Here is a 57,671-nt window from a genome sequence, read left to right as displayed (position 1 = left end):
CGCTGCGGCGGCTGTGCCAGGCGGCCAGTGCCGGGACGACCTCCGCCAGCGGAGCCGCTTCGATCCCGAGCCGGGCGGCGAGCGCGTCGACGTCGCCGCCGGTCACGTCCTGCCAGAAGTCCTGGTCGGCTGCCGGAGCGGAGGCCGCCGTCGCGGTGCCAGTTTCTTCCTCGTGCCAGAAACGCTTGTGCTGGAACGGATACGTCGGCAGGTCGGCAATCCGGCCGCCGGGGACCAGCGAGAGCCAGTCGACCGAGCCGCCGCGGACCGAGTACTCCGCCATCGACGTCGCGAACCGGGTCAGGTCGCCCTCGTCGCGGCGCAGCGTGCCGACGACCGAGCCGGTGCGGCCCGTTTCGTCCAGCGTCTCCTGGATGCTCATGGCCAGCACCGGATGCGGGCTGATCTCGACGAACCGCGTGTAACCCGCCTCGGCGAGCTGCGCGACCACCGGCGCGAACCGGACCGTGGTGCGCAGGTTGGTGAACCAGTACCGGGCATCCACAGTGGACTCGACCACCGGCTCCCCGGTCACCGTGGAGGTCATCGCGACCGTCCCGGCTCCGGGAGCGACCGGGCCGAGGTCGGCCAGCAGCCGGTCGGCGAGGTGCTCGACGTGCGCGGAGTGCGACGCGTAGTCCACCGGCACCCGCTTGGCGCGGAACCCCTCGGCGACGAGCTGGTCGCGCAGTTCGTCGAGGGCGTCGCCGTCTCCGGAGAGCACCGCCGAGGTGGCGCCGTTGTCCGCGGCCACCGAGATCCGGCCGTCCCAGGCTTCGAGCCGGGCGCCGAGGCTGGAAGCGGGCAGTCCGACGGCGAGCATCCCGCCGCCCCGGCCGCCGAGGACATCGCCGATCGCCTTGCTGCGCAACGCGACTACTCGGGCACCGTCCTCAAGCGACAGTGCGCCCGAGACGCTCGCGGCGGCGATTTCGCCCTGCGAGTGACCGATCACCATGTCCGGCTCGACGCCGTGCGCCCGCCACAGCGCGGCCAGCGAAACCATCACCGCCCACAGCATCGGCTGCACCACGTCCACGCGGTCGGCCGGCGGGGTGCCCGGCTCGCCGCGCAGCACCGCGATGACCGACCAGTCCACGAACTTCCGCAGTTCCGCGTCGCATTCGGCCATCCGCGCGGCGAACACCGGCGACTGCTCCAGCAACGCGGTCGCCATGCCGGTCCACTGCGAGCCTTGGCCGGGGAACACGAACACGGTCTTGCCGCGTACGTCCGCGGTCCCGGTGACGACGTCCGGGCGCGATCCGCCGGCGGCCAGCGCGCGCAGCGCCTCGGCGGCCTGCGTGCTGTCTCCGGCGAGCACCACGGCGCGGTGGTCGAACCGGGCTCGCCCGGCGGCGAGGGTGTGCGCGATGTCGGCGAGTTCGGCGGCGTGACCGTCCACATGGGACGCTATCCGGCCGGCGGCCGCGGCCAGCGCGGCCGGGGTTTTCGCCGACAGCACGAGCGGATGGACCACCGGCGCGGGCGGTTCTTCCCGCTCCTCGCTCGGTGCCTGCTCCAGGATCACGTGCGCGTTGGTGCCGCTGACGCCGAACGAGGACACCGCCGCGCGGCGCGGACGCGAGACCTCGGGCCACTCGCGCGATTCCGTCAGCAGCTCGACCGCACCGGAGGTCCAGTCGACGTGCTTCGACGGCGTACCGACGTGCAGCGTCTTCGGCAGTTTGCCGTGCCGCAGTGCCTGCACCATCTTGATCACGCCCGCGACGCCGGCGGCGGCCTGCGGGTGGCCCATGTTCGACTTGATCGACCCGAGCAGCAGCGGCTCCCCCGTCGTGCGCTGCCCGTAGGTCTCCAGCAACGACTGGGCTTCGATCGGGTCGCCCAAAGCGGTTCCGGTGCCGTGCGCCTCGACCGCGTCCACATCGGACACCGACAGTCCAGCGTCGGCCAGCGCCGCCTCGATCACCCGGACCTGCGAAGGACCGTTCGGAGCGGAGAAACCGTTGCTCGCGCCGTCCTGGTTCACCGCGGTCCCGCGCAGCACCGCGAGGATCCGGTGGCCGTTGCGGCGCGCCTCCGAGACGCGCTCCAGCACGAGCACGCCGACGCCCTCGGCCCACGACGTGCCGTCCGCGTCGTCGGAGAACGACTTGCTCCGGCCGTCCGCGGCCAGACCGCGACGGCTGGAGAAGTCGACGAACATCTCCGGCGTGCCCATCACCGCGACACCGCTGACCAGCGCGAGCGTGCAGTCTCCGCGACGCAGGCCCTGCGCCGCCATGTGCAGTGCCACCAGCGAGGACGAGCACGCGGTGTCCACCGAAACCGACGGCCCCTCAAGGCCGAGCGTGTAGGACACCTGCCCGGAAACCAGGCTGCCCTCGGGGCTGCCGCCGCTGTAATCGTGGTACATCACCCCGGCGTAGACCCCGGTCGAGCTGCCCTTCAGCGCCTGCGGATCGAGCCCGGCGCGCTCGAACGCTTCCCAGGAGGCTTCCAGCAAAATCCGCTGCTGTGGGTCGGCGCGGCGGGCGTCCCGCGGGCTGATGCCGAAGAACTCCGCGTCGAAATTCGCCGCGTCGTAAAGGAAACCGCCGTGCCGGGTGTAGGTCTTGCCGGGCCGCTCGGGCGTCGGGTCGTAAACGCCTTCGATGTCCCAGCCGCGGTCGGCGGGGAACTCGCCGATCACGTCCCGGCCCTCGTCGACCACGTCCCAGAGGTCGTCCGGCGTCGCGATGCCCCCGGGGTAACGGCAGCTCATGCCGATGATCGCGATCGGCTCGGTGTCGCGCGCCTCCAGCGCGTGCAGCTGGCGGCGGGCCTGCTTCAGGTCGGCCGTCGCACGCTTCAGGTAGTCGCGGAGCTTGTCCTCGTTGCTCATGGTCTGCCCGTTCATGAGATGCCCAATTCGTCGTCCAGGACGGCAAACAGCTCGTCGTCGGTGGCCTCGTCCAGATCGGCTTCGGTTTCTGCTCCGGCGTGCGCGTCGGCCCACTTGCGCACCAGGGCGTCCAGCCGCGCGGCGACCTTCGCGGTCGACCCGTTCAGCGTTCCGGCCGCGCCGCCGAGCAGCGTTTCCAGCCGGTCGATCTCGCTCAGCAGCGGTTCGGCCGGACCCCGGCCCGCGCCGAGCAGTTCGTGCAGGCGGCGGGCGAGCGCGGCCGGCGTCGGGTGGTCGAACACGATGGTCGCGGTCAGCTTCAGGCCGGTCAGCGCGCCGAGCTGGTTGCGCAGCTCGACGGAGGTGAGCGAGTCGAAACCCATCTCCTGGAAGGCCCGCTCGGACTCGACCGCCGCGGCCGAAGCGAAGCCCAGCACCGCCGCGACCTGCTCGGCCACCACGGTCAGCAGGTAGGCCTCGCGCTCGGCCTCGGGCAGCGTGCCCAGCCGGGCGGCGACCGCGCCGCCGGACCGGGCGGCCGGGCGGCGGCTCGGTGCGGGCCGGACCAGTCCGCGCAGGACCGGCGGCAGCGCGTCGCCGCGGGCGCGCAGCGCGGTGAGGTCGAGCCGCACCGGCGCGAGCACGGCGTCCTCGGCGGTGAGGGACGCGTCGAGCAGGGCGAGACCTTCGGCGGTCGCCATCGGCGGCGTGCCGAGGCGGCGGAGCCGGCGGAGGTCCGCTTCGGACAGTTCGCCCGCCATGCCGCCCTCTTCGGACCACGCGCCCCAGCACAACGAGGTCGCCGGAAGTCCTTGTGCCCGACGGTGTTCAGCCAGTTCGTCGAGGAACGCGTTGGCTGCCGCATACCCTGCCTGCCCAGCCGCGAGGACGGTGCTCGCGGCCGAGGAGAACAGGACGAACGCGGCCAAGTCGCGGGTCATCTCGTGCAAGTGCCACGCGCCGTCGACCTTGGGGGCGAAGACGCGGTCCAGCTCATCGTCGGCGAGATCCTCGACCCGGCCGGCGGCGGGGACGCCCGCGGCGTGCAGGACGGCGGTCAGCGGAGCTTCGGCCGGGACCGTGTCGAGCAGCGACCGCACGGACGCCGCGTCGGTGACGTCGCAGCTCGCGATCGTCACCTCGCCGCCCAGTTGCCGGAGTTCTTCGCTCAGTTCGGCCGCGCCGGGCGCAGCCGCGCCCCGGCGGCTCGTGAGCAGGAGGCGGCGCACGCCGTGCTGCGTCACCAGGTGCTTCGCCACGACCGCGCCGAGCCCGCCGGTGCCCCCGGTGATGAGGACCGTCCCGTCCGGGTTCCAGTTCAGTTCCCCGGCCTGCGAGGTCGCGGGAGTCAGCCGCGGCACGAGGACCTTGCCGCCGCGGACGGCCGACTCGGGTTCGCCGGTGGCCAACGCGGCCTCGACGGTGCCGTCCGCGTCGAGGTCGACGAGCGCGAACCGGCCCGGGTTCTCGGCTTCGGCCGCCCGCACCAGGCCCCAGGCCGGCGCGAGGGCCGGGTCGACGTCCTCGCCGCCGACCGCCACCGCACCCCGCGTGACCACCGCCAAACGGGTCTCGCCGTCCTCGGCGAGCAGTTCCCGCACCGCGGTGAGCACCTGCCGGGCGACCGCGCGAGCCGCGGCGGGCGGCGGACCGTCCGGAGTGGACACTTCCAGGACCTTGGCGGCACCGGCGTTCCCGGTGGCCGAAGCGGGTTCCCAGGCCACGCGGAACAGCGAATCCCGGCTCGGTGCCAGCTTGTCCAGCGAGATCGGCCGCGCGGCCAGTGACTCGACGGACAGCACGGGCGCGCCAGCGTCGTCGGCAATGCGCAGCGTGATGGTGTCCGGGCTGGTCGGCGAGACGTGCACCCGCAACGCCGCCGCACCCGCGCGGTGCAGGGTGGTGCCAGTGAAGGCGAACGGCAGCATCGGCTTCGCTTCGCAGTCCTCGGGCTCCGGGCCGAGCAGCTGGGCGTGCATCGCCGCGTCGAGCAGCGCCGGGTGCAGGCCGTAGCCGACGGCGTCGGCGCTGTCGGGCAGGACGACGTCGGCGTAGATGTCGTCCCCGTGGCGCCACATCGCCCGCAGGCCCTGGAAAGCCGGGCCGTAGTCGTAGCCCAAGGCGGCGAGAGTCGCGTACGGATCGGCCAGCTCGACCTTGGTGGCACCGGACGGCGGCCATTCGGCGAGGTCGACCGACGGCGTTTCCTCTGCCGGAGCAACGAAACCGCTTGCGTGCCGGATCCAGGCGTCTTGGCCGTCGAGTCGCGAGTGGACGGTGAGCTGACGGCGGCCGTCGTTTTCGGCGTCCACCGAAACCTGGATCGCCGCGCCCCCGCCCTCGGGCAAGGTCAGCGGAGCGTGCAGCGTCAGCTCTTCGATCCGGGCGCAACCGGCTTCGTCGGCGGCGCGCTGCGCCAGCTCGAGGAAAGCCGTGCCGGGCAACAGGATCGTGCCGAGGACAACGTGGTCGGCCAGCCACGGCGCGGTGCTGGCGGACAGCCGGCCGGTCAGCACCAGCAGGTCGGAGTCCGGAACTCGCACGACGGCGCTGAGCACGGGGTGTCCTGCGGGCTGCAGGCCGTGGTCCCCGGCATCCCCGGCGGCGGTGGTGGCGGGCGCCCAGTAGCGGGTGCGGCGGAACGAGTAGGTGGGCAACGCGACCCGCCGGGCACCAGCGTAGAACGCGGCCCAGTCGACCGGAATCCCCCGGGCGTGCAGGGTCGCGAGCGCGGTGACGACGGTGTGGGCCTCGGCGCGGTCCTTGCGCTGTGCCGGGACGAACGCGAGGGCGTCGTCGTCGAACCCGTTCTGGGCGGCGGCGGTGAGCACCGCGGACGGTCCAATCTCGACAAACGTCCGAACGCCCTCGTCCACCAGCGTCTGAACCCCGGCGTGGAACCGGACCGCGGCGCGGACTTGACGCACCCAATAGTCCGAAGTGGACAGATTATCGCCGGAACCGACCGTGGAGATGATCGGAATCCGCGGCTTCGCGTAGGCGAGTTTCTCCGCGAAGACCGCGAATTCGGCGAGCATCGGCTCCATCAGCGGTGAGTGGAACGCATGCGACACCTTGAGCTTCGAGGACTTCCGACCCTCGAACTCCGCCACCACCGCGGCGACCGCGGCTTCGGTACCAGAAAGCACCACCGAATCCGGACCATTAATCGCGGCAATGCTGACCTCGGCGGTCAAATGCGGGGTGACCTCGTCCTCGGTCGCCTGCAAAGCCACCATCGACCCACCGGACGGAAGCGCCTGCATCAACCGCGCCCGCGCGCCGACCAGCGCCGCCGCGTCCGGAAGCGAAAGAATCCCGGCGACGTGTGCCGCGGCCAGCTCGCCGATCGAATGGCCGAGCAGGAAGTCGGGCTTGATGCCCCACGACGCCAGCAACCGGAACAGCGCCACCTCCACCGCGAACAACGCGGGCTGGGTGAATCCCGTGCGCTCCAGCTCGGCGGCATCGTCGAGGACTGTCTTCAGTGGACGGTCGAGGTGCGGGTCCAGCTCAGCGCACACCGCGTCGAAAGCCTCGGCGAACACCGGATACTTCGCGGCGAGTTCCGTGCCCATCCCGGCGCGTTGCGCGCCCTGACCGGTGAACAGGAACGCGGTTCGGCCGCTGCCCCGCCGGTCGCGCACCACACCGGGCGCGTCGGTGCCCTCGGCGAGCGCGGTCAGCCCGGCGAGCAACTCCGCGTCGTCGGAGCCGACGACGACGGCCCGGTGGTCCAGCGCGGAACGGGTGGTGGCGAGCGAGAAACCGAGGTCGGCGGGCGAATCGGCGGTATCGACGTGTTCGGCGAGCCGCTGCGCCTGCGCGGCCAGGGTGTCGGCGGAGTCGGCCGAGACCGGCCACGCGAAGACGGGCAGCGCGGGCGGGGTCACCGGCACCTCCGGGACCGCCTCCGCCTGCTCGACGATCACGTGAGCGTTCGTGCCGCTGATGCCGAAGGACGACACCGCGCCGCGCCGCGGCCGGGACACCGCGGGCCATTCGCGGGACTCGGTGAGCAGCTCGACCCGGCCTGCCGACCAGTCGACGTGCGGCGAAGGCGCGTCCACGTGCAGAGTTTTCGGCAGCACGCCGTGGCGGATGGCCTGCACGACCTTGATCACGCCGCCGACCCCGGCCGCCGCTTGCGCGTGCCCGATGTTCGATTTGAGCGAGCCGAGCCAGAGCGGCTCTCCGGCCGCTTCGGGGCGCTGGCCGTAGGTCGCCAGCAGGGCCTGCGCCTCGATCGGGTCGCCCAGCTTCGTTCCGGTGCCGTGGCCTTCGACAAGGTCTACGTCCGATGTGGACAGTCCGGCCGCCACGAGCGCCTGCTGGATGACCCGCTGCTGCGCCGGTCCGTTAGGCACGGTGAGCCCGCTGGAGGCACCGTCCGAGTTCACCGCGCTGCCGCGCACGACGGCGAGCACGTCGTGGCCGAGCCGACGGGCGTCGGACAGCCGCTCGACAACGAGCACGCCGACGCCCTCGCCCCAGCCGGTGCCGTCGGCGCCCGCGGCGAACGCCTTGCAGCGTCCGTCGTCCGACAGGCCGCGCTGCTCGGCGAAGTCCACGAACGTCCCCGGCGTGGCCATCACCGTGACCCCGCCGACGAGGGCCAGCGAGCAGTCGCCGCGGCGCAGCGCCTGAGCGGCCCAGTGCAGCGCGACGAGCGACGACGAGCACGCGGTGTCCACCGTCACCGCCGGGCCCTCCAGCCCGAGCGCGTACGCGACCCGGCCGGAGACGACGCTGCCGGCGGCCTCGTGGCCGAGGTAGTCGTGGTACATCACGCCGGCGAACACACCGGTGCTGCTGCCGCGCAGCGTCTCCGGCACGATGCCAGCCCGCTCCAGCGCGGTCCAGGACGTCTGCAGCAGCAGCCGCTGCTGGGCGTCCATCGCGCGTGCCTCGCGCGGCGAGATGCCGAAGAACTCGGGGTCGAACTCGGCGGCGTCGTAAAGGAATCCGGCCTCGCGGGTGTTCGTGGTGCCGGGCCGCTCGCCCGACGGGTCGTAGAGGGCCTCCAGCGCCCAGCCGCGGTCGGCGGGGAACGGGCCGATGGCGTCGGTGCCGGTCGCCACCAGCTCCCACAGGTCCTCCGGGGAGCCGACGCCGCCGGGGTACCGGCAGTCCATGCCGACGATCGCGATCGGCTCGGAGCCGGCCTGCCGCTCGTCGCGCAGAGCCTGCTTCGCCTCGCGCAGTTCGGCGGTGGCGCGCTTGAGGTAACCGAGGAGCTTGCCCTCGTTTTCCGTGCTCACGTCATTGCCCCCAGTTCGGCTCCGGCGTAGCGGGAATTGGCACTCACGTCATCGACCGCCTCGGGAAGTCGCCGCGATTTTCCGGATGATTCCGGGAAAAACGCTATCCAGATGTGTTCTCCCGCCCCACCCCTAACCGGCGGAGTCCGGGTGGGTTCCGGCCCCGGACGCCCGTGAGGGGAACCCCGAGGGACTTTGATTCCCTCCGGGTTCCCCTCACGGACAGTGGTTTCGCGCCGAGGAGACTCCTCAATCAGCGGGTCAGTTCGGCGACGACGGTGCGCGGGGCGGGCAGCGCGGCGATCTCTTCCCGCAACGCCTTCGCGGCGCGACCCAGCTCCTCGTCGGCCGTCAACGTGCGGGCCCCTTCGGCGGAGCCGGTCTTCCCGGCACCGACCGCCGCTACGCGCGCGGTGATCGCCGATTCCGCAAGGGAAAGCTGGGGCAGGCCGTTCGCCGCCGCGGCGAGGGCGAGGGCCGCGTCGCCGTCGTGGATGACCGCCGCACACGTTGACAGCAGCGCTGCCGGTGGCGCGGAGTCGACGAGCCGGACGTTGGCCGGCAACGTGACACCCGCCGGAACGCGGGCCGCGCACACGAGTTCGAAGTCCGCTCCCGCGACCGCATCGAACAGCGGGGCGAACAGCGTCTCGTCGGTGAGGGAGAGCAGCACGCGGGCGCGCCGGGCCTTGCGGCGCAACCAGTTCGGCACCACCACGGGTCCGAAATAGGGCACGTGCCGCATCGCGCGGACGGAACCGCTCCCGTTCCGCAGCGACGGTGGCACGGTGTCCAAGGTGACGTCCGCGGTGTCGTCCGCGTCCGGCTCGTCCAACGCGCCGAGGACGCGGACCGCGACGGCCCCGACCGCTCGCGCGGCGGCTGTTCCCGCCGGAGCGAGGGCGTCGGAGACCACGACCTGGGGACGCCACAACTCCGCGAACTCGGTTAAGGCGCCGGACTCGGCGAGCGCGGCTTCGCTTTCCAACTCGACCGCCACGCAACTGGTGCGGAGGATCTCCTCGACGAACGAAGAACTTCCGGCGATTTTCACTTCATGGCCCGCCGTCCGCAATGCCCACGCGAGTGGCGCGAGATTGTGCAGCCGGGCGGGCGAAGACGGGGCGGCCATGAGCACACGCATGGAATCCACTCCAGAAAAAGAAACCGGGGAACCCCGGCGCGAATGTTGATCCGAGATTAACCGCGCCCGAGTCGCCCCCATACCCCTATTGCGGGCCGCGAAGCGCGGTCGTTCGCCCACGCCCGGCGGGGCCCGCGGGGTTCGCCGATACTTTCCGGCATGGAGTCACCCGGCAGCCGCGCCTGGCAGGCATACCTCGGACGACCGTGCTACCCGCCCGCCCCAGCGACCGCGCGCAGGCGGCGATCCCACTCACGCGCGGCCCACACACCGCCCGCCAGCACCCCACCGCCGAACAGCACCCAAAGCAGCCACGACGGATCCCACTCCTCCCCGAGCAGGCCGCCCGTCAGCCAGATGACGACGTGCACGACGCTGACGACCAGCCACAGCGCGGCCGCGATCCGCGGAGCCGCCTCGAGCGCCGGCGGGACGGCGTCCGCGGCCCGGCCGGCGACCGCGACGCGCAACGCGGCCTGCGTGGTCGCGGTTTGGACCAGCGCCAGCCGCCGGGCCGCCTCGGCGACGTCGTATTCACCCTCCGAACGGGCGTGCTCGATCTCGGTGGCCGCCAGCTTCCGGTCCAGCTCGGTCACCCGGCCCGCGAACCGGCGGGTCGCGCTCACGACAGCGGACCTTCGGCCAGGACGCGTGCTGGGGCAGGCTTGGATGCCGCCACGACCATTTCCCGTAGCCTCTCAGCTTGTTTAGTGTAGGGCTTGCACAGTTTACTCGAAGGACCCCGCGGAGCGAAAGATGACGACCGAGCCCGATAGTGCCGACCTCCGGCAGCTGCCCCCCGGGCTGACCCCCGCCTGGGGCGCCGCGCCGCGCGCCCGCCGCGGCCCGAAGCCCTCGCACAGCGTGGCGCAGGTCGTCGAGGCCGCCGTCGAACTCGCCGACGCCGACGGGCTGGCGGCCGCGTCCCTGCCCAACATCGCCGCTTCGCTCGGCCTGACCACCAACGCGCTGTACCGCTACGTCAGCTCGAAGGACGAACTCCTGGTGCTCCTGGCGGACGCCGGGTTCGGCCCGCCGCCGGACCTGCCGGACGACCTCGGCTGGCGGGCCACCGCGCGGGCCTGGACCCACGCCGCGCTGGAACGCTACCGGGCCCGCCCGTGGCTGCTCGACGTCCCGGTCCGCGGCGATGCCGTCACCCCGCACCTGCTCGGCTGGACGGAACTGCTGCTGTCCGCGCTGTCCGCCGCCGGTCTGTCCGATGTGGACGCTCTCGGCTGCGCGAGACTGGTGACGGACGTCGCCCGCGGAACGGCCGAACGCCTCCGCGCCGTCGCCGACCCGGACTCGGCCAGTTTCCCCGGCCACGCCGCCGGGGTCCGCGCGTTCCTGCACCCGTTGCTCGCCGACCGCGGCTACCCCCGGGTGGCCGCCCTCACGGCCGAACGGCAGTACCCTGCGGCCGCGGACGCGGACTTCGGTCTGGACCGGGTGCTCGACGGGATCGCTGCTCTTCTCGAAGGGACTCGTTCCGGGCGCCACCACGGCGGGGGTGCCTGACTGTCGGGCACCTCCGCCGCCGGGATTCCGCAACTACCGCCGACCACTCACGAACCGAGCCCACCGCGGCCGCTCTCCTCGAAGGATCCCGCTCCAGGCATCGAAACGGCGAAGGCCCTGACCACCAGACACCCCCGCCGCCCGGGCCTCATCACCGACCCCGCGCGGACGCCCTCCTCGAAGAGTCTCGCTCCGGGCACCGAACCGGCGGAGGCACCTGACCAGACACCCCCGCCGCCCGAATCCCGCAACTACCGCCGACCACTCACGAACCAAGCCACTCCTCGACCGCCCGTGCCGTCGTCTCGGAGCTGTCCTCCACCAGGCTGAAGTGGTCGCCCGGGACCACCGCGGTCTCGTCGGCCAGGCTCCATGCCGTCCGCCACGCTTCCGAGTCCTCGGTTCCGGCCTCGGGCGCGTCGAACCGGTCCTCCGGGCGCACCAGCAGGCTCGGGGCCGCGATCTCCGGCAGGACGACCTCGGGGAGCACCTCCAGGTACCGGGCGAGCGCGGTCAGCTTCGTCCGGTCGTACGGGCCGTACCGGTCCTCGTTCGCGAGCAGTCCGGAGACCAGGCCGAGCGTGGCCTTGTCCCGTTCCTCCTGGTCGCTGCGCTGGATGTCCTCTCCGCTGGCCGCGTAGGTGTCCAGCAGGACAACCCCGGCCGGACCGGTGCCCGACTTCTCCAGCAGGCCCGCGACGGCGTGCGCGAAGATGCCCGCCGACGAGTACCCCAGCAACGCGAACGGCTCGTCGCCCACGGCCTCGCGGACGCTCTCGGCGAGCACGTCCAGGATGGCCTCGGCCGACTCCGGCAGCAGCTCGCCGGCCAGGAATCCCGGCATCGGCAGCGCCGACAGCGTGCGCACGCCGCGGAAGTGCGCGGCGAACCGCGCGTACTGGTACGCGCCGCCCATCGCCGCCGGGGTGGACAGGCACAGCAGGTGCGTCCGCCCTGGTCCCTCGGCCATCCGGACCGGTACCGGGAGCTGGCCGATGCCCGCCGCCGACTGGAAGGCCGGGCGCAGCCGGGCCGCCGCGCTCAGCAGGCCGAGCCCGTCCTCCGTCTGTCCCGCGCGGACGGCCTCGGAGAACATCTGCTTCAGCCCGTCGGAAGCCGGGTCCTCCGGCGAACCCGCGGCCGCACCGTCCAATTCGGACAGCAGGTGCGCGGTCAGCGCCACCGGGTTCTGGTGGTCGAAGATGACCGTCGGGGACACCGTCAGCCCGGTGGCCTCGTTAAGGCTGTTGCGCAAGCCCACCGCGGACACCGAGTCGAAGCCCGATTCGAGGAAGTGCCGGTTCGGGTCGACCGCGTCGGCGTCCGCGTACCCGAGCACGGCCGCGGTGTGCTCCAGCACGACCTGCAGCAGGATCTTCTCGCGCTGCACCTGGGTGTGCCCGGCCAGCCGCTCGCGCAGCACGTCCGGGTCGGCCGCGACGGCGGTGCTCGCCGTGCGGCGCACCACGACCGGTGCGGCCTTGGCGGTTTCCACCGGCGCGGCAACGGTTTCCGGCGCCTCCGAGACGGGACGCACCGTCACGGCCTCGATCGAGGCCACCGGCTTGCCCGCCTGGTCGGCCAGCGTCACCGCGACCGCGTCCTCGCCGAACGGGGTCATCCGCACGCGCAGCTTCGCCGCCGCGGTGGCGTGCAGTTCGACGCCCGCCCAGGCGACCGCGAGCCCCGCCTCGCCGCCGGGACGCAGGCCGAACGCCTGGATCGCGGCGTCCAGCGCGGCCGGGTGCAACCCGAACCGGCCGGCCTGCGGGCTCGTCTCCTGGCCGAGGCTCACCTCGGCGAACACCTCGTCGCCCCGCAGCCAGCCCGCGCGCAGGCCCTGGAACGCGGGCCCGCGGCCGAGCCCCGGCGCCTCGTACCGGCCGTGCACCGGCACCGGTTCGGCTTCGGCGGGCGGCCAGTCCTCGAGCCCCTCCGGCCTGGCCTTCCCGCCGGTCAGCGACCCGCTCGCGTGCCGGATCCACCCGGCGACCGGGTCGTCCGGGCGCGAGTACACCGTCAGCGATCGCACGCCGGACTCGTCCCGCGCGCCGACCACGGCCTGCACCTGCACCTTCCCGCGCTTCGGCAGCACGAGCGGCGTGTGCACGGTCAACTCCTCGACCCGTGAGCAGCCCGCTTCGTCGCCGGCGCGGACAGCGATCTCGACGAACGCCGCGCCGGGCAGCACGATCTCGCCGCCGACGGTGTGTTCGGCCAGCCAAGGGTGGGTGCCGGCGGAGAGCCGGCCGCTGAGCACGATCCCGTCCGAATCGGCCAGCCACATCGCCGCGCCGACGAGCGGGTGCCCGGTCGATTCGAGCCCGGTGGAGCCCAGGTCGCCGCTCGCCCGGATCGCCTCCATGTCGACGTCCGGCCAGTAACGCTTGCGGTGGAACGCATACGGCGGCACCGGCACCCGCCGCACCTGCAGGCCGGCGAACAACCGGGTGCCGTCGAGGGTCAGACCGTCCACATGCGACTGTCCGGCCGCGCGCAGCACCGCGGTGGTCTCGGCGAGATCGCCGGGCAGCACGGGCAGTTCGGTTACGTCCTCGCCCGGCCCGGTCAGACCCGGCCGCACGGCGCGCGCGAGCTCGCCGCCGGGACCGAGGTCCACGAACCGGTTCACCCCCATCGCCTCGAGACCGCGGACCGCGTCGAGGAAGCGGACCGGCTGCCGCAGCGTGGCGACCCAGTGTCCGGGATCGGACAGTTCGTCCCCGGCCGGGGCGCCGGTGACCGTCGAGAGCACCGGGACGCGCGGGGCGCCGTACGACAGCTCCCCGGCGATCTCGGCCAGCTCCTCCAGGACCTCGTCGACCCGCGGCGAGTGCGCGGCCTGGTGCACCGGCAGCCGCCGGGTCCGGCGTCCGCGTTCCTCCCACTGGGCGGCGATCGCGAGCACCGGTTCCTCGTCGCCGGAAAGGACGACAGAGGCCGGTCCGGCGACCTCGGCGAGCGCCACCCGGCCGGTCAGCAGCGGACGGATTTCCTCCTCGCTCGCTTCGATCTCGACCATCGCGCCGCCGGTCATCTCCTCCAGCAGCTGCGCGCGGGTGGCGACCAGTTTGACCGCGTCAGGCAGCGAAAGCACGCCAGCGACGTGCGCGGCGGCCACCTCGCCGCCGGCCCGGCCCAGCACGCAGTCGGGCCGCTGTCCCCAGAATTCGAGCAGCCGGAACAGCGCGACCTGCACGGTGAACAGCGCCGCTTGGGTGAACGACGTCCGCGCGAGCAGCTGCGCGTCCACCGAACCCTCCTCAGCGAACAGAACGTCCAGCAGCGGCCGGTCCAGGTACGCCCCGAACTTCTCGCTCACGTCGGTGAATTCCCGGGCGAACGCGGGGAAAGCCGCGCAGAGGTCCTTGCCGGTGCCGGGCTGGACGACGGCGTGGCCGGCGAACAGGAACGCCGTCTTCGCGCCCGCCCGGACACTGCCGCGTAGCACGGCGGCGGCGGGCTCGTCGTTCGCCAGCGCGGCGAGCCCCGCGAGCAGCTCCTCCCGGTCCGCACCGACCACGACCGCGCGATGCGGGGCCGGGGCCCGGAAAGTGGCCAGGGAGTACGCGAGGTCCGGCAGGCCGGGTGCGTCGTCAGCGGTCAGCCGGGACAGCAACCGCTGTGCCTGCAACGGAAGGGCTTCCTTGCTGCGCGCGGAAATCAGCAGCGGCAGCGGCCCGTGCGGCTCGGCGAGCGGCGTGGGTTCGTCCTTCTCCTGCGCGGGCGCCTGCTCGATGATCACGTGCGCATTGGTCCCGCTGTATCCGAACGAGGAGACCCCGGCGCGGCGCGGACGTCCGGCGTCCGGCCACGGGATCGTCTCCGCCAGCAGCCGGACCTGCCCCGCCGACCAGTCGACCTGCGTGGTCGGGTTGTCCGCGTAGCGGGTCATCGGCAGCTGCTCGTGCCGCAGTGCCATCACCATCTTGATGACGCCGGCGACCCCGGAAGCGGCCTGGCTGTGGCCGATGTTCGACTTGACCGAACCCAGCCACAGCGGGCTGTCCTCGGCCCGGTCCTGCCCGTAAACCGAAAGCAGTGCGCGCGCCTCGATCGGGTCGCCGAGGGTGGAGCCGGTCGCGGACGCCTCGACGACGTCCACCTCGGACGGGCGCAGCCCGCCGAGCGCGAGTGCTTTGCGGATCACGCGTTCCTGCGACGACCCGCTCGGCGCGGTCAGCCCGTTGGACGCGCCGTCCTGGCCCACCGCGCTCGACCGGATCACCGCGAGGACCTCGCGGCCGTCGCGCAGGGCGTCCGAAAGCCGCGCGACCACGAGGACGCCGACGCCCTCGGACCAGCCGATGCCGTCCGCGTCCGCGGAGAACGACTTGGACCGGCCGTCGGCGGCGGTGCCGCCGGAATCGAAGTGGGCGAACGGGCTCGGCGAGGTGAGCGCCGAAACCCCGCCGACCAGCGCGAGCGAGCAGTCGCCCTGGTTCAGCGCCTGGCTCGCCGAATGCAGGGCCACCAGGGACGACGAGCAGGCCGTGTCGATCGAGACCGACGGGCCCTCCAGGCCGAACGCGTAGGACACCCGGCCGGACACCACGCTGCCGAGCACGCCGGTGCTGCGGAACAGGCCGTTGGTCTCCAGGTCGCCGCCCGGCCCCGGGTCGTAGTCCGACTTCATCACCCCGGCGAACACGCCGGTGTCGCTGCCCTTGAGCGAGACCGGGTCGATCCCGGCCCGCTCCAGCGCTTCCCAGCAGGTCTCCATCAGCATCCGCTGCTGCGGCTCGATCATCGGGGCCTCGTTGGGGCTGATCCCGAAGAAGGCCGCGTCGAAGCCGGTGAGGTCGGGCACGAACCCGCCTTGCGGCACCCGCCCGCTCGCCTCGACCTGGCCGAGCCAGTAGTCCAGGTCCCACGACCGGTCGGTGGGGAAGTCCGAGATCCCGTCCCCGCCGGAGGACGCGAGCCGCCACAGCTCTTCCGGCGTGCTGACCTGCCCGGGGTACCGGCAGGCCATCCCGATGATCGCGATCGGCTCGTCGCCGGCCACGGTGGTCAGGGTGACCGGCTCCGGCTTGCCGTCCAGCTCGCCGAGCAGCGACTGGTACAGGTGCTCGGCCAGCTCCGCCGCGGTCGGGAAGTCGAACACGAGGGTGGGCGGAAGGGACAGCCCGGTGGCCGCGCCGAGCTGGTTGCGCAGCTCGACGGCCAGCAGCGAGGTGAACCCGAGGTCGTTGAACGCGCGGTCGACGTCGATGAGGTCCGCCGAGTCCTGGTCGAGCACCGCGGCGACGTTGGCGAGGACGACCCCGCGCACGGCCTTGAGCCGTTCGGTGGCGGGAAGCGCGAGCAGCTTGCCGCGCAAGGAATCCGGGTCGGCCTCGGCACCGGCCTGCGCGGCCGTCTCCGGTGCGCTGGCGGCGCGCCGCGCGACCGGTTCCGGCGCGCGGCTGGGCTCGCGGCGCGGCGCGGCGGCCCCGCGGACGGCAGCCAGCTGCTCCTCGGAGAGCTGCCGCAGCGTCAGCGATTCGACCGAGGCAACCGGGTTCCCCGCCACGTCGGCGAGTTCCAGCGCCACGGTGTCCGGCTCCGTGCGCCGCAACCGCACCCGCGCCGCCGCGGCACCCGAGGCAAACAGTTCCACGCCGGACCAGGCGTACGGGAACGAGATGCCTTCTCCTTCGCCCGCAAGGCCGATCGCGTGTAGTGCCGCGTCGAGCACGGCGGGGTGCAGCCCGAAACCGGCCGCGTCCCTCCGGGCCCGTTCGGGCAAACTCACCTCGGCGAAGATCTCGTCCGCACCCCGCCACGCGGCCCGCAAGCCGCGGAACACGGGACCGTAGTCCAGACCGCGCTCCGCCATTTCCTCGTACAGGTCCGCGAGTTCCAGCTCTTCGGCCTCGGCGGGCGGCCAGGAAGCCAGCGCGAAGGACGCCGTGCCGTTCGCAGCGGCCAACACCCCGCTGGCGTGCCGGGTCCACGTCCCGTCGCCGGTGAGGTCGTCAGTGCGCGAGCTGATCGTGAACGAACGTGCGCCGGACGCGTCCGGAGCGTTGACGCTCACCTGGATCCGGACGCCGCCGTCCGCGGGCAGCGCCAGCGGTGCTTGCAGGGTCAGCTCCCGCAGCCGGGAGCAGTCCACCCGGTCCCCCGCCCGGATCGCGAGTTCCACGAAACCCGTGCCAGGGAAGAGAATTGAGCCGCCTACGGCGTGGTCGGCCAGCCAGGGGTGGGTACCGACGGAGACGCGGCCGGACAGCACGACGCCCTCGGAGTCCGCGAGCACGGTGGCCGCGCCCAGCAACGGGTGGTCCACCGGTTCCAGGCCGAGCGAAACCGGGTCGCCGTAGATTTTGGCCGACTGCAGCCAGTACCGCTGCCGCTGGAAGGCGTAGGTAGGCAGTTCGGCGGGGCGCGCGCCACGGCCGGCGAAGAACGCCGACCAGTCCGGGGAAACCCCGTGCGCGTGCAGCTCTCCGACCATGGCGGTCAGGGCTTCCGCGTCCTCGCTCGGCGTGGACCCGACAAAAGCGTTCCCGGTCAGGCTTTCCCGCGCGCCCGTCGGGCCGAACTCGATGAACCGGTTCACGCCCTGGGCTTCCAGGTGCCGGATCCCGTCCGCGAAACGTGCCTTCGCGCCGAGCCGCCGGACCCAGTACGCCGGCGAGCGCAGCTCTTCCTCGCTCGCCAGCTCGGTGCCGCCGCCCGGCAGCACCGGGATGCCCGGCTCCGCGTAGCTCACCGATTCGACGGTCTTCTGGAGCGCGTCGGTGCCGGCAGCCGCCACCAGCGCGGCCGCGTCCGCCAGCGACAGCACGCCGGAAACGTGCGCGGCGCTCAGCTCGCCGATCCCTTGCCCGGTAACAAAGTCCGGGGTGATCCCCCATGACTCCAGCAACCGGAACAACGCCACCTCGACGGCGAACGCGGTGCCGTTTTCGCCGTGCTCGGCCAGCTTCGCGCGGGCTTCTTCGTACGCCGTGGCGAACGCGGGGAACGCGGCACTCAGCTGTTGGCCGAGTCCATTGCCGCCGGACGCGGTGCCGGAGAACAGGAATGCCGTCGACGTCTCGCCGCGGGCCACCCCGTGCACGACCTCGGCGGAGGTCTCTCCGTCGGCGACGGCGTCCAGGCCGCGAAGCAGTTCCTCGCGGCCGGTCCCGGTGACGACGGCCCGGTGCGGGAACGCCGACCGGCCGGTGGCGAGGGAGTAGCCGATGTCCAGCGGGTCGAGATCCGGGTGGTCGCGGACGTGCTCCCGCAGCCGCGCGGCCTGTGCCCGCAGCGATTCGGGGTTCCGGCCGGACAGCACCCACGGGATCGCGCCGCCCGCGGGGGTTTCCCGCTCCGCGACCGCGGTGTCCTCGGGAGCCTCTTCCAGGATGATGTGCGCGTTGGTGCCGCTCATCCCGAACCCCGACACCGCGGCCCGGCGAGGCCGCTCGTCGCGCGGCCAGGCCACCGGTTCGGTGAGCAGCTCGACGCCGCCGGAGGCCCAGTCCACCCGGCGGTTCGGCTCGTCCACGTGCAGCGTCTTGGGCAGGAGGTCGTTGCGCAGCGCGAGCACGACCTTGAGCAGCGAAGCGACCCCGGCCGCCGCCTGGGTGTGCCCGAGGTTCGACTTGACCGAACCGAGCCGCAGCGGCCGTCCGTCCGGCCGTTCCCGGCCGTAGGTGGCCAGCAATGCCTGCGCCTCCACCGAATCGCCGAGCGGGGTCGCCGTGCCGTGCGCCTCCACGAGGTCGACCTCGTCGCCCGCCACCTGGGCGTTGGCCAGCGCCTGGCGGATCACCCGCTGCTGGGCCGGTCCGCGCGGCGACATCATCCCGTTCGAGGCGCCGTTCTGGTTGACCGCGCTGCCGCGGACGACCGCGAACACCGGGTGCCCGTTGCGGCGCGCGTCCGAAAGCCGTTCCAGCAACAGCATTCCGGCGCCCTCGGACCAGCCGATGCCGTCCGCGCCCTCGGCGAACGACCGGCACCGGCCGTCGACCGACAGCGTGTCGTCGACGCTGAACTCGGCGAAGGTCTGCGGGGAGGACATCACCGTGACCCCGCCGGACAGCGCGAGCGAGCACTCCCCTTGGCGCAGCGCCTGCACCGCCATGTGCAGGGTCACCAGCGAGGACGAGCACGCGGTGTCGACGGTCACCGTGGGCCCTTCGAGACCGAACGCGTAGGCGAGCCGTCCGGACACCACCGCGGAGGAGCCGTAGTGGCCCGGGTAGTTGTGGTACATCACCCCGGTGAACACCCCGACCGGGCTGCCCTTCACCGAAGCCGGCGGGATCCCGGCGCGCTCGAACGACTCCCAGGTGGTCTCCAGCAGCAGGCGCTGCTGCGGGTCCATCGTGAGCGCTTCCCGCTCGCCGAAGCCGAAGAACCCGGCGTCGAACTCGGCCGCGTCGTACAGGAATCCGCCGTGCCGGGTGCGGCTGGCGCCCGGCCGCTCGCCGGTCGGGTCGTAGAGCCGCTCGGTGTCCCAGCCGCGGTCGGCCGGGAACTCGCCGACGACGTCCGAGCCGTCGGCCAGCAACCGCCACAGGTCCTCGGGCGTGCGCACGCCGCCGGGAAACCGGCAGGCCATGCCGACGATCGCGATCGGCTCGTGACCGGCCCCGCTGAGCTTCTTGTTCTGCGCGCGAAGCCGCTCGGTCTCCTTCAGGGACGCACGGAGGGCGTGAACCAGCTTGTCGTCGGACTTGTTCATTCAGACCTTCTCCTGAGTCGCGTGGTCGTCGGCGCGGTACGGGCCGGTTCGCCCGGACGCGGCTGCCGGGAGGTCCCGGGAAACGGTTGCGGCGGGAAGGTTTCCGCTCTCGCCCACTACCCCGCCTGAGGCGGTACGTTACGAGCGGCGAGCACGGCGTACCCACCCCTAACCGGCTGCCCGGACCCCTGAGCGAGCCCTCCCGGCGAGGCGGCCGAAGGGCGGCTCGACCGCCCGCGGACGCTGCGCCGCTAGGGGTTGCCGGTCCCGCGGAGGGACCGGAGACTTCCTGAACTGTGACTGCCCTGAACAAGAACTCCAGCCGATGGCTCCGGCGATTCCACGCGGCCGACGACGCCGCGGTGCGACTGGTGTGCCTGCCGCACGCGGGCGGGTCGGCGACCGCGTACTTCCCGTTCTCGCGGGCAGCCGCCGACGGCGGACTGGACGCCGACGTCATCGCCGTGCAGTACCCGGGCCGCCAGGACCGGCGGGACGAGCCGTGCTGCACCGAACTCGCCGCGATGGCCGACGTGATCGCCGACGACCTCGCCCCCTGGATCGACCGGCCGGTGGCCCTGTTCGGCCACAGCATGGGCGCGACGCTCGGCTACGAGGTCGCGTGCCGGCTCGAGGCGCGGGGCACCCGGCCGCTGGGGCTGTTCGCGTCCGCGTGCCCGGCGCCGTCCGTGCCGCGGTCGGAGTACGTCCACGAACTCGGCGACGACGGTTTGCTCGCTGCCCTCAAGGAAATCAGCGGCACCGGCAGCGCCGTGTTCGGCGACGACGAACTGCTGCGCCTGGTGCTGCCCGCGATCCGCGGGGACTACACGGCCGTCGAGACGTATCGCCCCGAACCCGGGCTCGCACTGGACTGCCCGGTCCAGGTTCTGCTGGGCGCGGACGACCCGGTAGTCGACCCCGCCGAGGCCGACCCGTGGCGCGGGCATACTAACGGCCACTGCGCCGTGCAGGTGCTGGAAGGCGGGCATTTCTACCTGAATGCCCAGCTAGCCGCCGTGCTGACTACCGTCGCGGCGTGCCTGCGCGACTGGCGCGCGGAAGCGCTCGCTTCCGCGACCCCGGCCCCCGGGCGGATTGCGGGGGAGTAAACCCCAGGCTGCCTTCAGGTGCCGACCCCCTGGTCTGCCGGGCGCGGATCCGCGAAACTGGTACCGCAAGGAACAGACCGGACCACCGGCCCCGGAGGCAGCCATGACGGCTATTCGAACCGCGCCCGGCGTTACCCAGCGAATGCTCCCCGACGGACACCTCAAGCTGGCCAGCACGAGCCACGAGGTGGACTGCGAACCGGTGGCCGCGGCCATGCTGGTCGCGCTCAACCAGCACAACGGCGACCTCGACGACGCGAGCGCCGTCCTCGCCGCGCTGTGGGAGACCGACGTCGAAGACCTCCGCTACGACCTGGTGGCCCTGACCGGCTCCCTCTGCTCCCTCGGGCTGCTGACCGAGGGGTGAGCACCACGCGAGTCCCCCGCCACGCCAGTGACTGGACGGCGGCGGGGGATTCGCCATGCTCACACCGGTTTGGTGTCCAATTCCTCGTCCAACAACGCGAAGAGATCCTCGGCGCTGGCGTTCTCGATGTCCGCGGCCTCCTCCGGGGCCGAGAACGACGCCAGCAGCGCAGTCAACCGGCTGACCAGCTTCTCCCGCTCGTCCTCAGCCAAAGCGTTGTCCCGCACCACCGATTCAAGAGCCGCCAGCTGTGAATCCACAATGGACGGTTGATCCGCCAGTCCCGCGCCGAGCAGCCCCGCCACCGCACCCGGGGACGGGTAGTCGAAGATCAACGTCGCTGGCAAACGCTGCCCGGACACTTCGTCCAGCCGGTTCCGCAGCTCGATCGCCGTCAGGGAGTCGAAGCCGAGTTCGATGAAGCCCTTGCGGGGGTCGATCGCGTCCGGGCGGTCGTGTCCGAGCACCACCGCCGCCGTGCCGCAGACCAGGTCGAGCAGCGCCCGTTCCCGTTCCGCGGCAGGCAGGGTCGCGATCCGGGTCCACGAGTCGTCGGCGACCGTGGCTCGGCGCCGCGGGGCACCGCGCACCAAGCCGCGCAACAACGGGGGCACGCGGTCCGCGCCGGCGCGCAGCCCGGCCAGGTCGAGCCGGACCGGGACCAGTGCCGGTTGCGAGGTGCCGAACGTCGCGTCGAACAGCTCGAGCCCGTCGGCGAACGACAGCCCGGCCACGCCGGACCGCGCCATCCGGACCAGGTCGGTGTCGCCGAGCGCGCCCGCCATGCCGCCGGTCCAGAGGCCCCACGACAGCGACACCGCCGGCAAGCCGAGCGCCGTGCGGTGGTGGGCCAGCGCGTCGAGGAACACGTTCCCGGCCGAGTAGTTCGCCTGTCCGGCCGAACCGAACGGGCCGGCGACCGAGGAGAACAGCACGAACGCGGCCAGGTCCAGCTCCGCGGTCAGCTCGTGCAGGTGCCAGGCCGCGTCCAGCTTGGGCCGCAGCACCGCGTCCATCCGCTCCGGGGTCAGCGCGAGCAGCACCCCGTCGTCCAGGACGCCCGCCGTGTGCACGACCGCGGTCAGCGGATGTCCGGACGGCACCCCGGCCACCAGCTCGGCCGCCGCGGCCCGGTCCGCGAGATCGCAGGCCACCACCGAAACCGCGGCGCCCAGCTCCTCCAGCTCCGCTTTCAGCTCCGCCGCTCCCGGTGCCGCGTCGCCGCGCCGGCTGGTGAGCAGCAGGTGGCGCACGGCGTGCTCGGTCACCAGGTGCCGGGCGAGCAACGCGCCCAGCGCACCGGTGCCGCCGGTGATCAGCACGGTTCCGTCCGGGTTCAGCGACGGCGCCGAAGTCTCGGGGGCGAACTTCGCCAGCCGGTGCACCAGCACCGCCCCGTCCCGGACGGCGACCCCGGGCTCCCCGGCGCGGATCGCCCCGAGCACCGTGGCCAGCGGCAGTTCGCCGCCGTCGACGTCGACCGCGGCGAACCGGTCCGGGTACTCCAGCTCGGCCGACCGCACGACGCCCCACAGCGCGGCGTGGACGAGGTCGGCGACGTCCTCCTCGGGACGCGTCGCGATGGCGTGAGAAGCGACCACGACGAGCCGCGAGGCGGCCAGGGCCGGTTCACTGACCCACGCCTGTACCAGTTCCAGCAGCTGATGGGCGGCCTCGCGCGCCAGGGCGGGCGAGGCCGTCTCGGGAGCCGCGAACGACACGGTCACCACGTCGGGGGCGGCCTTCCCCGCGTCGATCAGCGCGGCAAGGTCCACATAGGACTCCCCGCCGAGGCCGAACGGATCCGCACCGAGCACCGCGTGCGAAACGTCAGAAGCGGCATCGCCGGAATACGGCAGCCATTCCACCCGGAACAGCGAGTCGCCAGCCGCCGGACGGGTGACCGCGGCGAACGCGTCGTCGGCGATCGGCCGCAGCGCCAGCGACCCCACGGTGACGATCGGCGCCCCGGCGGGATCGGTGGCGGTGAGCGAAACGGTGTTCTCGACGTCCGAGGAGAGCAGCACGCGCAAGCTCGACGCCCCGCTGGCGTGCAGCGAAACCCCGCTCCACGCGAACGGCAGCGCCGGTTTGTCCTCCGTCAGCCCGGCCAGCCCGATGGTGTGCAGCGCGGCGTCCAGCAGGGCGGGATGCAGCGCGAAGGCCGAACCGTCGGTGTGCTCCGGCAACGCGACTTCGGCGGCCAGGGTGTTCCCGTCGCGCCAGACCCGGCGCAGCCCGGCGAACACCGGCCCGTAGTCGAAGCCCTGTGCGGCGAGTTCGTCGTAGCGGCCGGTCACGTCGATCTCGACGGCACCGGCCGGGGGCCACTCCGCGGCGGCCACGGGCGCGTCCGCCGTCGGCGACACCCTTCCGCTGGCGTGGTGCGTCCACTCCCCGGTGTCCGCGGCCCGCGAGTAGATGCCCACCGCGCGGGCGCCCGACTCGTCCTCCGCACCCACCGTCACCTGGACCGGGACGGCCCCGTGTTCGGGCAGGATCAACGGGACCGCGAGCGTCAGTTCGTCAAGCCGCCCACAGTTCACCTCGTCGCCCGCCCGCACGGCCAGTTCGACGAAAGCCGTACCGGGGAACAGCGGCACCCCCTGCACGACGTGGTCGCCGAGCCACGGCTGCGCGCGCAGCGAAAGCTGCCCGGTGAGCACAACGCCGCCGGTGTCAGCGGTCGTCACGACCGCGCCCAGCAGCGGATGCCCGGCGTCGACCTGCCCGACCTCGGTTACCCCGCGGACACGGGCTCCGGTCGGGTTCTCCATCCAGTAACGCTTGCGCTGGAAGGCATACGTCGGCAACTCGACCGGCGCGCCGCCGGCGTAGAAGGCGGAAAAGTCCACAGTGGACCCGGTGGTGAACAGCGCGGCCACCGCGGCTGCCGCCGACTCGGCTTCCGGCCGGTCCTTGCGCAACACCGGGACGAACGTCGCCCGGTCGTCGGCGGTCAGGCACAGCTGGCCCATCGCGGTGAGCACGGCCGACGGGCCGACCTCGACGAACGTCGTGACACCGGCGTCGAGCAGGGTGCGGATGCCGTCGGCGAACCGGACCGCGTCGCGCACCTGGCTCACCCAGTACTCCGGCGAAGTCAGGTCGGCGTCCGGCGAAACCGTCGAGACGATCGGAAGCGCAGGTGCGGAATAGGTCAGGTTCCGGGCGATGAAGGCGAAATCGGCCAACATCGGCTCCATCAGCGCCGAGTGGAACGCGTGCGACACCTTCAGCCGCGAAGTCTTCTCGAACCTAGATGCCACCGCGAGAACCGCGTCCTCGTCGCCAGACAACACCACCGACGACGGCCCGTTGACGGCGGCGATCGACACGCCCTCGGTCAGCAGCGGCACGACCTCGGCCTCGGCAGCCGCGACGGCGACCATCGCCCCGCCAGCGGGAAGGGCCTGCATCAGCTGCGCCCGGGCCGTCACGAGCGTGCACGCGTCTTCGAGCGAGAGCACCCCGGCGACGTGCGCCGCGGCCAGCTCGCCGATCGAATGCCCCAGCAGGTAGTCCGGGGCGACGCCCCACGATTCGAGCAGCCGGAACACCGCGACCTCGACGGCGAACAACGCCGGCTGCGTGTACCCGGTCTCGTCGGAGCCCAGCACGGTCCGCACCGGCACGTCGAGGTGCTTGTCCAGTTCGGCGGCCACCGCGTCGAAAGCCTCGGCGAAAGCCGGGTAGGCCGCGGCCAGTTCCAGGCCCATCCCGGCGCGCTGGGCGCCCTGGCCGGTGAACAGGAACGCCGTGCGCCCGGTGCCGGCCACCCCTTCGACGACACCCGCCGGGGTGCGGCCGGCCGCGTACTCGGTCAGCGCGCGGATCGCTCCGGCCCGGTCGGCGGCGACGATCCCGGCGCGGTGCTCGGCCTGGGTCCGGGTGGTCGCCAGGGAGAATCCGATGTCCACAGCGGACGCTTCACCGGCGGCCGCGGCGAGCTTGCCCGCCTGCGCCCGCAGCGCGTCCGGGTCGTTGGCCGACAACAGCCAGGTCACCGGCCCGGCGTCCGGAGCCGGGACCGGCACCGGGTCGCCCTGCTCGACGATCACGTGCGCGTTGGTCCCGCTGATGCCGAACGACGAAACGCCCGCGCGACGCGGCCGCCCGGTCTCCGGCCACGGCTTCGGCTCGCTCAGCAGCGAGACGGTGTCGGTCCATTCGACGTGCGGCGACGGCTCGTCGGCGTGCAGCGTGCGCGGGAGCACGCCGCGCCGCAGCGCCTCCACCATCTTGATCACGCCGCCGACCCCGGCCGCGGCCTGCGTGTGGCCGACGTTCGACTTGAACGACCCGACGTACAGCGGCCGTTCCGCCGTCGCCGCCTTGCCGTAGGTGGAAATCAGCGCCTGCGCCTCGATCGGGTCGCCGAGCTTCGTGCCGGTGCCGTGCGCCTCGACCGCGTCCACATCGGACAGTTTGAGCCCGGCGTCGGACAGTGCCGCCCGGATCACGCGCTGCTGCGCCGGGCCGTTCGGGACGGTGATACCGCTGGACGCGCCATCGGAGTTGACCGCGCTCCCGCGGAGCACCGCGAGGACGTGGTGGCCGTTGCGGCGCGCGTCGGAAAGCCGTTCCAACAGGAGCATTCCGGCACCTTCGGAGCAGCCGACACCGTCGGCGCCACTGCCGAACGCCTTGCAGCGACCGTCTGGGGCGAGGCCCTGTTGCTCGCTGAAGTAGACGAACATGTCCGGGGTCACCATCACGGTGACTCCGCCGGCCAGTGCCAGCGAGCACTCCCCCCGCCGAAGTGCTTGCGCGGCAAGGTGCATCGCGACCAGCGACGACGAGCACGCGGTATCGACCGACACCGACGGACCTTCCAGCCCGAGCGTGTAGGAGATCCGGCCAGAGACGAGGCTGCCGTCGCTGCTGCCAGCGCCGTAGTCGTGGTACATCACGCCGGCGAAGACGCCGGTCTTGCTGCCCCGCAACGTCGACGGCACGATCCCGGCGCGTTCCACGGCCTCCCACGCGGTCTCCAGCACCACCCGCTGCTGCGGGTCGAGCGTGCGAGCCTCTCGCGGGGAAATACCGAAGAACTCCGGCTCGAAGTCGGCGGCGTCGTAGAGGAAACCGCCTTCCTTCGAGTACGTCGTGCCGGGACGGCCCGCGGGGTCGAAGATCGCTTCGGTGTCCCAGCCGCGGTCGTCGGGGAACTCGCCGATGGCGTCGGCGCCGCCGGCGACGAGGTCCCAAAGCTGCGCGGGCGTGGCGACCCCGCCGGGGTACCGGCAGCCCATCCCGATGATGGCGATCGGCTCGCTCAGCGCCGCGGTGAGCTTCTGATTGTCCGCCTTCAGCCGCTCGTTGTCCGTCATGGACTGGCGCAGCGCGGCGACGATCTGCTCGGTGGACGGTGTCTGGGTCACTGGGAGTCCCCTCGTTCGTCGGTTACACACTCACGCATTCCGCACTCCGCCACTGCAGCAAGCCAGCAATCCCTGGTCGTCTGGTTCGGATCGTAGGTCGGCGCGCGGCCCGGCCGGACCCCTGAAAACCCGGCTAGGGGCGGGAAAGCGGGTACCGGGCGGGACGCGGAAGCGCCGGCCCGCGCGGACAGGGGTCCGGCACCCCTACGCCGCATTGCCGGGTCTGCCGCGGGCGCGGCCGCGATTACCGTCTCCCCAGAAGTGTTCCCGGACCCCGGCATCGGAGAGTGCGCTGTGCGAGTCATGTTGATGGTCTTCCCGACGAGGACGCACGTCTACAGCATGGCCCCGGTCGGCTGGGCACTGGCCGCCGCCGGGCACGAGGTGCGGTTCGTCGGCCAGCGCAATCCCCGCGAGGTCCTGCCGTTCGCCGAGACCGGCCTCGACGCGATGTGGTTCGGCGAGGACCTCGACATCGCGCAGCACCGGCGGCTCAGCGCCGGCGGCGACGACACGCTGCACGGCAAGCACCAGCTTTCCGAAAGCCGTCCGGAACGCTACACCGAGGAATACGTGCGCACCGTCTACGACGGCTGGGTCGACGTTTTCCGCTGGAACACGCCGGAACCGCTGCTGAACGAACTCGTCCGGTTCGCCCGCAACTGGCAGCCGGACCTCGTCGTGTGGGACCCGCTGGTCTACGCCGCGCCGATCGTCGCGCAGGCGATCGGCGTCCCGCACCTGCGGATGATGTACGCGGCCGACCAGACGGCGCGGATCGGCGCGCAGTACCGGGACCTGCGCGCGAGCAAGCCCGAGGACACCGGCCCGGACCCGTTCGTGGAGTGGATGTCGGCCGAGGTGGGCCGTTACGGCGCGGACTACGACGAGAACCTGCGCTACGGCGTCAAGACCATCGACTGCCACCCGTCGTATCTCCGGTACGACGGCGTCGACGTCGACTACCTCCCGGCGCGGTTCGTGCCGCTGAACAAGGCGATGGCGCTGCCGCGCTGGGTCGTCGAACCCCCGGCCCGCCCGCGCGTGCTGCTGACCCTGGGCATCTCCAACCGGCAGACGCTCGGCGAAGAGGAGACCTCGGTTTCCGCGCTGCTCGACGGCCTTTCCGACCTCGACGTCGAAGTGATCGCGACGCTCAACGCGGAGCAGCTCGCGACGGTGGACAAGATCCCGGACAACGTGCGCGCGGTGGACTTCGTGCCGATGTACGAACTCCTCGCCTCGTGCTCCGCGATCGTGCATCAGGGCGGCGGCGCGACGATCGGCAACGCGGTGGTCAACGGCGTCCCGCAGCTGGTGATCCCGGGCACCACGTGGAGCGAGCGGATCTCCGCGCTCGCCCAGGTGAAGCGCGGCAACGGCCTGATGGTGGACCTCGAGGACGTCACCCCCGGCACCGTCCGAAATGGACTTGAGCGGCTGCTGGAGGAACCGTCCTTTCGCGACTGTTCGCTCGAGGTCCGGGACGAGATGCTGGCCACGCCGACGCTGGACGACCTCGTGCCGGAGCTGGAACGCATCGCGGGATGCCGGTGACGCGACTCCGGATCAGCTGATTCCTCCTCCCGAGCTTTCCCGCTGAATGCTCGCGCCCGGGCCGCAATCGTGCCTGGGTCGAAAACGCGTGCGCCGGGCGGGAAACTCCTGCGCGCACCTAGCTCGATCCCGGCCGTCCGCCAGGTCGAGGTCTCCGCCGCGATTCGCCGGGTTTTCGCCTGCCCGCGGTCTTTCCCACCGTCTTTCCGGTGCGAGTGCGCCCACCCCTGAGCCGGTCCGCCAGCCCGGCCAAGGTCCGCTTTAGACGGTCTTTAGGGGTTGTCGCAAAGACCCCCCGGATGTCAGATTTTGCTGGCGTTCCAAGCCATTTCGCACGGCTCGCTTCCGCTGGGGGTTTCACCGCCCGGACAAGGACTGGGGAATCGTATGCACACGTTGACACGCAGGCTTCTGGTGGTGGGAGCCCACGGCGACGACGAAACGCTCGGCGCGGGCGGGACCATCGCCCGGCTCGCCGACGAGGGCGTCACCGTTTCGCTTTGCATTCTCACCAACGACGACGGTTCGCGTTCGGCCGCCGGCGCCGAGGTCACCGATCGCACCGACGCGATCGAACTGGCCGCGAAAACGCTCGGCATCGAGCGGGTGCGAGTCCACGAATTCGGCGACAACCGGCTCGACACGGTCAGCCATCTGGAACTGAACCAGGTCGTCGAGCGCGAGGTCCGCGAATTCGAGCCGGACACCGTTTTCGCCACCAGCATGTGCGACCTGAGCACCGACCACGCGCTGGTCAGCCGCGCCGCGCGGGTCGCCGGACGGCCGGGCAAGGGCCCGGTGCGCGAGGTCCGCACGTTCGAGATCCGCTCCGCCACCGACGTCGGAGAGGCCTCCGGGCTGCCGGTCACGTTCCGGCCGAACTGCTGGCAGATTCTCGACCAGAGCCACCTCGACCGCAAAATCGAAGCACTGCGCGCCTACGGGAAAGAACTCGAGCCGTGGCCGAACCCGCGCAGCGAACGCGGCGTCCGCGCCTTGGCCGAATACCGCGGCTCGCAGGTCAGCGCCGGCCTCGCCGAGGCCTTCGAAATCGTCCGCTCGGTCCGATGACCGGCTTCCCGTCCGCTTTTCCCGCTCGCTTTTCCACTGCCCATCCAGAAACGGGTGACCAGGAATGACCAGTACTGTCGCTGAATTCGAGGCCCTCGCCGAACGGAACCAACTGACGTCGGTCGCGGTGATCGGGATGGGCTACGTCGGCCTGCCGACCGCGCTCGGCCTGCACGCCGGCGGCGTCGGCGTGATCGGCATCGACCTGTCGCAGAACCGGCTCGACTCGATCCGCTCGGGCGACGTCGACCTCATCGAAGCCGACCACCGGCGGCTCGAGAAAGCCGTGCACCAGGAGGACTTCCAGCTCACCACGGACTCGGCGCGGATGGCCGACGCGGACGCGGTGCTGGTGTGCGTGCCGACCGGGCTCGACGAGTACCTGATGCCCGACCTCGGCCCGCTGGAGGCGGCGTGCGCGGCGCTGGTCGCGAACGCCCGCCGCGGCCAGACGTTCATCCTCACCTCCACCAGCTACGTCGGCACCTCGAACCGGCTGCTGGTGAAACCGCTGGTGGCCAAGGGATTCACGATCGGCCGCGACCTGTTCGTGGCGTCCAGCCCGGAGCGGATCGACCCGGGCAACGTCACCCACACCCAGGCGGAGACGCCGCGCGTGCTGGGCGGCGTGACCCCGGTGTGCACCGCGATGGCGCAGCGCGTGATCAACGTGCTCACCCCGGCCGTGCACTGCGTCAGCTCGCCGGAAGCGGCCGAGATGACCAAACTGTACGAGAACACCTTCCGCGCGGTGAACATCGCGCTGGCCAACGAGTTCGCCGAGATCAGCGACGGCTTCGCGATCGACCCGATCGAGGTCATCGACGCGGCGGCCAGCAAACCGTACGGCTTCATGGCCTTCCACCCCGGCCCCGGCGTCGGCGGCCACTGCATCCCCTGCGACCCGCACTACCTGCTGTGGCAGCTGCGCGCGACGCAGAGCAACGCACCGCTGGTGACCCAGGCGATGCACGCCATCGCGGAGCGGCCGAAGCAGGTTGTCGACCGCGTACTCAACACACTGTCCCGCGAAGGCAAGGGCATGGCCGGTACGCGCGTGCTGGTGGTCGGCGTGACCTACAAGCCCGGCGTGCAGGACGTGCGTTCGTCGTCCGCGCTCGACATCATCGACCTGCTCGCCGCGAAGGGCGCGAAGGTCGGCTACTACGACCCGCTGGTGCCGAATGTCCGAGTGACCGGCGGTTCGCTCGACACCGTCCCTGAGCCGGACGGCGAGGACTGGGACGTCGCGCTCATCCACACCGTCCAGCCGGGCCACGACTACGAATGGCTCGCCGACTGCCCGACCGTCATCGACGCTACCTACCGCTTCGACCGCGCGCTCTTCGCGAACTGATTCTTCGCGGGGGTTCCGGGCGGCGGAGTCCCCGGCCTGGGGCGAAGCCCCGGATGACACTGAGAAAGGGACACTGACGTGCGTTACCTCATCACCGGAGGCGCCGGGTTCATCGGCTCCCACCTCACCGAGCACCTGCTGGCCCGCGGCGACGAGGTCGTCGCACTGGACAACCTGAGCACCGGCACCCTGGACAACCTCGCCGGCGTCGCCGGGCACCCCGGTTTCCGGTTCGTGCGCGGCTCGATCACCGACCCGAACGCGATCGAATCCTGCATGGCGGGCATCGACGCGGTCTTCCACCTCGCCGCCGCGGTCGGCGTGTTCACCATCCTCGACAAGACGATGGACAGCCTCCGCACCAACCTGCACGGCACCGAGAACATGCTCGACGCGGCGCTGCGGCACGACGTGCCGATCCTCGTCGCGTCCACCAGCGAGATCTACGGCAAGAACACCGCCGACGGCCTGCGCGAGGACGACGACCGGATCATCGGGTCGCCGCTGAAGAACCGCTGGTCCTACGCCGAGGCGAAGGCGCTGGACGAGACGTTCGCCCACCTGTACGCGGTGGAGCACGGCCTGCGCACGGTGATCGTGCGGCCGTTCAACACCGTCGGCCCGCGCCAGACCGGACGCTACGGCATGGTCATCCCGCGGTTCGTCACGCAGGCGCTGGCCGGCGAGCCGATCACGGTGTTCGGCGACGGGCAGCAGACCCGCTGCTTCTGCCACGTGCACGACGTCGTGCCCGCGCTGGCGGACCTGCTCGCCGACGAATCCGCGTACGGCAAGGTGTTCAACCTCGGCAGCAACGAGCAGACCACCATCTCGCAGCTGGCCGAGCGCGTGATCGGCGCGACCGGTTCGAGCAGCACCATCACGAAGGTGCCGTACGAGGAGGCGTACGGCGACGGGTACGAGGACATGCAGCGCCGCATTCCCGACTGCACCCGCGCGTACAACCAGATCGGCTTCGTGCCGACGCGCTCCTTGGACGACATCATCGACGCGGTGGTCGCCGACCGCCGGTCCTGACCCGGTTCCGGTTTCGCCGAAGGGCCTCTCGCGGAGTTCGCGCGGGAGGCCCTTCACGCGTTCCGGAGCTTGACGTAGACGGCGGCGAGGTGGCGGGCGGCGGTGTTCGCGGACACTCCCAGTACCTCCGCGATCACCGCCACCGGCATGCCCTGCGCGGCGAGTTCCGCGACCCGCAGCTCGACGTCGGACAGCACCTGCGACCCGCTTTCCGTCACTGCCCGGCACCGGCCAGCTCGCCCGCCAGCGCGCTCCGTCCGGCCACGCCGAGTTTCCGGTACACCCTGGTCAGGTGTTGCTCCACAGTGGACACCGTGATGTAGAGCGTTTCGGCGATCTGGCGGTTGGTCCGCCCGTGCGCCGCCAGCTCCGCGACGCGCAGTTCGGCCTCGCTCAGCGCGGTCGCCGCCGGCCCCTCCGGATCCGCCCGCGGCGGCTCCGGTCTCGACGCCACCGGACGAGGGGTGAGCGGACGCATCGGCTGGCGCGGCACCTGCACCGATTTCACCAGGCCCGCCGAGCGTTCCGCGCGCTGGCCGAGCTGGTTGATCGCGCGGACCGTGCGGGCCAGCTCCAGCCGGTCGCCGGATTCCTTGAACGCCTCCGCCGCCCGGTTCAGCAAGCCCGGCCGCGCGCCGCTGTCCCCGGCGAACGCCAGCACCCGCAGCGCCACTGCCTGCGAGAACGCGTCCTTCGCGTCCGCCAGCTGCTGTTTCGCCAGCTCCACCGCCAGAGTCGGATTGCGCAGCCGCAGATTCGCCTCGGCGAGATCGGTCCGCCACGGCGCCACCGCGGGCAGATCGAGGCCGCTGTCTCGGAGAATCCGCTGGCATTGCTGGAAATCGCTCATCGCGGAGAGCCCTCGGTTCGTGGCCAGGTGGAACTGGCCGCGCGCCCGGAGGAACCGTACGCCGCCGAGTGTCGCGTACACGGTTTCGGGCAGAGCGTGGCGCAACACCGCTGCTGCGGCCTTGAACGCACCCGCTGCGGTGTACGCGGTCAGCATCGTGGCCAACGGGTACGTGATCGCGACGCCCCAGTTCGGCTCGTCAAGCAGCGCGAGCGCACGGCTGGCCGCTTCCGCTGCTTCGGCCGGTTCGCCGCGACGCAGCAACAGGCTTGCGCCGATAGCGTCGAGCATCGCCTTCCACGTCACCGCGCCGCGATACTCCGCTTCCTCGGCCAGCGAAGTGCACCAGCCTTCGGCACGGTCCGCCTTGCCGTCGTACGCGAGCGCGAGGATAGCCGTGGCCAGTGCTTCCAACGAAGTGTCCGACAGCCGGCAGTTCTGCAGAATCCGCTCCGCGCACACCGAAGTCTCTTCGCTGCCACCGACCCGCCATACCGAGGCGAGGGTGGTGGCGGTGCGCATCCAGGGATCCGAAGCGTCGAAGGGCAACCCCGGCGCCGTGCCGTAGTGCCAGTGCGCGGCGAGCGTCAGTTCCGCGGCCATCCGGGGGTGCAGCGGCTCGAGGTCGTCGCCCAGCCGGACCAGTGCGGACTCGAACGTTTCGCGGTCGCCGAACCACAATGACTGGCGTACCAGGGCGATCCGGTCGGATTGGTCGAGCGAATCGGCTTCGCGCAACGCCGCGAGATGCGGTGCGGCCGCCGCCGGATTGACTCGCCAGGTGATCTTGGCCAGCAGCTGCGAGATCATCTGCTGCTCCCACGACGCGGTGGTCGTGGCCGCCGCCAGCTGCAGACAGCGAGTCGCGAAGTCGACATCGTCGCCGAGCATCACCTGCTCCGCCGCCGCGACCAGCACCGGCAGCGCCCACTCCGCCTGGGCTTCGCCCGCCGCCACGAGATGCCGCGCGACCTCCGGTGCCGGCAACCCGCGGGCGTGCTTCACCTGCGCCGCACGGATGTGCAGCTGCACCTTCTCCGACCCGCGCAACCCGCCGACGACAGCCGCCGCGGCCGGCTGCTGCCGGAACCGCACCCCGTCGACCAGGCCGGTCTCCACGAGCACGCCGGCGGACGCCTCCGCTTCGACCGGGTCGACGCCCGCGACGGTCGCCACCGCGTCCGTCGTCACGTCGGTGTCCAGCACCGCGATCGCCGTCGCCACTTCCCGCAGCGGCGAACCGTAACGATGCAAAAGCCGTTGCACCGCATCGGAATACGCCGCGCTGTCGTCCGCCGAACCGCGGCGAGCGTCGACCAATGCGGCGACCAGCAACGGATTCCCCGCGCTCAGCCCGTAGATCCGCTCGGCCTCGCCGTGGTCGGCGACCAGTCGCGCGATCGCCTCCACGGTGAACGGCGTGAGATGCACGTACCGGTGCGGCTGGGCGGCGAATTCCATGCCCTCGCCGGAATACCAGCCGTCCGGCTGCGTCAGCACCAGCAACATTCCCGCCGACCGCGCCCGCCGCTGCAACCTCAGCAGCAGCCGGGCCGACGTCTCGTCCACGTGCTGCAAATCGTCCACCGCGATCAGCAGCGACCGCTCGCGCGCCAGCCGGTGCAAGGCACTGCACAACGCCGCGATCCGGTCCCCGCCGCACTCCGCGGCCAGCACCTCGCGCGGCAACGCCGGACAGGCCAGCAACTGGTCGAGCACACCTCCGTCGACGTCGCGCTCGTCGGCCGCTCCCGCCGCGGTGAGCGTCAGAACGCCCAGCTCGCGGGCCCGCGCCACCACTTGGTTCTGCACCTGCGTCTTCCCGCTGGCCGGTCCTCCGCCGACCAATACCGTGTCTCCCGCCCCCGCATCGCATTCGATCAGCAGCCCTTCGAGAAGGGACACTGCTTCGTTCGGCTCGGTGCGGCGGTTCTGCCCCCAGTTCACGCCCATCGCAAGCTCCTCGACCCAATGGTCATTCTTCCTGCGTCTGCCACAGTCGCAGCCGCCCCCTAAGCACAGCCAACCGCGATCTAAAGTCACTCAATTAGGTGATCATGATTACCGGGTGTCGCGGTTTTGCGTTTCGCTGGCCGCCGCCTGGGCGCGAGGGGCAGTTCTCTGCCGCTCCGCCTGGGTTTTAGGTCTGGACAGTGATCTTGAGGGTCTGGTTTCGCCAGGACGGGTTGACCGATTCGAGCGATTGCGTAATCGAACGCGCGTTCGATTCACTAGAGGGGTGCCCACGCCGCTCCCCTGTCCAGCCGAACACCGCCACCACAACCCTGCCCCGCTGGCAACCAGGGATCCGCCGGGGATAAGGGTGGGGAAACCCCAGGGAAGCTTCAGGAGCACACCCCATGGCTCCGACGGCCCCGTTCCGAGAAACTAGGTACAGCAAGGAAACACACCCCCCTCACCCTGGAGGCCATCATGATGGCGATCACCACCGCCCCCGGCGTCACCCAGCGCATGCTCGCCAGCGGCCACCTGGAACTGACCTGCCGCACGACCAACCGGCACATCGAATGCGAACCGGTGGCCGCCGCGATGTGGATCGCCCTGAAACAGCACAACGGCGACGTAGACCAGGCAGCAAGCACCCTGTCCACCCTGTGGCACACGAACGAAGACGACACCCGCTACGACCTCATCGCCCTGGCCGGTTCCCTCTGTTCTCTGGGCATGGCCACCGAGTCGTAACGGGAACCGGTTGGGGTCGCGGCCGATACCGTGGACTGAGCCGGAGCAGCGCTCACCTGCCTGCGAGTCGTGACCGGAGCTGCCTGCGCCCACCCCGGGCAACCGTGGGCCGAGCCGGAGCAGCGCACCTCCACCGGCGAGCCGCAACCAGAACCGCCCGAATCCACCCTGCGCACCCACGGACCGAGCCGGAGCACCGCATCCCTGCCTGCGAGTCGTACCGGAGCTGTCTGCGCCCACCTCAGGCAACCGTGGCCGAACCGCAGCAACGCACCCCCGCCTGCGAGTCGCAACCGGGATCGCCCGAGCCTATTCCGGGCACCAGGCCGAACCGCAGCAACGCAACCCTGCCGGCGAGTCACAACCGGAACTGCTTGCGCTCGCCCTGGGCAACCGTGGCCGAGCCGGAGCAACGCACCCCGCCCGCGAGCTGCAACCAGAACGCCCCGCATCACCCCGCGACCGTCGGCCGAACCGCAGCAGCGCAACTCTGCCTGCGAGTCGCAGCCGGAACCGCCCGAGTCCACCCCGGGGACCACGGGCCAATCCGCAGCAGCGCCATCCCCCTGGGCCGATTTCCCGCGCCAAAAGCCCGTCGGCGCGCACGAAACCCTCGGCCGCCCAACGCGCCGCGCGACGTGCTCGGCCGACAGCTCGTCGTTCTCCACCGCCGCGGGCAGGTTCGCCCGCAGCTGCTCCCGGCTGCGCGACCACCCGCGCGCAGCCGTCGCGATCCCGACGGTTCCGGCCCCGATATGCCCAACCTTGCACCGGCTGGCCGCCGAGGTCATCACGATCGCCCGTCGCGGCGCAGCGGGCCCGGATTCCCGATCTCTGGCACGGGTTTGGCCGCGTCTCCCCACGGGATCGGCCCACCCGGGAACGGCCGCCTCTTCGCATCTGCCCGCCACCCGTGCAGGGCAAGGACTTTCCCGTGACACAACCGGCCAGCGACCCGGCAAGGCGCTTGCGACTCGATCGCGCCCCCAGCTCGGCCCCGTGTCCACATCGGACACAGCGCGGCATCGGCCTCGGCAGAATCACCCCGCAGATCCAGCCTGATCGCCTCCAAACCCCGGCTCAGACCAGGCCGCGCAAAGCCACCCGCAGACACACCGGCGGCCCGAGCCGATCGCGACGATCAGCTCGGGCCGCCGGTTGACTAGCCGCTAGTTACCCCTACCGAACCCGCAGTCGTCCTGAGCCGCTGCGCCAAAGGGCCGGGTCACTGGGATTCGCCCCCTTCCTCGGCGCCGCCCATCGCGGAGCGGACCAGGTCGGCCAGGTCCATCGAGGCGACTGCCGCTGCCGCGTCATCGGTGCCGTTCAGTTCTTCGACCGCTTCTTCCGATTCGGCAGGAGCCAGCTCGGTCAGCAGGTGCCGGGCCAGCGGCAGCGGGCTCGGGTAGTCGAAGATCAGCGTCGCGGGCAGCCGCAGGCCGGTCGCGGCGCCTAGGCGGTTGCGCAGCTCCAGTGCGGCCAGCGAGTCGATGCCCAGGTCGGTGAAGCCCTTCTCGACCCCGACCGCTGAAGCGTCGTCGTATCCGAGGACCGCTGCCGTGTGCTCGCACACCAGCTGCAGTGCCGCCGAGTCTCGCTCGTCCGCCGGGAGCGTGGCGAGCTTGTCGGCGAACCCGGCCTCCGGTTCTGCCGCCGCGGCGACCGTCGCCCGCCGCGGTGTGGCGGTGACCAGGCCCTTCAGCAGTGCCGACGCGCGGTCGGCCTCCTTGAGGTCGAGCTTCACCGGCACCAGCGCCGCCGAGGAAGCGGACAGTGCGGCGTCGAACAGTTCCAAGCCCTCAGCCGCGGACAGTTCCGCGACCCCGGACCGGGCGATGTGTGCCAGGTCCACCTCGCCGTCGGTGCCTTCCCACGGACCCCACGCGAGCGACGTCGCCGGGAGGCCCAGCGAAGCGCGGTGCTCGGCCAGCGCGTCCAGGAACACGTTCCCAGCCGCGTAGTTCGCCTGTCCCGCCGCGAGCAGCAGGCCGCCCGCCGAGGAGTAGAGGACGAACGCTGCCAGGTTCCGATCAGCCGTCAGCTCGTGCAGGTTCCACGCCGCATCCACCTTGGGCCGCAACACGTTCTCGACCTGCTCCGGCGTCAACGCACTCAGCACCGCGCTGTCCATCTGCCCGGCCGCGTGCACCACGGCGGTCAGCCGCGGCAGCGTGTCGAGCAGTTTCGCCAGCTCGTCCCGGTCGGTGACGTCGCACGCGGCCACCGTCACCTTCGCGCCCTCGCCGGCCAGTTCGTCGACCAGCTCCCGCGCACCCGCCGCGTCGAGACCGCGCCGGCTGGTCAGGACCAGGTCCCGCGCACCGCGAGCGACCAGGTGCCGGGCCAGCAGCCCGCCGAGCAGGCCCGCGCCGCCGGTGATCAGCACCGTGCCGTCCGGGTCCCATTCGACCGGCTCGCCGACCTCGGCGACCCGGGTCAGCCGCGGCACGCGCACCTCGCCGTTGCGCACCCGCGCCTCCGGTTCGCCGGACGCGACGACCGCGGGCAGCGCCCGGGCCGATTCCGCCGTAGCGTCGAGGTCCACGACCTGGATCCGGCCGGGGTTCTCCGCCTGCGCGGCCCGCACCAGCCCCCAGACCGGAGCCTGCGCCAGCTCGTCGCGGGTGACCACGACCAGCTTGCCCGCCCCGACCGACAGCCAGTTCTGCAAGTGCCGCAACGTTTCCTGCACGACCTGGTGCACCTGCGCGGGCACCGAACCGGAACCCGAGCCGACCGGCAGCACCAGCACCTCCGCGTCGACCGGCTCCGCCTTCAGCGGCACGCCGAGACCGAGGTCGTCGGTGCCGAGCACCGCCCAGCCATCCAGCGAAGGCACCAGCCGGACCCCGGAAGCGGGCTGCCATTCGATCCGGTACAGCGAGTCCGGCACCTTCGCGCCGAGCTGGCCTTCCGACACCGGCCGCGTGACCAGCGAGGCGATTTGCGCCACCGGAGCACCGGCAGCGTCGGCCAGGTCGAGCGACGAACCGCTTTCGGTCTTCCGGACCCGCACCCGCAGCGCGGTCGCACCGCTGGCCCGCAGCGACACCGAGTTCCACGCGAACGGGATGGTCGTCTCGGTCAGCGCCTTCGGACCGCCCGGGATCAGGAAGTCGGTCGCGCCGAGTGCCGAGTCGAGCAGACCCGGGTGCAGGCCGAATTCGTTCGCCGCGGTGCCCTCCGGCAGCGCGACCTCGGCGTACACCTCGCCTTCGCGGATCCAGATCGCCCGCAGGTTGCGGAACGTCGGACCGTAGCCGAAGCCGAGACCGGCCAGGTCGTCGTACAACCCGGTCAGGTCGACCTGCTCCGCGTCGGACGGCGGCCACTCAGCCAGCGAGAAGTCCGCGGCCGCACCGTTAGCCAGCGTGCCGGCGGCGTGCTGTACCCAGCCCGCCTCGGTCCGCGAGTGCACCGACAGCTCCCGGCGGCCGCTGGCGTCCGGCGCGCTGATGACCACGCGCAGGTCGACCCCGTCTTCCGGCAGCAGCAACGGCGCCTGCTGCGTCAGCTCCTCCAGCAGGGTGCAGCCGACCTGGTCCCCGGCGTGCACCGCCAGCTCGACGTACGCGGTGCCGGGCAGCATCGTCCGCCCCATCACCACGTGGTCGGCCAGCCATGGCTGCGTCGCGACCGACAGCCGTCCGGTCAGCACCGCGCCGCCGTCGGGCAGTTCCACCAGCGCACCCAGCAGCGGGTGTCCGGCGGACTGTGCGCCCAAAGTGCTGACATCGCCGGTCGGCTTCGTCGCGTCGAGCCAGTACGACTTGTTCTGGAACGCGTAGGTCGGCAAGTCCACAGTGGACGCACCCTGGCCGGCGAACAGCGCCTTCCAGTCGATCTTCGCGCCCCGGGAGAACAGCGTCGCCAGCGCGGTGAACACGGTCGGCACCTCGGCCCGGCCGCGGCGCATCGCGGGCACCTGGACGACCCGGTCCGGCCGATCCGCGACCGCGGTGTCGCATTCGCGAGCCATCCCGGTGAGCACCGCGTCCGGCCCCAGTTCCACGAACCGGGTCACGCCCGCGGCGAGCAGCGTGCCGACGCCGTCGGCGAACCGGACGGCCTCCCGCACGTGGCCCACCCAGTACCGCGGCGAGCACAGTTCCGCGGCGGTCGCGATCTTGCCGGTCACGTTCGACACCACCGGGATCGACGGCGCGGAGTAGGTCAGTTTCTCCGCCACCACGGAGAACTCGGCCAGCATCGGCTCCATCAGCGACGAGTGGAACGCGTGCGAGACGACCAGCTGCTTCGTCCGGCGGCCAGCGTCGGAGAAGGTCGCCATGGCGGCGAGCACCGCCTCTTCCGGACCGGAGATGACCACCGACCGCGGCCCGTTCACCGCCGCGACGTCCACCCCGTCCGGAAGCGAGGCACGCACCTCCTCTTCGGTGGCCGCGATCGCCGCCATCGTGCCTCCGGCCGGCAGCGCCTGCATGAGCCGGCCGCGAGCGGCGACCAGCGAGCAGGCGTCGGCCAGCGAGAACACTCCGGAAACGTGTGCCGCGGCCAGTTCGCCGATCGAGTGCCCGGCGACGTAATCCGGTGTGACTCCCCAGGATTCGACCAGCCGGTACAGCGCGACCTCGATCGCGAACAGCGCGCATTGCGTGTACGCGGTCTGGTTGAGCAGCGGCGAGTCTTCCCAGATCACCTGCTTGAGCGGGGTTTCCAGCTCGGTGTCGAAGAGTCCGCAGATCTCGTCGAACGCTCCGGCGAACGCCGGGAACGCCTCGTACAGCCCGCGTCCCATGCCCGGCTGCTGCGCGCCCTGTCCGGTGAACAGGAACGCCGTCAGGTCGGCCGCGCTGACCGTGCCGGCCACGGTGCCCGCCGGGGTCCGGCCGTCGGCCAGTCCGTCGAGCGCCTTCAGCGCCGCTTCGCGGTCGGCCGCCAGGACCACCGCGCGGTGGTCGAGCGCGGCGCGGCCGGTGGCGAGCGAGTAGCCGATGTCGGTCAGGCTGACGTCCGGGTTGGCCCGCAGGTGCGCGGCCAGCCGGGCGGCCTGGTCGGCGAGTGCCGGGGCGACCGAACCAGCCAGCGGCAACGGAATCGCCGGAAGTTCCGGTGCGGTGCGCCGGATTTCGGTGGCCGGGGCGGGCGGGGCCTCCTCGATGATGATGTGCGCGTTGGTGCCGCTGATGCCGAACGACGAGACGCCGGCCCGGCGCGGGTGACCGTTGCGCAGCCACGGCCGCGGTTCGGTGAGCAGCTCGATGTTGCCCGTGGTCCAGTCGACGACCGGCGACGGCGCGTCGACGTGCATCGTCTTCGGCAACAGGTTGTGCCGCAACGCCTGCACGACCTTCATCACGCCTGCCGCGCCGCCGGACGCTTGCGCGTGCCCGATGTTCGACTTCACCGAACCCAGGTACAGCGGCCGGTCGCGGTCCTGGCCGTAGGTGGCCAGCAGTGCCTGCGCCTCGATCGGGTCGCCCAGCTTGGTGCCCGAACCGTGCGCCTCCACCGCGTCCACATCGGACGGCTTCAGCCCGCCCGCGGCGAGGGCCGCGTGGATCACGCGTTCCTGCGACGGGCCGTTCGGGGCGGTCAGGCCGTTGGACGCACCGTCCTGGTTGACCGCGCTCGACCGGACCACCGCGAGCACCTCGTGCCCGTTGCGCTGCGCGTCGGACAGCCGCTCCAGGAGCAGCAGGCCCGCGCCCTCGGCCCAGCCGACCCCGTCGGAAGCCGCGGAGAACGACTTCGACCGGCCGTTGGGCGAAAGCACGCCCTGGCGGCTGGAGTCGACAAAGAGATCCGACTGCGACAGCACGGTCACCCCGCCGGCCAGCGCCATCCCGCATTCCCCGGCCCGCAGCGCCTGCACCGCGAGGTGCAGCGTGACCAGCGAGGACGAGCACGCGGTGTCGACCGTCATGCTCGGGCCCTCGAGGCCGAGCAGGTAGGAGATCCGGCCGGAGACGACCGCGCCGGAGCTGCCGTTGGGGATGTAGGCGGCGACGTCGGCCGGGGCGCCCGGGGCGCGGCTGCCGTAGTCGTCGTACATCGCGCCGGTGAAGACGCCGGTCAGGCTGCCGCGCAGCGCGGTCGGGTCGATCCCGGCGCGCTCGATGGCCTCCCACGCGGTTTCCAGCAGGAGCCGCTGCTGCGGGTCCATCGCCATCGCCTCGCGCGGGCCGATGCCGAAGAACGCCGGGTCGAACTCCGCCGCGTCGTGCAGGAAGCCGCCCTGGTTGGCATACGTCTTGCCGCGTTTGCCGCGCTCCGGGTCGTAGATGCCCTCGATGTCCCAGCCGCGGTTGGTCGGGAAGCCGGACACCGCGTCGACCTCGTCGACCAGCAGCTGCCACAGATCCTCCGGCGACCGGACGCCGCCGGGGTAGCGGCAGGCCATGCCCACGATCGCGATCGGCTCCTGCATCGACGCGTTCGTCCGGGCCGTCGTCGCCGGGGTCTTCGCGACCGCGCCGAGCAGCTTGCCCTTGACGAAGTCCGCGACGGCCTTGGCGGTCGGGTGGTCGAAGATCAGCGTCGCGGGCAGCGTCAGGCCGGTCGCGGTGCCGAGCAGGTTGCGCAGCTCCACCGCGGCGAGCGAGTCGAAGCCCAGCTCCTTGAACGCCCGCGTTCCGTCCACTTCGGACTTGTCGGCGTAGCCGAGCACGGTGGCCACCTGCGTGCGGACCAGGTCGAGCAGCACCCGGTCCCGTTCGCTTTCGACCAGCGCGGCCAGTTCGTCGGCGAGCGCGTTGTCCGCCGCCTTGGCCGCCTTCGCCACGCGGCGTGCCTTCGGCGGCACGAAACCACGCAGCAGCGCGGGCAGTTCGTCGGTACGCGCCCGCAGCGCCGGGACGTCCACGCGCAGCGGCGCGATCACCGCGTCTTCGGTGGCCACGGCGGCGTCGAACAGGGTCAAGCCCTGCTCGGCGGTCACCGCGGGCAGGCCGAGACGGGCCATCCGGGCGAGGTCGGCTTCGGCGAGGTCGCCGCCGAGTCCGGTGTTTTCCGCCCACAGCCCCCAGGCCAGCGCGGTGGCCGGAAGCCCGGCCGCGCGCCGGTGTTCGGCGAGCCCGTCGAGGAACGCGTTGGCCGCGGCGTAGTTCGCCTGTCCGGCCGGCAGCACCTGGCCGCCCGCCGAGGAGAACAGGACGAACGCGGACAGCTGCCGGTCGGCGGTCAGCTCGTGCAGGTGCCAGGCTGCGTCGACCTTCGGCCGCAGCACCGCAGCCAGTTGCTCCGCGGTGAGCGAATCGAAGACGCCGCTGTCGGCGGTACCGGCGGCGTGCACCACCGCGCCGAGGTCCGGCAGTCCGTTGACCAGCTCCGCGACTGCTTCACGGTCCGCGACATCGCAGGCCGCCACCTGAACGGTCGCGCCGAGGTCGGTCAGCTCTTCGGCCAGTTGCGCGGCACCCGGTGCCTCGAGACCGCGGCGGCTGGTGAGCACGAGGCTCCGCACGCCGTGCTCGGCCACCAGGTAACGCGCCAGCAGGCTGCCGAGACCACCGGTGCCGCCGGTGATCAGGACGGTGCCGTCCCACGCCGTGGCGCCCGTCGACTCGGTGCGGGTGTAGCGCGGGGCAAGGACCGCGCCGGCGCGGATCGCCGACTCCGGCTCTCCCGAGGCGACCACCGCGGCGATCGTCTCGACCTTCGTATCTGCGTCCGCGTCGATCAGGAACGCGCGGCCGGGGTGTTCGGCTTGCGCCGCCCGGGCGAGGCCCCACAGCAGACCCTGCGTGACGTCCACAGTGGACTCACCGGCTGGGACCGCTGCCTCGGTGACGATGGCGAGTTTCGTGTCCGTCAGCCGCGATTCGGCCAGCCACGCCTGAATCTCGGCGAGCAGCCAAGTCGCGTTGGCCCGTGCTGCTTCCGGCACCGCGCCGTCTGTGGCAGGCACCGACAGCGTCACGAGACCCGGCACCGGCTCGCCGCGATCCACGGCACCGAGCAAGTCCGCGAAGCCGCTGTAGGTGGCGGCCACGCCGACCCGGCCCCGGCCGATCGCGACGACGTCGCCCGGCTCCGCGGCCGGGACCGGCACGGACTGCCAGCCGATCTTGAGCAGCGCACCGTCGGTGGTCTCCGCCTGCGCGGCCAGTTCGGTCCGCACCGGCCGCGAGACCAGCGACTCGACCGACGCGACCGGGTTGCCTTCGCCGTCCGCGACCTCGATCGAGGACAGTTCGTCGCCGTCCAGCCGGACAATCCGCACCCGCAGCACCGAAGCGCCGACCGCGTGCAGCGTGACGCCGTTCCAGACGAACGGAAGCAGCGTCGAACCGCTCGGGTCGCCGAGGAGGTCGGCGTGCATCGCGGTGTCGAGCAGCGCCGGGTGCAGGCCGTAGGAACCCGCCGTGGACGCGGCCGGTTCCGGCAGCGCGACCTCGGCGAACACCTCGTTGCCGCGGCGCCACGCGGCCTGCAGGCCCTGGAACGCCGGGCCGTAGCCGTAGCCGCGCTCGTTGAGCAGCTCGTACGCGCCCTCGACCGGGATCGAGGTCGCGCCCGGAGGCGGCCATTCGGTGAGGCCAGCGGGCTCCGGCCGCGCGGTGGCGGACAGCGTGCCCAGCGCGTGCTGAGTCCAGTCGCCGTCCGATTCGACCGGGCGAGAGAACACGGTGACCGGGCGGCGGTCGCCGTTCGCCGGGCCGACCACGACCTGCAGCGCGACCGCGCCGTCCGGCGGCAGGATGAGCGGTGCCTGCAGCGTCAGCTCCTCCACCGTCGGGTGGCCCACCTGGTCGCCGGCGGCGACCGCCAGCTCGACGAACCCGGTGCCGGGCACCAGGATCGCGCCCTTCACCACGTGGTCGGCGACCCACGGCACCGACGACGCGGACAACCGTCCAGTGAGGACAGTGGTGTCCGAACCGGACAGTGCCACAACCGCGCCCAGCATCGGGTGCGCCAGCGGCTGCTGGCCGACCGAGGTGACGTCGCCGGACGGAGTGGCGTCGAGCCAGTAACGCTTGTGCTGGAAGGCATACGTCGGCAGGTCGAGCCGGACCGGACCGTCGCCGAGCAGCGGGCCGAGCTTCACCGCGCCGCGGACGTGCAGGCGACCGGCCGCGGTGAGCGCGGTGCGCACCTCGTCCTGGTCGCGCCGTCCGAACGGGACGAACTCCGCGTCGACATTCAGCGGGCCGAGCGCGGAAAGCACGCTGTCCGGACCGATTTCCAGGAAGGTCTGAACGCCGCTCTCCGCCAAAGTCGTGACCGCGGCCCCGAAACGGACAGTCTCGCGGACATGGGTAACCCAGTACTCCGGCGAACGCAGCTCGTCGTCGGTGGCGAGTTTCCCCGTCACCGTCGAGACAATTGGGATCTTCGGCGCGTCGTAGGCCAAGTCAGCGGCGATCTCGCGGAACTCGTCGAGCATCGGCGTCATCAGCGGCGAGTGGAACGCGTGGCTCACCCGCAACCGTCGCGTTTGGACATCGCCAGCGGCCCGCTCGATCTCGGCGACCACGTCCGCGTCACCCGAGACGACCACGGCGGCCGGACCGTTCACCGCGGCGATGCTGACCGCGTCCTCGTGGCCCTGCAACAGCTCGCGAACCGCGTCCTCGGGCGCGGAGAACGAGACCATCGCGCCGCGCCGGTCGTTCAGCGCACCCATCAACCGGCCGCGCGCGGCGACCAGTTTCGCCGCGTCCTCAAGGGAAAGCACGCCCGCGACGTGGGCCGCGGCCAGCTCGCCGATCGAATGCCCGGCGAGCGCGTCGGGCCGGAAGCCCCACGACTCGGCGAGCCGGAACAGCGCGACCTCGACCGCGAACAGCCCGGTCTGGGTGTACTGCGTCTGGTCGAGCAGGCCGCGGTCGGCGAGTTCGGTGGTGCCGAACACGACGTCCCGCAGCGGCACGTCGACCAGCGGGTCGATCGCCGCGCACACGGCGTCGAACGCCGTCGCGAAGGCCGGGTACGCGTCGTACAGCTCGCGTCCCATGCCGACTCGCTGCGCGCCTTGGCCGGAGAACAGGAAGGCGAGCTTCCCGTCCACGACCTGGCCGGTCGGGGCGTCCCCGCCAGCCAGCGCGTCGAGTCCGTCGGCGAGTTCTCCCGCGGTCTCGGCGACCACCACCGCGCGGTGTTCCAGCGAAGCCCGCGTCGCAGCCAGCGAACGCGCGATCTCCGCGACGGAAACGCCCTCGGCGAGCCAAGAACGCAGCCGCGCCGCCTGTCCGCGCACCGCGGCGGCGGACCGGCCGGACAGCGCGACCGGAACGATCGTCTGCGTCTCCGAAGGCCGCTCGACCGGGATCGCCGGCGCCTGCTCCAGGATGACGTGCGCGTTCGTGCCGCTGATACCGAACGACGACACCGCGGCGCGCCGCGGCCGGTCGACCTCCCACTCGCGGGCCTCGGTGAGCAGCCGGACCGCGCCGGTCTCCCAATCGACCACAGTGGACGGACGGTCGACATGCAGCGTCTGCGGCAACTGGCCGTGCTGCATCGCCATGACCATCTTGATGATGCCCGCGACGCCCGCCGCGGCCTGCGTGTGCCCGATGTTGGACTTGATCGACCCGAGCCACAGCGGCTGGTCCCCGGAACGGTCCTGTCCGTAGGTGGCCAGCAGCGCCTGCGCCTCGATCGGGTCGCCCAGCGTGGTGCCGGTGCCATGGCCCTCGACAACGTCCACTTCGGACGGCTGCAGACCAGCGTCGGCCAGCGCCTTGGCGATCACCCGCTGCTGCGAAGGACCGTTCGGCGCGGTGAGGCCGTTCGACGCACCGTCGTGGTTCACCGCGGAACCGCGCAGGACCGCGAGCACCGGGTGCCCGTTGCGGCGAGCGTCCGACAGCCGCTCGACGAGCAGCATGCCCGCGCCCTCGCCCCAGCCGGTGCCGTCCGCCGCTTCGGCGAACGCCTTGCACCGGCCGTCGGCGGAAAGCCCGCGCTGACGGCTGAAGTCGATGAAAGTGTCCGGAGTGGACATCACGGTGACGCCGCCGGCCAGCGCCAGCGTGCACTCCCCGCGACGCAGCGCCTGCACCGCCCAGTGCAGGGCTACCAGCGACGACGAGCACGCGGTGTCCACGGTGACGGTCGGGCCTTCCAGACCCAGCGCGTACGACACCCGGCCGGACACGACGCTGGCGAGGCTGCCGTTGCCGAGGTAGCCCGCGATGTCGTCGGAGACCGTGCCGAGGCGGGTGCCCCAGTCGTGGTACATCACGCCGGCGAACACGCCGGTCGCGCTGCCGCGGAGACCGACCGGGTCGATTCCGGCCCGCTCGAAGGCTTCCCAGGACACCTCCAGCAGCAGCCGCTGCTGCGGGTCCATCGCCGCCGCCTCGCGCGGGCTGATCTCGAAGAAGTCCGCGTCGAACTCGGCCGCGTCGTGCAGGAAGGCACCGTGCTTGACGTAGGAGTGGCCGGGCTTGCCGGGCTCCGGGTCATACAGCGAGTCGACGTTCCAGCCGCGGTCGACCGGGAAGCCGGACAGTGCTTCCTCGCCCTCGGACACGAGCCGCCACAGGTCTTCCGGCGTCTCGACGCCACCTGGGTAGCGGCAAGCGATGCCGACGATGGCGATGGGCTCCTCCGGGTCCACAGTGGTCACCGGGGTGACGGTCCGCGTCGGGGCGAGACCAGCCAGGCGCGACGCCAGGTACTCGGCGAGCGCACGCGGCGTCGGGTAGTCGAACACCAGCGTCGCGGGCAGCCGCATGCCGGTGACCGAGTCGAGGATGTTGCGCAGTTCCACCGCGGCCAGCGAGTCGAACCCGATCTCGCCGAACGGGCGGGCCGGGCTGATCGCGTCCGCGCTGTCGTGCCCGAGAACGGCCGCGACGTGCGTGCGCACCAGGTCGAGCAGCGCGCGGTCGCGGTCGGCCTCGGCGAGGTGCGCGAACCGCTCGGCGAACTGCTGCTCGGGCGTCACTTCCCCGCTGGCGACCGCGATCCGGCGGCGGCCGGCGGGGACGAGCCCGCGCAGCACGGCCGGAACGTCCTCGCCGCGCGACCGCAGTGCCGCGCGGTCGACCCGGGTGGGCACGACTGTCGGAACACCGGTGCCGAGCGCGGCGTCAAGGGCGGCAAGGCTTTCCGACACGGTGAGCGGAGCCAGCCCCAGCCGCGCGATGCGGTTTCGGTCCACTTCGGACAGTGTCGCGCCCATGCCGATCGCCTGCCCGGCGTCGGGTGCCCACAGGCCCCAGGCCAGCGACGTGGCGGGCAGGCCAGCCGCGTGGCGGTGCTCGGCGAGTGCGTCGAGGAAGGTGTTGCCGGCGGCGTAGTTCGCCTGTCCGGCACCGTCGGCGAGCCCCGCCGAGGAGGAGAACAGGACGAACGCCGACAGGTCGAGTTCCTCGGTCAGCTCGTGCAGCGCCCACGCCGCGTCAAGCTTCGGGGCCAGCACCGCGTCGAGCTGCTCGGCAGTCAGCGAACCGATCATCGCGTTGTCGAGCACGCCAGCGGTGTGCACGACCGCGGACAGCGGGTGCTCCGCCTTCTTGATCGCCGTCGACAGCGAACGCTTCTTGCTGACGTCCGCGGCGACCACCTTCGCGGTCGCGCCCAGCTCCGCCAGCTCTTCGACCAGCTCGGCCGCCCCCGGTGCGTTAAGACCGCGACGGCTCAGCAACAGCAAGCTGCGCACGCCGTGCTTCGTGACGAGATGCTTCGCGACCTGGGCTCCGAGACCGCCGGTGCCGCCGGTGATCAGCACCGTGCCGTCAGCGCGCCAGGTCGGCTCGCCGGCTTCGGCGGCCAACCGGACCAGCCGACCGGCCGAGACCGTGTCGCCGTCGATCCGCAGCTCCGGCTCGCCCGAGCCGAGCGCGGTGGCCAGGGTCGCCGGGGTGGCCACGCCCTCCACCAGAACCACGCGACCGGGGTGCTCGGCCTGCGCCGAACGCACCAGACCGCGGACGGCGGAGTCGGCGAGCGTGCCGCGCGTCAACACCACCAGACGCGCACTGGCGTAACGGTCGCCTTCCAGCCACTGCTGCAGCACAGTCCGCACGCGGTGCGCGGTCTGCTTGGCAGCGGCGGCGAGGTTCTTGCCCGGAACGGAAACCGGCAGCAGCACGACCTCGGGCACGTCGACCAGCGACACCAGCGAGTCGACCACCGGAACAGCAAACCCGCTGATCGAGCCCAGCGAGGCCAGCGCCGGAAGCTCCGCCGAGGCAGTGACCGGCGTCCATTCGACGGTGTACAGCAGGTCGCGCGCCTGGGTGCCGAGGTCGGCCTCGCGGACCGGCCGCGAGCGGAACGACTCGACGGACAGCACCGGCGTACCGGCCACGTCCGTCACGTCGATCGAGACCCCGCCGGTGGCCGGCGACGTGATCCGCACCCGGACCTCGGTCGCGCCGGAAGCGTGCAGCCGCACGCCGGTCCACGCGAACGGCAGCCGGATCTCGTCCGGCTCGCGCGCCTCGCCGGGAGCGAAGTCGGTGGCGTGCAGGACCGCGTCGAGCAGCGCCGGGTGGACGCCGAACGCCGCGTCACGCCCGGCCGTGGGCAGCGCGACCTCGGCGAACACGACGTCGTCCCGCTTCCACGCGGTACGCAGGCCTTGGAACAGCGGACCGTAGCCGTAACCCTGTTCGGCCAGTTCGCCGTACAGCTCGTTCGTCGCGACCACCTCGGCACCGGCGGGCGGCCACTCGCCGCGCGGCGCGGGTTCGACCACCGGGCCAGCGGCGAGGACACCGACGGCGTGCCGGGTCCAGGCCGCGTCGGCGTCGTGGTCAGGACGGGAGTGGAACTCGATGGTGCGGCGGCCGTCGACGTCCGGGCCGACCAGCGTCTGCAGCGCCACGCCACCCGTCTCCGGCAGCGCGAGCGGAGCCTGCAGGGTCAGCTCGTCGACCACGCCGTAGCCGACCTGGGCGGCGGCGTGCAAAGCCATCTCGACGAACGCGGTGCCCGGCAGGACCGGCGTACCGGCGATCGCGTGGTCGGCCAGCCATGGGTGCGTCCGCAGTGCGACGCGCCCGGTGAGGACCAGGCCGTCGTCGCCCGCGAGACCGATTTCGGCGGCGAGCAGCGGATGCCCGGAAGCCAGCTGGCCGAAGTCCGCCGCGTCGCCGTGCCCGGTGGGCGCGGTGAGCCAGTAGTGCTTGTGCTGGAAGGCATACGTCGGCAAGTCGACCGCTTGAGCGGTGCCGAAGAACGCCGTCCAGTCGATCGCCACGCCACGGGTGTGCAGGCGGCCGAGCGCGGTCGCGAGGGTGGCGACCTCGGGCCGGTCGCGGCGCTGCGCGGGAGTGCACGCGATGGCCTCGCTCGTGCCGGCGGCCATCGCCGAGAGCACGGCGTCCGGACCAACCTCGATCGCGGTCGTCACGCCAGCGTCGACCAGCGCCTGAACCCCGTCGGCGAACCGCACCGCGCGGCGGACGTGCCAGAGCCAGTAGCCCGGCGAGCACAGTTCCTCCGCGGTCGCGATCCGGCCGGTCACGTTCGAGACGACCGGGACCGTCGGGGCCGCGTACTCGACCACCTCGAGGATTTCGCGGAACTCGGCCAGCATCGGCTCCATCAGCGGCGAGTGGAACGCGTGCGATACGCGCAGCTCGCTCACCTTGCGGCCCTGCATGCGGAACACCGACACGACGGCATCGACCGCTTCGCGCTCGCCGGAGACGACGACCGACGTCGGACCGTTCACCGCGGCCAGGCTGACCTCGTCGCCGAGAAGCGGCTGCACCTCGTCCTCGGTGGCCGCGATGGCGACCATCGAGCCACCTTCCGGCAAAGCCTGCATGAGCCGTCCGCGAGCGGCGACCACGAGGCACGCGTCGGCGAGCGACCACACGCCCGCGATGTGCGCGGCAGCCAGCTCGCCGATCGAGTGGCCGAGCAGGATGTCCGGTCGCACGCCCCACGATTCGAGCAGCCGCGCCAGCGCGACCTCGACCGCGAACAGCGCGCACTGGGTGTACTGCGTCTCGTTCAGCTCCTCAGCGTTGTCGCCGAAGAGAACGTCGCGCAGCGGAGTCTCCATCTGCACGTCGAGGTGGTCGACGGCCTCGTCGAAGACCTCGGCGAACTTCGGGTACGCCAGGTACAGCTCACGCCCCATCGCGAGCCGCTGCGAACCCTGGCCGGTGAACAGCATCGCGAGCTTGCCCGGCGTGCGCTCGCCGACGACGACGTTCGGGTCCTGCTCCCCCGCCGCCAGCGCCTGCAGCCCGCGCACGGCCTCGGCGACGTCCTCCGCGACCACCACGGCCCGCTGGTCGTGCGCGGCACGCGTGGTGGCGAGCGAGAAGCCGAGGTCGCTCAGGTGCTGAGACTCCACAGTGGACAGAAGGGCGGCAGCCTGTGCCTTCAGCGCTTCTTCGCTGCGCGCCGACACCACGAGCGGCACAACCGGCAGCTCGTCGCTGGTGGTCTCGACGACCTCGATGGCCGGAGCCTGCTCGATGATGACGTGCGCGTTGGTCCCGCTCACGCCGAACGACGAAACACCAGCGCGGCGCGGACGTTCGTTCTCCGGCCATTCCCGCTGCTCGGTCAGCAGCTCGACGGCGCCCGCGGTCCAGTCGACGTGCGGCGTCGGCTCGTCCACGTGCAGCGTCTTCGGCAGTACGCCGTGCCGCATCGCCTCGACCATCTTGATCACGCCCGCGACGCCCGCGGCGGCCTGCGTGTGGCCGATGTTCGACTTGATCGACCCGAGCAGCAGCGGCGTTTCGCGGTCCTGACCGTAGGTGGACAGCAGCGCCTGCGCCTCGATCGGGTCGCCGAGCCGGGTGCCGGTGCCGTGCGCCTCGACCGCGTCCACCTCGGCCGCTTCCAGACCAGCGTCGGCCAGCGCGCGCTTGATCACGCGCTGCTGCGACGGGCCGTTCGGCGCGGTAAGGCCATTCGACGCGCCATCGGAGTTGATCGCCGAACCCCGCACCACGGCGAGCACGGTGTGTCCATTCGCGACTGCGTCGGAAAGCCGTTCCAGCACCAGGACGCCAACACCCTCAGCAAACCCAGTGCCGTCCGCGGCGGCCGCGAAAGCCTTGCACCGACCGTCTTCCGCAAGACCACGCTGACGACTGAAGGCGGTGAACGTGCCCGGCGCGCCCATCACCGCGACGCCACCGGCGAGCGCGAGCTGGGTTTCCCCACGCCGCAACGCCTGCACCGCCAAGTGCAGCGCGACAAGCGAACCGGAACAAGCAGTGTCAACGGTGAGCGTCGGCCCTTCGAGACCGAGCGCGTAAGCGACCCGGCCGGAGACGACGCTAGGCGCGTTGCCGGTGAGCAGGTAGCCGTCGAGACCGTCGGGAGCTTCGTGCAACCGAGGGCCGTACTCCTGCGCCTCGGCACCGATGAACACGCCCGCCGGAGTGCCACGCAGCGTGGACGGGTCGATCTTGGCCCGCTCCAACGCTTCCCACGCCGTCTCCAGCACGAGCCGCTGCTGCGGGTCCATCGCGGACGCTTCGCGCGGCGCGATGCCGAAGAACCCGGCGTCGAATTCCCCGGCCCCGGGCAGGAATCCACCCGAGGTGACATAGCTGCTGCCCGGCTGGTCCGGGTCCGGGTCATACAGGCGGTCGAGGTCCCAGCCGCGGTCGTCCGGGAAGCCGGAGATGGTGTGCACCTCGTCGGCGACCAGCTGCCACAACGCTTCCGGCGACACCGCGCCGCCGGGATAGCGGCAGCCGATGCCGACGATCGCGACCGGCTCGTCGTGGGATCCTCCCGCGGCCAGCGCCGCGACGGATTCCTCCGCGCCGAACACCTCGGCGTGCAGGAACCGGGCGACCGCGGCCGGGGTCGGATAGTCGAAGGCCAGCGTCACCGGCAGGTCGAGCCCGGTCGCGTCGGTCAGCTGCGCGTGCAGCTCCACCGCCGCCAGCGAGTCGAAACCGTGGTCGGAGAACGCTTTCTCCGGGTCGAGGACGGCGGGAACCTCGGGCAGCGCGGCCCGCAGCGCCGCCCGCGTCGCGTCGTGGACCACGCCGGCGAGGAAGCCCGCGCGGTCCGCCGGCGGCAGAAGCGTCAATCGCTCCGCGAAGCCGGATTCCCGATTCTTTTCACTCTCACGCATTGCGCACTCCACCGCGGTAGCCAGGCAGCATTCATGGGTCGTCGGTCGGATCGTAAGGCGGGCTCGAGCCGCGCCGGATCCCCAGAAAACGTCGTTAGGGGCGGAAAATCACCAGGCGATGCGCAGGAGCGACGGGCCGCGCACGATGACGCCGTACTCCCATTTCACGCCCTCGCGCCCGTCCGCGAGCCGCAATTCCGGAAAACGCTCCAGAATCGCTTTCAGCCCCTCCTGCAGTTCGAGCCGGGCCAGCTGCGCGCCGATGCAGTGGTGCGGGCCGTGCCCGAACGCGACGTGCGGATTCGGGCTGCGGGTCAGGTCGATGACGTCCGGATTCGCGAACACCTCCGGGTCGCGGTTCGCCGCGTGCAGGGCGGGCAGCACCGGATCGCCCGCGCGCACCACGACGTCGCCGATCCGGATGTCCTCGCGGGCGTACCGGGCGAACATCGCGGCGGTGTTGATCGGCACCCACCGCAGCAGTTCCTCCACCGCGGTCGACATGATCTCCGGCTGCGCCCGCAACTGCGCGAGCAGCTCCGGCTGCGTCAGCAGGGTGAAGACGAAGCTCGGCAGCGCCGTGGAAACCGTCTCCACTCCGCCGGTGAGCAGGCCCGCGCCGGCGATCGCGATCAGCTCGTTCTCGCTCAGCTTGTCCCCGGCGTCGCGGGCATAGACCAGTGCGCCGAGCAGGTCGTCGGTCGGCTCCTCCCGGCGTTGCGCGACGAGCTGGGCCACGTAGTTGTCCAGCTTGTCGCCGTAGACGTCGAGCACATCGCCCTTCGCCGTCGCGTCCCCGACCAGCGCCTGAGTCCACTCGCTGAAGATCTCGTGGTCCTCTTTGGGCACCCCGAGCAGGTTGCAGATCACCGTGACCGGCAGCGGCCGCGCGAGGTCCTCGACGAGGTCGCCGGGCGCGCCCTTCTCGATCATCGCGTCGATCAGCTCGTGCACCAAAGTGCGGACGCTCTCGCGCATCGCCTCCAGCCGGCGCGCGGTGAACGCCTTCATCACCAGCCGGCGCAGGCGGGTGTGGTCCGGCGGGTCCATCCCCATGATGCCGTCGCCCATCTGCTGACGGCGCATCCGCGGCTGGTCGAGCCCCTGTGCCAGCTCGCGGCTGAACCGCGGGTCGGCGGTCACCAGCTTGACGTCGGCGTACTTCGTCGCCAGCCAAGCCGGTTCGCCGAACGGCAACTGCACCCGGCTCATCGGCTCGTCGCGCTGCAACTGGTGGTAGGTCTCGGATACGGACGTCTCGTGCATGTCGAACGGATACGCCCGGACAGTCCGGCGAGTGCTCATCGCGAATCCCCTCCGATCGCGGTCATCGGCTGCTCCAATGCCTGGGTGTCATGGGTGTGCTGGACGTAGGAAAGCGCCGACATCAGCGTCGACGAGGTGATCCGGCCGCTCGGTGCGCGCTCGGCGATCCCGCGCAACGGCAGCGAACCGAGCTCGGACCAGCCGAGCCGGCCGTCCGCGTCGAGCGTGCTGCGCGCCTGGCCCGCGTTGTCCGGGTGCAGGCAGTACGGCACGTCGAGCAGACCTCGTTTGAAGGCGACCACGAGTGCGCGGTCGAGATCGGCGTGGCTGTTGAGGACCGCGTCGACCAGTGCGTAGGCCTCGCGATAGACCTGGTTGTCTTCGTCCACAATGGCCTTGCTGCCTTTCGCCGACGCGGCAGCGTGTTCGAGCGCGGTCACGTTCTCCGCGACGGTCGGAATCCGGTGCGCCTCGGCGGCGGTCTTGACGATCAGCCGCTCGGCACCGGTGCTCATCGCCAGCTCGGCAGCCTTGCCCAGCAACAACATCGCACCGTCGGGCGTGCGCGGGAAGAGCCCCATGTAGGCGTAGATCACCACGTGCCAGGTCGCATCCGGCAACAGCTCGGCGCACAATCGGCGCAGCGCGGCCACGGCTTCCCGGTCCTGTTGAAGGTTCGTCTGCTGCGCGTAGCTCACCGAAATGCTGCGCACGCCCTTGCGGTAGAAGAACAACGCCTCCAGCACGCTGATCGCGACCAGCTCGCTCGGCGGGCACAGCTGTCCGAGCATGCAGCCGCCGAACGTCTCCAGATGCGGCCGACCGCCCGGATGCTCCGCGTCGACCAGCAGATCGCAGCAATACGACCAATTCCGGACCGACTCGTCCAGCGGCGTGCGGCTGTAGGGCAGGCAGTACGAAATCGGCCCGCCTTCCGTGGCGTGCAGCCCGGCGGCGATCATCGCGCGGAAGATGTCCACCGGCCGCGCCGATCCGTGCCGCACCTGCACCGGGAACTCCGGGCCTTCGAGTCCGTCGAGCATCGCCCGGGTCACCTCGGGCGGATGGTTGACAATCGGGTACCCGTTGAGCGGAATTCCGTTGCGCAGCGCGTGTTCCGCGGATTCGGTGTCGCGGACGCGGGTGTAGCTGTCGAGCGTGAGCGTGCCGACGGTCGCGGCGTTCGCGTGCTTGGTCGCGACCAGACCGGCCCGCATCGCGGCCGGACTGTCGAACCCCATCCGCGGCTGCACGACCAGTTCCCCGGCCGCGTGCCGCTCCGCGACGAACCGCTCGAAGCTCACGCTCCCTCCAACTGGGTGACCCCGCCGGGAAGCGTGGCCGCGAAGTGCCGGAAAGCGGCGGCGTTCTGCTCGTCGAAGACCCCGTCGAACCCTGCGAACAGCAGTTCCGCGGTCTGCTCGTCGGACAGCGGCCCGCCGGTGCCGAGCTTGCCGCCGATGACGATCGGCAGCCGGCGCAGTTCCGACAGCGCACGCAGCCGTTGCACGACCCGGAGCCCGTCCTGGTAGCCGTGCCCGTTGACGCTGCTCAGCACCAGCATCGCCGGACGGCGGCTGACGCATTCGGACTCCAGCAGTTCGTCCGGCACGCACGCGCCGAGGTTGACGACGTCGAAACCGAGTTCCGCCACCAGAAGTTCGAGGTAGACGAGATTCCAGGTGTGCGAGTCCGACGCCATGCTGCTCACGATCACCGTGCGCGCGCTGGGTTCTTCGATGACGCTGCTGCCGTACGCGTGGACTTCCTCGCTCATGGCGACACCTCATAAGCTCGCTGATAGTCCAATCGCGACACTGAGACGATCTCGTCGCCGCGGACCACGACTTCGGTGGGCGCGGGACGGCCGAGGAAACTGATCAGACTCGCGGTGACGCCGTACGCACCGACATTCGGCACGGTCAGCAGGTCTCCGGCGGACAGGTCGGGAAGCTTCGCGGCTTTCGAGAGCGAGTCGCCGGGAGTACACAGTGGACCAACGAGCTGACCGGGTTTGTCCCCGATCTGGTCGACCCCGACCGCGGCGGGCAGCAGCCGGCCGATCCCGGAAAGGCCGCCCACCACGTTGATCCCGGCGTCGAGAATGACGAACCGGTGCCCCCGGCTCTCCTTCACGTTCACCACCCCGGCCAGCAGCGTCCCGCACGTACCGGAGAGGTAGCGGCCGGATTCGCAGGCCAGCTCGGTCTCGCCACTGCGCCATTCCGGCAGGTAGAGGTCGAGAAGCTGTTCCAAACCGTTGCGCAGCTTCGGGTAATCGGTGCGCTCGCCGGGAACCGCGTACGGCGACGAGAAACCGCCACCGATGTCGAGCAGTTCCAGCGGCAGCCCGACCTCTTGCCGCAGCTGAGCAGCCGACTGCAGCACGAACTCGTACTCGCCGAGCAGCGCGTCCTCGTCCTGCGCATTGCTCATCGTGAAGAAGTGCGCGCCGACGATCTTCGCGCCCTTGACCGCCTTGAACAGCGGCATCAGCTCCGGCAGCGTCTCGGCGTCGACCCCGAACTGCGACGGACGGCCCATCATCCGGATCCCGGTCGACGCGCTGCCCTGCGTGGTGTTCACCCGCAGCAGGCATCGCGCGACGGTGTCCTGCCGGTCCGCCGCGGCGCCAACGTGCTGCAGGTCAGTCAGCGATTCCACGGAGAACAGCCGGACTCCCGCGGCGAGCGCCGCGGCCAGCTCGCCGTCGGTTTTGCCCGGGCCGGTGTAGAGAATGTCCTCCGGCGCGAACCCGGCGGCCAGCGCGTTGGCCAGCTCGCCGGTCGAGCTGATCTCCGCCCGGCACCCGCCCTCGCGCAGTTCGCGGGCGATCTCCGGATGCGGGTTGGCCTTCAGCGCGTAGTACACCGCGAACCCGTCCGGGAGCAGGCCGAACAGCTGATCGCGCGACTGGGCGGTCACGTCCAGGTCGTACACGTAAGCCGGCGTGCCGAACCGCGCGGCCAGCTCGTCGTACTTGCTCATTTGCGGGCACCTTCCACCAGCAGGGCGAGTTCCTTAGTCGCGTTCTTGCCGTGCGCGGTGAGCGGGAACTCGTCCACGACATGGCACAGCGCGGGCACCTTCTGCGGCTCGAGCCGCTGCGCCAGTTCCTTGAGCACCGTGGTCGGCGGCAGGTCGCTCTCCACGCAGATCGCCAGGTCGCGCGTCTCGCTCGGCGGGATCGCCCCCGCCGCGCGCACGCCCGGGATGTCCATCGCGGCCGCCTCGATCTCCAAAGTGGACATCCGGATTCCCTTGCGCTTGAACATGTCGTCGCGGCGGCCTTCGAAGTAGAGGTAGCCGTCCTCGTCGAGGCGGCCGTAATCGCCGGTGTGCAGCCGGAGTTCGCCGGTGGCCTCGTCCCGGCGGAACGCGCGCGCCGAGATTTCCGGGGCCCGCCAGTAGCCGGGCATCACGTGCGGCCCGGCGGCCACGATCTCGCCGATTTCCCCGGCGGGCAGCGGAGTTCCGTCGGCGGCGAGGATGTGCACGGTCGTGCCGGGCAGCGGAAGGCCTGACGAACCCGGGCGTTCGGCGTCTTCCTCGGGCGGCATGATGGTGATCCGCTTGCATTCGGTCTGGCCGAACTGCCGGACGACGCGGACGCCGGGGAACGCCTCGCGCAGCTTCGCGATGGTCGAATCCGGCAGCGCCGCACCGGTGTTGGTGAACAGCCGCACCGGAGCCGATTCGCCGCTTTCGCGTTCGGCCAGGGTCGCGATCATCGTCGCGAGCGAAGGCACGATCGGGACGACCGTCGCGCCGACCTCGCGCATCCGGTGCAGCAGGCGGAGATCGGATTCGGCGTCGGCCAGCACGATCTCGCTGCGGCCGAGCGTCGAGAGGAGGACTTTGTAGAGGCCGTAGTCCCAGGACATCGGGAACCGGCAAAAAACGACGTCGTCCTGGCGGTAGCCGAGCACCGCCTGGATCGCGCCGGCCGCGAAAGTGACCTGCCGGTGCGGCCCGATGACGCCCTTGGGCGCGGCCGTGCTGCCGGAGGTGTAGACGAGAACCGCGACGTCGTCCGGGTCGACCTCAGTCGGCTCGACGCGGGTCTGCGCGCGATAAGCCTCTTCGACTTCCGTCCACAGTGGAGCGAACTGTTCGGGCTGGAGCACCAGCACCGGTTCGGCGTTCCCGACGACGGAATCGAAGTGGAACTGCTTCATCGCCGGATTGATCGGCACGAACACCGCGCCGCGCCGGGAAGTGCCGTGGAAGAGCGCGACCAGCGCCCGGTCCGTCGGCAACTGCACCACCACGCGATCCCCGCGCTCCACCCCGCGCCGCGCGAGGACCGCCTCAGCCGCGTGACTCCAGGCGGCCAGCTCGGCGTACGTCCACACCCCCGCCCGGTCGCGCACCGCGGCGGCGTCCGGCGCACTGGCCACCGCCGCGTCGAGCAGGGCATGGACGAGAGAACCGGATTCGTTCACGACTGCCACTCCCGAAAGGATTCGTAGAATCACCGTGCCTGCGCGGGATAGCTCCCCGACGTCGGAAAAGTTATCCGCGCGCGGCCGGTGAT

At 71.6% G+C, this 57,671-nt stretch carries 21 protein-coding genes and 1 pseudogene (1 of these 22 only partly in view); 8 read left to right on the top strand and 14 right to left on the bottom strand.

What is annotated here, in order from left to right; all coding sequences use genetic code 11:
* The 4 genes from F9C11_RS16015 to F9C11_RS16000 all read right to left on the bottom strand — a co-directional run.
* Positions 1 to 2,875: the 5' portion of a type I polyketide synthase gene (locus F9C11_RS16015; protein ID WP_409186918.1), read on the bottom strand. It extends 1,892 nt beyond the left edge of the window; only the first 2,875 of its 4,767 coding nucleotides appear in the window; it begins with the start codon at positions 2,873 to 2,875; its stop codon lies off the left edge, out of view.
* Entirely contained in the window at positions 2,860 to 8,109 is a 5,250-nt protein-coding gene (locus F9C11_RS16010) for an SDR family NAD(P)-dependent oxidoreductase (protein ID WP_409185655.1), read from the bottom strand. Before F9C11_RS16010 ends, F9C11_RS16015 begins: the two co-directional genes overlap by 16 nt.
* A 253-nt stretch (positions 8,110 to 8,362) precedes the next feature.
* Positions 8,363 to 9,253 (bottom strand): nucleotide disphospho-sugar-binding domain-containing protein, encoded by an 891-nt coding sequence (locus tag F9C11_RS16005; protein WP_409185654.1) that lies wholly within the window; start codon positions 9,251 to 9,253, stop codon positions 8,363 to 8,365.
* A gap of 209 nt (positions 9,254 to 9,462) precedes the next feature.
* On the bottom strand, positions 9,463 to 9,879 hold the full coding sequence (locus F9C11_RS16000) for a hypothetical protein (RefSeq protein ID WP_409185653.1): 417 nt from the start codon (positions 9,877 to 9,879) through the stop codon (positions 9,463 to 9,465).
* 130 nt (positions 9,880 to 10,009) lie between these two features.
* On the opposite strand from F9C11_RS16000, the gene F9C11_RS15995 reads away from it, so the two are divergent.
* Positions 10,010 to 10,774 (top strand): TetR/AcrR family transcriptional regulator, encoded by a 765-nt coding sequence (locus F9C11_RS15995; RefSeq protein WP_409185652.1) that lies wholly within the window; start codon positions 10,010 to 10,012, stop codon positions 10,772 to 10,774.
* A gap of 265 nt (positions 10,775 to 11,039) precedes the next feature.
* On the opposite strand, the pseudogene F9C11_RS15990 reads toward F9C11_RS15995, so the two are convergent.
* Positions 11,040 to 19,442: pseudogene (locus F9C11_RS15990) on the bottom strand (beta-ketoacyl synthase N-terminal-like domain-containing protein); the annotation flags it as partial.
* Between the two features lie 296 nt (positions 19,443 to 19,738).
* Between F9C11_RS15990 and F9C11_RS15985 the strand changes: the two are divergent.
* A complete protein-coding gene (locus F9C11_RS15985; protein WP_409185651.1) occupies positions 19,739 to 20,554 on the top strand; it encodes a thioesterase II family protein in 816 nt (271 codons plus the stop codon).
* A gap of 103 nt (positions 20,555 to 20,657) precedes the next feature.
* A complete protein-coding gene (locus F9C11_RS15980; protein ID WP_409185650.1) occupies positions 20,658 to 20,921 on the top strand; it encodes a hypothetical protein in 264 nt (87 codons plus the stop codon).
* 59 nt (positions 20,922 to 20,980) lie between these two features.
* Here F9C11_RS15980 and F9C11_RS15975 read toward each other — a convergent pair whose 3' ends face one another.
* A complete protein-coding gene (locus tag F9C11_RS15975; protein WP_409185649.1) occupies positions 20,981 to 26,305 on the bottom strand; it encodes an SDR family NAD(P)-dependent oxidoreductase in 5,325 nt (1,774 codons plus the stop codon).
* 303 nt (positions 26,306 to 26,608) lie between these two features.
* On the opposite strand from F9C11_RS15975, the gene F9C11_RS15970 reads away from it, so the two are divergent.
* From F9C11_RS15970 to F9C11_RS15955, 4 genes are all read left to right on the top strand, one after another.
* Entirely contained in the window at positions 26,609 to 27,862 is a 1,254-nt protein-coding gene (locus F9C11_RS15970) for a nucleotide disphospho-sugar-binding domain-containing protein (RefSeq protein WP_409186917.1), read from the top strand.
* A gap of 387 nt (positions 27,863 to 28,249) precedes the next feature.
* Positions 28,250 to 28,933: a PIG-L deacetylase family protein gene (locus F9C11_RS15965; RefSeq protein WP_409185648.1), complete on the top strand. Its 684-nt coding sequence runs from the start codon at positions 28,250 to 28,252 to the stop codon at positions 28,931 to 28,933.
* Between the two features lie 64 nt (positions 28,934 to 28,997).
* Positions 28,998 to 30,290: a nucleotide sugar dehydrogenase gene (locus F9C11_RS15960; RefSeq protein WP_409185647.1), complete on the top strand. Its 1,293-nt coding sequence runs from the start codon at positions 28,998 to 29,000 to the stop codon at positions 30,288 to 30,290.
* A 78-nt stretch (positions 30,291 to 30,368) separates the two neighbouring features.
* Entirely contained in the window at positions 30,369 to 31,328 is a 960-nt protein-coding gene (locus F9C11_RS15955; RefSeq protein ID WP_409185646.1) for an NAD-dependent epimerase/dehydratase family protein, read from the top strand.
* Between the two features lie 53 nt (positions 31,329 to 31,381).
* Here F9C11_RS15955 and F9C11_RS15950 read toward each other — a convergent pair whose 3' ends face one another.
* Positions 31,382 to 31,546 carry a LuxR C-terminal-related transcriptional regulator gene (locus tag F9C11_RS15950; RefSeq protein ID WP_409185645.1) on the bottom strand — a complete coding sequence of 55 codons (165 nt, stop codon included), beginning with the start codon at positions 31,544 to 31,546 and terminating at the stop codon, positions 31,382 to 31,384.
* On the bottom strand, positions 31,543 to 34,131 hold the full coding sequence (locus tag F9C11_RS15945) for a LuxR C-terminal-related transcriptional regulator (protein ID WP_409185644.1): 2,589 nt from the start codon (positions 34,129 to 34,131) through the stop codon (positions 31,543 to 31,545). The genes F9C11_RS15950 and F9C11_RS15945 overlap by 4 nt, the downstream gene beginning before the upstream one ends.
* Positions 34,132 to 34,611: 480 nt before the next feature.
* Here F9C11_RS15945 and F9C11_RS15940 point away from each other — a divergent pair, with 480 nt between their 5' ends.
* Complete coding sequence (locus tag F9C11_RS15940) at positions 34,612 to 34,881, top strand: hypothetical protein (RefSeq protein WP_409185643.1); 270 nt, start codon at positions 34,612 to 34,614, stop codon at positions 34,879 to 34,881.
* Positions 34,882 to 36,106: 1,225 nt separating this feature from the next.
* Here F9C11_RS15940 and F9C11_RS15935 read toward each other — a convergent pair.
* The 6 genes from F9C11_RS15935 to F9C11_RS15910 all read right to left on the bottom strand — a co-directional run bounded on the left by F9C11_RS15935 (position 36,107) and on the right by F9C11_RS15910 (position 57,588).
* Positions 36,107 to 51,880 (bottom strand): SDR family NAD(P)-dependent oxidoreductase, encoded by a 15,774-nt coding sequence (locus tag F9C11_RS15935; RefSeq protein ID WP_409185642.1) that lies wholly within the window; start codon positions 51,878 to 51,880, stop codon positions 36,107 to 36,109.
* Positions 51,881 to 51,976: 96 nt separating this feature from the next.
* Positions 51,977 to 53,173 (bottom strand): cytochrome P450, encoded by a 1,197-nt coding sequence (locus F9C11_RS15930; protein ID WP_409185641.1) that lies wholly within the window; start codon positions 53,171 to 53,173, stop codon positions 51,977 to 51,979.
* Entirely contained in the window at positions 53,170 to 54,438 is a 1,269-nt protein-coding gene (locus F9C11_RS15925) for a methylaspartate mutase (protein WP_409185640.1), read from the bottom strand. Before F9C11_RS15925 ends, F9C11_RS15930 begins: the two co-directional genes overlap by 4 nt.
* Positions 54,435 to 54,911, bottom strand: coding sequence for a cobalamin B12-binding domain-containing protein (locus F9C11_RS15920; protein ID WP_409185639.1), 477 nt, complete (start codon positions 54,909 to 54,911; stop codon positions 54,435 to 54,437). Before F9C11_RS15920 ends, F9C11_RS15925 begins: the two co-directional genes overlap by 4 nt.
* A complete protein-coding gene (locus F9C11_RS15915; protein WP_409185638.1) occupies positions 54,908 to 56,122 on the bottom strand; it encodes a type III PLP-dependent enzyme in 1,215 nt (404 codons plus the stop codon). The genes F9C11_RS15920 and F9C11_RS15915 overlap by 4 nt, the downstream gene beginning before the upstream one ends.
* Positions 56,119 to 57,588 (bottom strand): AMP-binding protein, encoded by a 1,470-nt coding sequence (locus tag F9C11_RS15910; RefSeq protein ID WP_409185637.1) that lies wholly within the window; start codon positions 57,586 to 57,588, stop codon positions 56,119 to 56,121. Before F9C11_RS15910 ends, F9C11_RS15915 begins: the two co-directional genes overlap by 4 nt.
* Positions 57,589 to 57,671 lie beyond the last annotated feature (83 nt).

It is taken from the genome of Amycolatopsis sp. VS8301801F10, from assembly GCF_046195355.1.
Lineage (GTDB): Bacteria > Actinomycetota > Actinomycetes > Mycobacteriales > Pseudonocardiaceae > Amycolatopsis.
The sequence above is the reverse complement of the archived record's forward strand: the minus strand, read 5'-3'. Positions and strand labels throughout refer to the sequence as shown.

Coding starts and splice junctions, on each gene's coding strand:
- F9C11_RS15940 (WP_409185643.1), top strand. CDS start 34,612: ATGATGGCGATCACCACCGCCCCCGGCGTCACCCAGCGCATGCTCGCC.
- F9C11_RS15915 (WP_409185638.1), bottom strand. CDS start 56,122: ATGAGCAAGTACGACGAGCTGGCCGCGCGGTTCGGCACGCCGGCTTAC.
- F9C11_RS16005 (WP_409185654.1), bottom strand. CDS start 9,253: ATGCGTGTGCTCATGGCCGCCCCGTCTTCGCCCGCCCGGCTGCACAAT.
- F9C11_RS15920 (WP_409185639.1), bottom strand. CDS start 54,911: ATGAGCGAGGAAGTCCACGCGTACGGCAGCAGCGTCATCGAAGAACCC.
- F9C11_RS15980 (WP_409185650.1), top strand. CDS start 20,658: ATGACGGCTATTCGAACCGCGCCCGGCGTTACCCAGCGAATGCTCCCC.
- F9C11_RS15930 (WP_409185641.1), bottom strand. CDS start 53,173: ATGAGCACTCGCCGGACTGTCCGGGCGTATCCGTTCGACATGCACGAG.
- F9C11_RS15970 (WP_409186917.1), top strand. CDS start 26,609: ATGTTGATGGTCTTCCCGACGAGGACGCACGTCTACAGCATGGCCCCG.
- F9C11_RS15945 (WP_409185644.1), bottom strand. CDS start 34,131: ATGGGCGTGAACTGGGGGCAGAACCGCCGCACCGAGCCGAACGAAGCA.
- F9C11_RS15995 (WP_409185652.1), top strand. CDS start 10,010: ATGACGACCGAGCCCGATAGTGCCGACCTCCGGCAGCTGCCCCCCGGG.
- F9C11_RS15960 (WP_409185647.1), top strand. CDS start 28,998: ATGACCAGTACTGTCGCTGAATTCGAGGCCCTCGCCGAACGGAACCAA.
- F9C11_RS15965 (WP_409185648.1), top strand. CDS start 28,250: ATGCACACGTTGACACGCAGGCTTCTGGTGGTGGGAGCCCACGGCGAC.